General features: G+C 46.2%; 51 protein-coding genes and 2 tRNA genes (2 of these 53 only partly in view). 18 read left to right on the plus strand and 35 right to left on the minus strand.

Annotated features, from left to right (window positions below; translation table 11 throughout):
• The 9 genes from DWW91_RS24135 to DWW91_RS24170 all read left to right on the plus strand — a co-directional run.
• On the plus strand, nucleotides 1-441 hold the 3' portion of the coding sequence (locus DWW91_RS24135; RefSeq protein ID WP_233584568.1) for a hypothetical protein. The gene continues 111 nt to the left of window position 1, outside the view; the window shows 441 of its 552 coding nt (coding positions 112-552); its start codon lies beyond the left edge, outside the window; the stop codon is at nucleotides 439-441.
• Nucleotides 442-458: 17 nt separating this feature from the next.
• Nucleotides 459-1601: a fimbrillin family protein gene (locus DWW91_RS24140; protein WP_122329159.1), complete on the plus strand. Its 1143-nt coding sequence runs from the start codon at nucleotides 459-461 to the stop codon at nucleotides 1599-1601.
• Between the two features lie 42 nt (nucleotides 1602-1643).
• Nucleotides 1644-2585: a leucine-rich repeat domain-containing protein gene (locus tag DWW91_RS24145; RefSeq protein ID WP_122329160.1), complete on the plus strand. Its 942-nt coding sequence runs from the start codon at nucleotides 1644-1646 to the stop codon at nucleotides 2583-2585.
• A gap of 106 nt (nucleotides 2586-2691) precedes the next feature.
• Entirely contained in the window at nucleotides 2692-2979 is a 288-nt protein-coding gene (locus tag DWW91_RS27570; RefSeq protein WP_147426566.1) for a hypothetical protein, read from the plus strand.
• The gene (locus DWW91_RS24150; protein ID WP_158599478.1) at nucleotides 2967-4745 is read left to right on the plus strand and encodes an alkyl/aryl-sulfatase; all 1779 of its coding nucleotides are present in this window, start codon (nucleotides 2967-2969) and stop codon (nucleotides 4743-4745) included. The genes DWW91_RS27570 and DWW91_RS24150 overlap by 13 nt, the downstream gene beginning before the upstream one ends.
• 80 nt (nucleotides 4746-4825) lie before the next feature.
• Nucleotides 4826-5644, plus strand: a complete 819-nt coding sequence (locus DWW91_RS24155) for a fimbrillin family protein (protein WP_122329162.1) — start codon at nucleotides 4826-4828, stop codon at nucleotides 5642-5644.
• A gap of 149 nt (nucleotides 5645-5793) precedes the next feature.
• On the plus strand, nucleotides 5794-6243 hold the full coding sequence (locus DWW91_RS24160) for an HU family DNA-binding protein (protein ID WP_122329163.1): 450 nt from the start codon (nucleotides 5794-5796) through the stop codon (nucleotides 6241-6243).
• Nucleotides 6244-6413: 170 nt separating this feature from the next.
• Entirely contained in the window at nucleotides 6414-7970 is a 1557-nt protein-coding gene (locus tag DWW91_RS24165; protein WP_122329164.1) for a DUF4435 domain-containing protein, read from the plus strand.
• A gap of 96 nt (nucleotides 7971-8066) precedes the next feature.
• Nucleotides 8067-9833: a glycosyltransferase family 39 protein gene (locus DWW91_RS24170; protein WP_010802827.1), complete on the plus strand. Its 1767-nt coding sequence runs from the start codon at nucleotides 8067-8069 to the stop codon at nucleotides 9831-9833.
• A gap of 2 nt (nucleotides 9834-9835) precedes the next feature.
• On the opposite strand, the gene DWW91_RS24175 is transcribed toward DWW91_RS24170, so the two are convergent.
• Nucleotides 9836-11212, minus strand: a complete 1377-nt coding sequence (locus tag DWW91_RS24175) for a DUF1080 domain-containing protein (protein ID WP_048317678.1) — start codon at nucleotides 11210-11212, stop codon at nucleotides 9836-9838.
• A 195-nt stretch (nucleotides 11213-11407) separates the two neighbouring features.
• Here DWW91_RS24175 and DWW91_RS24180 point away from each other — a divergent pair, with 195 nt between their 5' ends.
• Nucleotides 11408-12043, plus strand: a complete 636-nt coding sequence (locus tag DWW91_RS24180; protein ID WP_122329189.1) for an HAD family phosphatase — start codon at nucleotides 11408-11410, stop codon at nucleotides 12041-12043.
• A 70-nt stretch (nucleotides 12044-12113) separates the two neighbouring features.
• Here DWW91_RS24180 and DWW91_RS24185 read toward each other — a convergent pair whose 3' ends face one another.
• The 8 genes from DWW91_RS24185 to DWW91_RS24225 all read right to left on the minus strand — a co-directional run bounded on the left by DWW91_RS24185 (nucleotide 12114) and on the right by DWW91_RS24225 (nucleotide 20351).
• Entirely contained in the window at nucleotides 12114-12920 is an 807-nt protein-coding gene (locus tag DWW91_RS24185; protein ID WP_122329165.1) for a DUF6261 family protein, read from the minus strand.
• 404 nt (nucleotides 12921-13324) lie between these two features.
• A complete protein-coding gene (locus DWW91_RS24195) occupies nucleotides 13325-14506 on the minus strand; it encodes a hypothetical protein (protein WP_046147329.1) in 1182 nt (393 codons plus the stop codon).
• Between the two features lie 120 nt (nucleotides 14507-14626).
• Nucleotides 14627-15127 (minus strand): porin family protein, encoded by a 501-nt coding sequence (locus DWW91_RS24200; RefSeq protein ID WP_007656006.1) that lies wholly within the window; start codon nucleotides 15125-15127, stop codon nucleotides 14627-14629.
• 40 nt (nucleotides 15128-15167) lie between these two features.
• On the minus strand, nucleotides 15168-16808 hold the full coding sequence (locus tag DWW91_RS24205) for a dipeptidase (RefSeq protein WP_122329190.1): 1641 nt from the start codon (nucleotides 16806-16808) through the stop codon (nucleotides 15168-15170).
• 10 nt (nucleotides 16809-16818) lie between these two features.
• Nucleotides 16819-18228, minus strand: a complete 1410-nt coding sequence (gene nhaD, locus DWW91_RS24210; RefSeq protein ID WP_048317687.1) for a sodium:proton antiporter NhaD — start codon at nucleotides 18226-18228, stop codon at nucleotides 16819-16821.
• A gap of 60 nt (nucleotides 18229-18288) precedes the next feature.
• A complete protein-coding gene (gene nfo / locus DWW91_RS24215) occupies nucleotides 18289-19125 on the minus strand; it encodes a deoxyribonuclease IV (protein ID WP_010802820.1) in 837 nt (278 codons plus the stop codon).
• Between the two features lie 38 nt (nucleotides 19126-19163).
• Nucleotides 19164-19640 (minus strand): PaaI family thioesterase, encoded by a 477-nt coding sequence (locus DWW91_RS24220; protein ID WP_046147331.1) that lies wholly within the window; start codon nucleotides 19638-19640, stop codon nucleotides 19164-19166.
• 171 nt (nucleotides 19641-19811) lie between these two features.
• Nucleotides 19812-20351: a pyruvoyl-dependent arginine decarboxylase gene (locus DWW91_RS24225; protein ID WP_007655998.1), complete on the minus strand. Its 540-nt coding sequence runs from the start codon at nucleotides 20349-20351 to the stop codon at nucleotides 19812-19814.
• A 294-nt stretch (nucleotides 20352-20645) separates the two neighbouring features.
• Here DWW91_RS24225 and DWW91_RS24230 point away from each other — a divergent pair, with 294 nt between their 5' ends.
• Both DWW91_RS24230 and trxA read left to right on the plus strand, forming a co-directional pair.
• Complete coding sequence (locus tag DWW91_RS24230) at nucleotides 20646-21311, plus strand: superoxide dismutase (RefSeq protein ID WP_007655997.1); 666 nt, start codon at nucleotides 20646-20648, stop codon at nucleotides 21309-21311.
• 202 nt (nucleotides 21312-21513) lie between these two features.
• Nucleotides 21514-21876, plus strand: coding sequence for a thioredoxin (trxA, locus tag DWW91_RS24235; protein WP_007655995.1), 363 nt, complete (start codon nucleotides 21514-21516; stop codon nucleotides 21874-21876).
• 89 nt (nucleotides 21877-21965) lie between these two features.
• Here the strand turns inward: trxA and DWW91_RS24240 are convergent, their stop codons facing one another.
• The gene (locus tag DWW91_RS24240) at nucleotides 21966-23372 is read right to left on the minus strand and encodes a Gfo/Idh/MocA family protein (RefSeq protein ID WP_010802818.1); all 1407 of its coding nucleotides are present in this window, start codon (nucleotides 23370-23372) and stop codon (nucleotides 21966-21968) included.
• Between the two features lie 230 nt (nucleotides 23373-23602).
• Here DWW91_RS24240 and DWW91_RS24245 point away from each other — a divergent pair.
• Together DWW91_RS24245 and DWW91_RS24250 are read left to right on the plus strand one after the other, a co-directional pair.
• A tRNA-Thr gene (locus DWW91_RS24245) sits at nucleotides 23603-23676 on the plus strand.
• A gap of 44 nt (nucleotides 23677-23720) precedes the next feature.
• Nucleotides 23721-23803: transfer RNA gene (locus DWW91_RS24250), tRNA-Tyr, on the plus strand.
• A 588-nt stretch (nucleotides 23804-24391) separates the two neighbouring features.
• On the opposite strand, the gene DWW91_RS24255 is transcribed toward DWW91_RS24250, so the two are convergent.
• The 23 genes from DWW91_RS24255 to DWW91_RS24365 all read right to left on the minus strand — a co-directional run bounded on the left by DWW91_RS24255 (nucleotide 24392) and on the right by DWW91_RS24365 (nucleotide 53268).
• A complete protein-coding gene (locus DWW91_RS24255; protein ID WP_046147332.1) occupies nucleotides 24392-25390 on the minus strand; it encodes a glycoside hydrolase family 130 protein in 999 nt (332 codons plus the stop codon).
• Between the two features lie 34 nt (nucleotides 25391-25424).
• Nucleotides 25425-27371 carry a sodium:solute symporter family protein gene (locus tag DWW91_RS24260; protein WP_048316226.1) on the minus strand — a complete coding sequence of 649 codons (1947 nt, stop codon included), beginning with the start codon at nucleotides 27369-27371 and terminating at the stop codon, nucleotides 25425-25427.
• Between the two features lie 148 nt (nucleotides 27372-27519).
• The gene (locus DWW91_RS24265; protein WP_122329167.1) at nucleotides 27520-28407 is read right to left on the minus strand and encodes a hypothetical protein; all 888 of its coding nucleotides are present in this window, start codon (nucleotides 28405-28407) and stop codon (nucleotides 27520-27522) included.
• Nucleotides 28408-28491: 84 nt separating this feature from the next.
• Nucleotides 28492-29364, minus strand: coding sequence for a 3-hydroxy-5-phosphonooxypentane-2,4-dione thiolase (lsrF, locus tag DWW91_RS24270; protein WP_007655985.1), 873 nt, complete (start codon nucleotides 29362-29364; stop codon nucleotides 28492-28494).
• Nucleotides 29365-29402: 38 nt separating this feature from the next.
• The gene (locus DWW91_RS24275) at nucleotides 29403-30017 is read right to left on the minus strand and encodes a DAK2 domain-containing protein (RefSeq protein WP_007655983.1); all 615 of its coding nucleotides are present in this window, start codon (nucleotides 30015-30017) and stop codon (nucleotides 29403-29405) included.
• A gap of 10 nt (nucleotides 30018-30027) precedes the next feature.
• The gene (locus DWW91_RS24280; protein WP_007655981.1) at nucleotides 30028-31044 is read right to left on the minus strand and encodes a dihydroxyacetone kinase subunit DhaK; all 1017 of its coding nucleotides are present in this window, start codon (nucleotides 31042-31044) and stop codon (nucleotides 30028-30030) included.
• A 36-nt stretch (nucleotides 31045-31080) separates the two neighbouring features.
• Nucleotides 31081-31401: a hypothetical protein gene (locus DWW91_RS24285; RefSeq protein WP_007655979.1), complete on the minus strand. Its 321-nt coding sequence runs from the start codon at nucleotides 31399-31401 to the stop codon at nucleotides 31081-31083.
• A gap of 48 nt (nucleotides 31402-31449) precedes the next feature.
• Complete coding sequence (ccsA, locus tag DWW91_RS24290; RefSeq protein ID WP_122329168.1) at nucleotides 31450-33891, minus strand: cytochrome c biogenesis protein CcsA; 2442 nt, start codon at nucleotides 33889-33891, stop codon at nucleotides 31450-31452.
• Between the two features lie 112 nt (nucleotides 33892-34003).
• Complete coding sequence (locus DWW91_RS24295) at nucleotides 34004-38014, minus strand: SUMF1/EgtB/PvdO family nonheme iron enzyme (RefSeq protein WP_122329169.1); 4011 nt, start codon at nucleotides 38012-38014, stop codon at nucleotides 34004-34006.
• A gap of 43 nt (nucleotides 38015-38057) precedes the next feature.
• Nucleotides 38058-38795 carry a hypothetical protein gene (locus DWW91_RS24300; RefSeq protein ID WP_007655974.1) on the minus strand — a complete coding sequence of 246 codons (738 nt, stop codon included), beginning with the start codon at nucleotides 38793-38795 and terminating at the stop codon, nucleotides 38058-38060.
• A gap of 68 nt (nucleotides 38796-38863) precedes the next feature.
• The gene (locus DWW91_RS24305; protein WP_122329170.1) at nucleotides 38864-39958 is read right to left on the minus strand and encodes an endoribonuclease L-PSP; all 1095 of its coding nucleotides are present in this window, start codon (nucleotides 39956-39958) and stop codon (nucleotides 38864-38866) included.
• Between the two features lie 12 nt (nucleotides 39959-39970).
• Nucleotides 39971-41743, minus strand: coding sequence for a YncE family protein (locus tag DWW91_RS24310; protein ID WP_122329171.1), 1773 nt, complete (start codon nucleotides 41741-41743; stop codon nucleotides 39971-39973).
• Between the two features lie 8 nt (nucleotides 41744-41751).
• A complete protein-coding gene (locus tag DWW91_RS24315; protein WP_007655969.1) occupies nucleotides 41752-42561 on the minus strand; it encodes an IclR family transcriptional regulator in 810 nt (269 codons plus the stop codon).
• A 162-nt stretch (nucleotides 42562-42723) separates the two neighbouring features.
• The gene (locus tag DWW91_RS24320) at nucleotides 42724-43818 is read right to left on the minus strand and encodes an ABC transporter permease (RefSeq protein ID WP_122329172.1); all 1095 of its coding nucleotides are present in this window, start codon (nucleotides 43816-43818) and stop codon (nucleotides 42724-42726) included.
• Nucleotides 43819-43829: 11 nt separating this feature from the next.
• Entirely contained in the window at nucleotides 43830-44945 is a 1116-nt protein-coding gene (locus DWW91_RS24325; protein WP_122329173.1) for an ABC transporter permease, read from the minus strand.
• 2 nt (nucleotides 44946-44947) lie between these two features.
• The gene (locus DWW91_RS24330) at nucleotides 44948-45682 is read right to left on the minus strand and encodes an ABC transporter ATP-binding protein (RefSeq protein ID WP_082150429.1); all 735 of its coding nucleotides are present in this window, start codon (nucleotides 45680-45682) and stop codon (nucleotides 44948-44950) included.
• Nucleotides 45683-45816: 134 nt separating this feature from the next.
• On the minus strand, nucleotides 45817-46716 hold the full coding sequence (locus DWW91_RS24335) for an ABC transporter ATP-binding protein (protein WP_122329174.1): 900 nt from the start codon (nucleotides 46714-46716) through the stop codon (nucleotides 45817-45819).
• 30 nt (nucleotides 46717-46746) lie between these two features.
• A complete protein-coding gene (locus tag DWW91_RS24340) occupies nucleotides 46747-47649 on the minus strand; it encodes an HlyD family secretion protein (protein WP_370449613.1) in 903 nt (300 codons plus the stop codon).
• A gap of 24 nt (nucleotides 47650-47673) precedes the next feature.
• Nucleotides 47674-48966, minus strand: a complete 1293-nt coding sequence (locus DWW91_RS24345) for a TolC family protein (protein ID WP_122329176.1) — start codon at nucleotides 48964-48966, stop codon at nucleotides 47674-47676.
• A gap of 11 nt (nucleotides 48967-48977) precedes the next feature.
• Nucleotides 48978-49616, minus strand: coding sequence for a TetR/AcrR family transcriptional regulator (locus DWW91_RS24350; protein ID WP_007655952.1), 639 nt, complete (start codon nucleotides 49614-49616; stop codon nucleotides 48978-48980).
• 161 nt (nucleotides 49617-49777) lie between these two features.
• On the minus strand, nucleotides 49778-50980 hold the full coding sequence (locus DWW91_RS24355) for an L-serine ammonia-lyase (RefSeq protein WP_007655951.1): 1203 nt from the start codon (nucleotides 50978-50980) through the stop codon (nucleotides 49778-49780).
• A gap of 27 nt (nucleotides 50981-51007) precedes the next feature.
• A complete protein-coding gene (locus tag DWW91_RS24360) occupies nucleotides 51008-52141 on the minus strand; it encodes an acyltransferase family protein (RefSeq protein WP_122329177.1) in 1134 nt (377 codons plus the stop codon).
• An 11-nt stretch (nucleotides 52142-52152) separates the two neighbouring features.
• Entirely contained in the window at nucleotides 52153-53268 is a 1116-nt protein-coding gene (locus DWW91_RS24365; protein ID WP_122329178.1) for an acyltransferase family protein, read from the minus strand.
• Between the two features lie 104 nt (nucleotides 53269-53372).
• Here DWW91_RS24365 and DWW91_RS24370 point away from each other — a divergent pair, with 104 nt between their 5' ends.
• On the plus strand, nucleotides 53373-54854 hold the full coding sequence (locus DWW91_RS24370; RefSeq protein WP_122329179.1) for a cobyric acid synthase: 1482 nt from the start codon (nucleotides 53373-53375) through the stop codon (nucleotides 54852-54854).
• Here DWW91_RS24370 and DWW91_RS24375 read toward each other — a convergent pair whose 3' ends face one another.
• Nucleotides 54855-55580 (minus strand): tyrosine-protein phosphatase, encoded by a 726-nt coding sequence (locus DWW91_RS24375; RefSeq protein WP_122329180.1) that lies wholly within the window; start codon nucleotides 55578-55580, stop codon nucleotides 54855-54857.
• 162 nt (nucleotides 55581-55742) lie between these two features.
• Between DWW91_RS24375 and DWW91_RS24380 the strand changes: the two genes are divergently transcribed.
• Both DWW91_RS24380 and DWW91_RS24385 read left to right on the plus strand, forming a co-directional pair.
• On the plus strand, nucleotides 55743-56015 hold the full coding sequence (locus DWW91_RS24380; protein ID WP_122329181.1) for a hypothetical protein: 273 nt from the start codon (nucleotides 55743-55745) through the stop codon (nucleotides 56013-56015).
• The gene (locus DWW91_RS24385; protein ID WP_122329182.1) at nucleotides 56006-56323 is read left to right on the plus strand and encodes a type II toxin-antitoxin system RelE/ParE family toxin; all 318 of its coding nucleotides are present in this window, start codon (nucleotides 56006-56008) and stop codon (nucleotides 56321-56323) included. The genes DWW91_RS24380 and DWW91_RS24385 overlap by 10 nt, the downstream gene beginning before the upstream one ends.
• 7 nt (nucleotides 56324-56330) lie before the next feature.
• Here DWW91_RS24385 and DWW91_RS24390 read toward each other — a convergent pair whose 3' ends face one another.
• Nucleotides 56331-56825, minus strand: a complete 495-nt coding sequence (locus DWW91_RS24390) for a UpxY family transcription antiterminator (protein WP_007655929.1) — start codon at nucleotides 56823-56825, stop codon at nucleotides 56331-56333.
• A gap of 83 nt (nucleotides 56826-56908) precedes the next feature.
• Here DWW91_RS24390 and DWW91_RS24395 point away from each other — a divergent pair, with 83 nt between their 5' ends.
• Nucleotides 56909-57671 carry the 5' portion of a Gfo/Idh/MocA family protein gene (locus DWW91_RS24395; protein WP_122329183.1) on the plus strand. Its footprint extends 560 nt past the window's final position, so only the first 763 of its 1323 coding nucleotides appear in the window; it begins with the start codon at nucleotides 56909-56911; its stop codon lies off the right edge, out of view.

Raw genomic sequence — 57671 nt, forward strand, 5'->3', positions numbered from 1 at the left:
ATCAGCAACGGCAACAACACTACCGACACCTACACCGCCCAACTCGAACCGGTAGCCGATACCATCCGCCTCGAAGTAACCGAAGATCAGCTGGGGGGATACACCTATACATTAAATAATATGTATGCGTCGATCAGCCTGTCCGACGGGACAGGCACGGGTGCTACAAAAAAACGATCCCTTACCAACCATCAAACCGTGAACAGCTTTCCAACCAACGGCACAATCACACTCGGTTGCTCCATGGACGGGGAAGCGGAAAACACCTTCGACACAGGCATCGCGCTCGAAGCCGGTAAAGTAACAACCCTTTACCTCACCGTCAAAAAAGGCGAAGTGGAACTCACCGGTTCCGAAATCTCAGCCTGGGAGAACGGTGGCACGATTACGGACGAAGTGACCACTTCCCATCTCCGGCAAAAAAGCATTAAATTCAAGTAATAAACAAAAATAATGATATGAAAGCGATGAAACTTATCACCACTCTCGGGCTTGCTACACTGGCACTGGTAGCGTGTACCGACGAAGACGAAGTACAGAGCAATATACTGCCCAAAGGCGCAGTACACCTCACTACTCAAATTGAGGGAGTGCAGACACGCGCACCGCAGCTTGATGCCGAAGGGAAAGGCAACTTTGTGCAAGGCGACATATGGGGAATGTATGCCTATGCAGACACTGCCGTGCCGGGTGAAAACCGGGAATACAAGTACCAACAAACCGTCCTGTATTGGAAAGACCTGAGTGAAACATCCCCCGTCACCTTCTCCGCACACTATCCGCGCATTACGGCAGATATTGCCAATCCTGCGGCATACATGTATACACCTTTAGAGTGGAACAAGACAGACGACTTGCTCCACGCCACTGCCACAGCAAGCAAAGGCGAGACGGTCGCGCTGACATTCAAGCATCTGATGCACCGGCTCATCATCAAGCTGACCGCGGGAGAAGGCATGACCGGCACGGATTTGACTACTGCCTTGATAAATTCCGCGGGAAAGAATGGCAATTATACGATGTATAGCGGCGTGGAGATTAACCTGCTGACCGGTGAGGTCGACTATGGCCGCTATGCGGGCATGATACAACATACCAACGAAAATCGTGGCAATGCCGACTGGAAAGTGGCGCCACAAGACCTGACCGCAGGTGCGGAATGGCTCAGGATAATGGTTGGCGAGGATATGTGGTGCTATAATGTACCTGACATCCTGAACAGCAGCAATTCCAGCCATCCCACCCGCCTCGAAAGCGGTAAGCAGCTCACCCTCAACCTCACGCTGAAAAAGAATCAGCAGACGGGACAGACCGAGATGGAACTCTCCGGTTCCGACATCTCCGGTTGGGGCTATGGCGGAACGATTACGGACGATGTAGTGATAGGCGGAGATACGCCTGCTGACGGCAACATTAACATGATCGGCAAAACCGCCGAAGAAGTGAAAACCGCCATTAACGCCGCTCTCGATGCAGGCATCACCGAGTTTACGTTGACAGGCCCCATTGCCAATTTAGGGTTGTCAGGCGGAAACTTCTTTATGAATCCATTTTACAATACCACGGTGACAAAGTTAGACCTTTCCGGCGTGACGGGTTAGGAGTCCGTAAACATAGATGGAAGTACAAATCCCACCAAAACCGTGGTAGGAGTGCCTGAAGGCGCCTTTTTCGGTAGTCCCAACTTGCAGACGGTAGTCCTGCCCGAACAGGTGAAAGCCATAGGGACTAATGCTTTCAGCGGCTGCCCATCGCTCTCCGAGATTAATCTGAAGAATGTCACACACATCGGTAAGAGGGCTTTCATGGAGTGTTCGGCTTTGGAAGAAGTCGATATGTCCGAAGTCACCACCATTTACGAAGGAGCCTTCTGGCGTGCCGGGTTGATTGCCCTCTCTCTTCCCAAAGCCACTTCGATTAGCGAAGGAATTACAGGTAGTAACGGTTCGTTTGCCAGTTGTCAATCACTGGCTTCTGTCGAAGCCCCTTTACTGACCAATACGGGGTACCTCTCATTTTCAGGCTGTACGGCACTCAAAACCGTAAACATGCCTGAACTGACGGAAATCAAACAAGAAGCATTCTATAACACGGGCTTGGAGAGCATAAATCTCGATAACGTGACAACGGTAGGCAAAAATGCGTTTGAAAGATGCGGGTTATTGACCAAAGTAAAACTACCTTCCCTTGCGACTGTTGGTGATTATGCCTTTATAAATTGTATCAGGCTGGAAGAAATAGAACTGCCCGCCACTACTATTGGTAGTTATTTGTTTAGAGGTTGCACCGAATTAACCACCCTCTCGCTACCCAACGCCCAACTCTTTGGTTATAACATTGTGGCTGATTGCTCGGCCCTTACCAATCTAAAACTGACTGCGGCAGGCTCATTAGTTAACGTTGCTGGTGATGCCATACAGGAGGGAACTTTTGGGCCACCGTCACCTTCGGATTTCAAGTACGGTAATTGTGCCCTCGTGCTGAACGCCGACAAGAAGCAGTCCGGCACAGGTTCGCCCACGGTGACAGACGCGACCACTTGGCTGGGGAATACTTGGAAGGGCATTACGTTTGAACAAAAATAACCCCGCCATTCGCGGAGTCGAATTTTGGCAGTGTATTGAGACTCAGTCCGAATAATAAACAAAAAATAAAAATATAAATGATTCAGTTAAAACAAACAGAAGCATTATGACAGAGCAAAAAACGACTCACCTATGGAACATTGACAATCTGAATAGCAACCGAAAGGACAAGCTGAATACCGGGCAATATTATCCGCCCTATAAGGCTGGAATATTTGATTTCAATAGTCCCGAAAACGAAGCGAATGCCGCAAGGGGATACGTGGAAGGCACCGCCTTGACGTGTCCCGTCACGGACGGCAAGAAAACTGTATGGGACATGACGGGATACACCCGCTTCATGGGTGGGGCAGATTGTCCGCCAACCCCATACTGTGGCACATGGAAAGATTGAACAACAAGAACGGACTTTTTCAGGTGCTTCCCCAAGTAATAAAAGGCGGCAGAAATGGTGTGGTTTATCAGATACGCTCATATGACCTTGCCACGATGACTCTTATCAAAAGCCGCACCGGATGGATTATTATTGACCCTCTTACGTATGCCGAAACTTTCGCCGAAGGATGGAGAATATTTCAGGAAAAGGTGGACGCCTGTGCCACGGTGTGTGCCGTCGTCATCACCCATAGCCACGTAGACCACTACAAAGGGCTGGATGGAGTAGTCAGCCCGGAAAATATCCTGCGGAATGTTAGTCAGTCGGACTTTGAAAAAAACGGATATGCCCTGCCGCAAGGAAAAGTACTGGTAATAGCACCCAACGGATTTTATAAGGAAGCTATTTTCGAAAATCTGTACCTGGGTACTTGCATGTCACGTCGAGCAGTCTATATGTATGGGAGCGGACTACCGCGCGATATCAAAGGACACATCGGCTCAGGGCTGGGAAAAACAGTGAGCGGAGGAAGCGGAAGTTTGCGTAAACCCTCATTCGAGGTAGTACAGCCCAAAGATGCAGATAGCGTGCCTCTTCATATAGACGGGCTTACAATGCGCCTGCAAGACGTACCCGGCACGGAAGCTCCCGCTGAATTTCATGTGTATATAGAAGAATACAAGTTGCTCTGTCCGGGTGAGAATGTGACGCACACCATGCATAACTTGCTGACTTCGCGCGGAGCGAAGGTACGCGACCCGAAAGCATTCGGCAGAGCCATCGACCGGACGATGCAACTGTTCTGCAACGTGGAGTGCATCATCGGTACGCACCATTGGCCTACGTGGGGACACGATGAGTGTTTCCGACTGATGGAGAAACAGCGAGACATGTATTACTATTTCAACGACCAGGTAATCCGCCTGCTTAACAAAGGAATGAATATGGAGGAGATCGCCGAAACGTTCACCCTGCCCGACAGCCTGAACTACGAGTTCTACAACCGAGGCTACTACGGGACGGTAAACCATAACGTGAAAGCTGTCGTACAACGTTACATCGGCTGGTGGGACGGCAATCCGGCCAACTATTTCAAGTATCCCGACAAAGAGGTGGCGCGGCGTTTCGTAGCCGACATGGGAGGAGCCAAAGTCGTGTTGCATAAGGCAATAGAGTATTTCAACAAGGCCGACTACCGCTGGACGGTGGAGCTGACGCGGCAGGTAGTGTTCGATGATCCCAGAAATATGCAAGCCCGCTACTTGCAGGCCGACGCGCTCGAACAACTGGCTTATTCGTTCGAAAGCGGCACATGGCGTAACATCTTCCTGAGCGCGGCGTTCGAATTGCGCAACAGACCTATGGGGTTGCTCCCCCATACCTATAAAGAGTTTATCGCCCAGGCAACTGCAACGTTGAAAACACTGACGCCCGAGTATATATTCGAATATTTAGCCATCCTGGTGAAAGGCGCGGAAGCGGGAAATACAAACCAGCTGCTGTATGTTCGGTTCGACGATACAGCCCGGATCTATGAACTGCATCTGGTAAACGGCGTGCTGCATCACAAGGAGATAAAGACCGGGGCGGGTAAAGCCGTCATCTCCTTTGCCGACGTGAAAGCATTCGCGGATGATTTCCGGTGGCGCATGACAGCCCTACATCCGGACAACAGTCCGGTTAAACCGACAGACGACCGGGAAAGTCTTGACCCCTTATACCGGCTTTTCGATACATTCGATAGCATGTGGAACATTGTAGAGCCTCTCGCCCCGACTCCATGACATCAGACTTAGTCTGTCGAGCAAGTTCGGAACAAGAATAAAATAATCATCAAACATATAAACTAAAAAACGACAATATCATGAAGACAATTCAAGCAATTACTGCCATGATGCTGGCATACCTCGCACTGACTGCCTGCAACAAAGAGGAATTCCCGCCTGACAGAATAACGCCCGATGGCAACGGAAATGCCATCCGCATTACCACCACGATGGGCGACTTCACGGGCAACAGCCCCGACACCCGTGCCACCATTGACGAGGCATCCGGCACAGGCAGCTTCTCGCCCGGCGACCAGATCCTTGTCTACGCCACGCCCTATGCGCCAACCAGCGACCTCTTCCGCACCGCCACCTTCGACGGCACGTCATGGAAATGCAACATACCCCTGCAATGGAGCGACCTGCCCGAAGACGAGAGCGGCAAAGGTTATTCATTCATCGGGTATTATCCCGTGCTGACGACAACGCCCGATACAGACAACTACATCGTCTTCACCGTGGAAAGCGACCAAAGCACGCAGGAGGCCTATGCGGCGTCCGACCTGATGATGAGCATAACCAGGGTTGAAAGAGGAGAAGACGTGACGTTCAGATTTCACCACTTCATGGCGCGTATCCTGGTGACGCTCACGGCAGGCGAAGGTGTGACACCGGAAGTAGTGAACAACGCCACCGTGACAATCAAAAACATGAGAGTCAATTTACAAGTGGATCTTAGGGACCGTAGTATCAGCGCTCCCCCCCACCCCGGTTTACGCCGACATCACCCCGCTGCCATCCGCCACGTCGCCAGGCACGTTCTATGCCATCGTTCTCCCTTTTCAAACCCTCGCCGCAGGCAGGATAGAAGTCACAGTCGATGGCCAGACGTTCACCTACCAAGTGTCCGGCAGTGACAACCTTGAGTTCTATCAGGGCGAAACGACCCGAGTGAACCTCACCCTCAAACGGGCTACGCCTTCCCCCGACAGCAAGTCCGCCACTACCATCGGGGAATTAGAACAAAACAATCATCAATCATATAAACTCTTAAAACGATAACATCATGACAATCTTAATCAAACCCGTCCAGCGTGTGAACCCGCAGGACCCGAAAGGGCCGAAGAAATGGTATCCCGTTCAGCAAACGGTCAAACAAGTGGACGAAACCGAAGTTTCAATACAAATAGCTGAAAAAACTACCCTCAACCCATCAGAAGCCCAGATGGCTATCCGCCAGTTGCGGAAAGTCATCGAGCGAAACCTGAAGAATAGCAATAGTGTGAAACTTGGCAACTGGGGCAGCTTCTACCCCACCCTCAACACCGAGGGCGCCGAAACGAAGGAGGCTCTGACAGCCCGAAACATTAAGGCGGTGAACATCATGTTCCAGCTCGGCGACGAACTGAAAGCCGCCATGCAGAAAGCCGACTTCGCCTGGATAAACAAAATGATGGGCGAAGAAACCAAACCGGACGACACCCCGGGAGGTTCAGACAGACCGGAAATCGAATAAAGCATAGTTGCCCGACTGCATTCCGGTAGTCGGGCAACCGTCCGCCGCCAGTCGCGCAACCAGACACGGATAATCGCACTACTACCGGATACCACAAATAATGGATCACGAATAAGGGAATATCTGAAAAATCTTCCTTACCTTTGGGAGTAAAATAAATCAGTACCTGTATGGAACTCACTCTCCCTTCCAAGTTGAATGCCTCCGAAACGATCGTGCTCGACACAAACGTGCTTGTCGTTATCGGGGCAAATGGTGCCGGCAAAAGTTCGTTCGGCAGAGATCTGCTGGAGCGTTACTCCGACAACAGTAAAAAGATATCCGGCATGCACTCCCTGTTTATCAGCAGTGAAGAACCTGTGCCTGTCGAAGGTAATGAACTGGCACGCCTGCAATCGATGATAGCGGAACGCATCTTCATGCCCCGCCTTTCAGAATACGAAAAACTAATCCTCCACCTGCAAAGCGAAGAATTTGAGGCGGCGGTAAACTATAAGGAAGCCTGCAAGCTGACCCCGGACCTGGAACCGCCCATTACCAAAATAGACCGCATACAGGCCATCTGGGAGAAAATGTTCCCGCATAACCGCTTGGTCAGGAAGTCCGGCTTTATTGAACTGGCTTCCACCAGCCGCGACGGCGATTCTTATACGGCCGGCAGAATGAGCGACGGCGAAAAGATCGTCTTCTACCTGATAGGCGCCGTACTCTGTGCCCGTCCCAACGAACTGCTGGTGATCGAAGAACCGGAAATACTGCTTCACAACTCGATCAAGAACCTGCTTTGGGATGAGATCGAAGCTATGCGTCCCGACTGCACATTCGTTTATCTGACGCACGATATCGACTTCGCCACTTCTCGTCCGGAAGGCAAGCGGATATGGATCAGGGACTACAATGCCGACGCCCATGTCTGGGACTACCAACTGATAGAAAACAGCGACAGCCTTCCCGAAGAAGTATATATAGATATCCTTGGGAGCCGCAAGCCGATCCTGTTCATCGAAGGGACCGACTCCAACAGTATCGACAACCGCCTCTATCCGCTGATCTTCCCCGATTATATGGTCAAGCCGATGGGTGGCTGCCAGAAGGTGATCGAAACGACAAAGGCTTTCCGGCAGTTACAGGACTTCCATACGCTGGAATCCATGGGGATCGTAGACCGCGACCGCCGTACACAGGGAGAGATAGACTATCTGCATGACCAGCATATCTTCGTTCCCGACGTAGCCGAAGTGGAAAACCTGCTGATGCTCGAACCCGTGATACGTACCGTGGCACGCCGTATGATGAAAGATCCCGATACCGTATTTACCCAGGTAAAGGAAAATGTAGTCAAACTCTTCGAGAAGGACCTCGAAAGCCAGGTTATCCTGCATGCCAAACACCGCGTCCGCAAGAAACTGGAAACAACGGTCGACCGCAAGATAACGACCGTCGAACAACTGACCGAGCATGTGGAAAGCATCCGTTACAACGTTCATGTCGATGAAATATACAATGGGATAAAAGATAAATTCAACCAGTACATCGAAACGGGAGATTACAAGAATATCCTTCGTGTGTATAATCAAAAAGGGATGCTGCCGCAAAGCCGTGTATGCAACTTCTGCGGTATCAGCAACAAGGAGAGTTATTTAAACTTCGTTCTTTCCATTCTGAAAGAAAACAAGGAGGATGCGGAAGTCATACGTTCTTCCATCAAAGAATCTTTAGGGACATAAAAAGTTATCAAAAATGAAGAAAAAGTCCGCAAAAAATCGTTCTTTTGCAAACTGATATAACGACATTAACTGGTTTAGTCCTCTTACAAAAAGAATATGCGTACACCGACATTACAATATCTCTACCTGCAAAAGCCGGTAACAATGGTTATTATAATCTGTATAATCTCCGTGCTTCCCTGGATCGGCCTGGGTGATTTCTCCACCAAAGGAGAGCCGCGTGAAGCATCAGTTGCCATATCCATGCTTGAATCAGGCAATTGGATATTACCCCAGGTTTATGCCAACGAATTTGCCTATAAGCCGCCGATGGCACATTGGCTGATGGCTGCTTTCTCTTATCCGCAGGGATATGTATCGGAGTTTACCTCTCGCCTGCCGTCTACAATCGCTTTTATCTGCCTGATGGGATGCACGCTCATGTTTTTCGGGCGGAGGATAAAATTCCAGCAGGCGTTTATAGCTACTCTCCTACTACTCACATGCATTGAAATGCACAGAGCGGCGATGACTACCCGTGTCGATATGCTACTGACGACATTCATTGTCATCGGCCTCTATCAGTTGTTCCGATGGGAAGACCAACTGGAGTTGAAAGGTCTGCCGGTTATTATCCCGGTATTGCTGGGGTGTGCGGTTCTGACTAAAGGGCCTGTAGGAGTTATTTTGCCTCTATTCGTGTTCGGTGCTTATCTGCTGATGCTCCGTAAATACAGCCTGCTGACAATTTTCAAGGCACTGCTTTATATCGGTGTTTCGTCTCTGTTCCTGCCTCTGCTGTGGTATATCGCAGCCTGGAAACAGGGAGGGGATAAATTTCTCGATGTCGTACTTGCCGAGAACTTCGGACGTTTCTTCCATCTCAATACGCCCGATATCAATTATGACCTGGGACACGAGAATGGCGTATGGTATAACTTTATGACGCTGGCTGCCGGATTTATTCCCTGGACCATCTTCTTTTTCTTCTCCCTCTTCGGTTTGAACTGGCAGAGAAAAAAAGGATCGTTCAAACAAGTGCTGAAAGACAGCTGGAATAATATTCTTTCCATGGAAAAGGAAAAACTGTTCAGCCTGGTAGCATTGGTTTGCATCATCTTCTTTTATAGTATCCCTTCCAGCAAGAGAAGCGTATACCTGATGCCGGCTTATCCGTTCATCGCAATATTCCTGGCACAATACGCCATCTATATCACGGAATACAGGACAAAGGTAACCCGTATCTTCGCTGCCTTCCTGGCATCGGTCACTACCGTAGTACTGATTGCCATCGGATTGACGATGATCGGTGTTATCGACCCCGTGGCTATTGCTTCACAGTACACAAGCCGTACCTCTACCCTGGCACAGGTCGAAGCTGTCAGCAACATATTTTCTTTCAGTTACGGACTGACGGTTTGCATTGTTATCGTCGTTTTGGTGGCGCTGCTGACGGTGCTTTACCAGATGTTCAAAAAGATAAACATCAAGATCCTGTATGCGACAATCGCCCTGAGTTTTACGATCAATTTACTGATCGACGGGGTTATCATGCGGGGTATCCGCCAGGATGGTTCTGCCCGTCCTTTTGCGGAAAAGGTAATGAAAGAATATCCGCTGAATGAGAACAATATGTTCGTTATGAATAATCTCAAGAAATACAGGAACCTGTACGGGCTTAATTTCTATCTCGGCAACCGCTTCCACAATTTCGAACAGGAGATGCCGGAAGAAGGATTTTTCTTTGCAACTTCCAGCGACCTGGAGGTTGTCCTTAAAAATTACGAAGGCCAATATACTTTTAATATATTGACCTCCTCTGAACGTATCATCCACGAAGTGCGCCGCCCGGTTGTCCTGTGCAGCTTCCTCCGTGTAAAATAAGATTATTTTAATTCTTTGATTTTGATACTGCGGAAAGCAACTTCGTCGCCATGATCCTGTAACAGGATATGTCCCTGGGGAGCTTCACCGAAACGTCCTGCCTCGTTATAAGACGGGGCAGCATATTTACTACCTTTCACCAATTCGCGGAAAGCATCCGAACCACGATCGTATTCCAATGTTTTAAAGCCGTTCAGCCAATGTTCCACATGATTATTGGGGAATACTTTCAGGACAGCCTGGTTCCAGTTGCCCACACCGTTGAAACGTTTGTTACCGGCCGGCATCATGTCGTAAAGGCTTGCCAGGGTGCGGCTGCCGGGAGTCGTTGTGTAGAGTTTGGCATCCGGATGCAGTTTGTCATCTAATATCTGGTATTCGAGGCCATAGGCGGAGCCGCTAGGTTTTTCTGCTTCCGTCACGAAATATTTGATTCCGCTGTTTGCTCCCGGAGTGATTTTAAATTCCAGGCTTAACTCGAATGCTGCATATTCTTTATCGGTCACGATATCACCTCCGTTGGTAGACTCGCCGCCACCGGATTTCAAGACGATCAACTGTCCGTCTTCCACTTTCCAGCCATGATCCGGGAAGGCCTCTTTATGGGCGCCACGCCAGCCTGTAGTTGTCTGTCCGTCGAACAGGAGGTTCCATCCGTCCGCTTTTTCAGCATCCGTCAGGTAGTTGGGGACGCGGTTCACTTCCGGAGCTAATGTGCCCTGCATGCGCTCGGCTTCCAGGTTCTCCGTCTTTATACGGATATTACGCCATTTGATTTCTTTTCCTTCCAGATCGGTATTCTTTCCGATGCCATGCACCTGGAATGCGATGAAGCCTTTGGCTGTTTCGTCGTCATAGAGATTGGCGGTGTTCACGCCGTTCAGCCAGATGCGGATATTGTTGCCGATCGCTTCGATACGGAATTTATTCCAATCTGTCTTTTTGTAGGCGGCTTGTCCCGGTTTGTTATCGACGAGCGTCACCAGCCAACCACGGCGTGCCTCGTCGTAAACGCCTCCGCTCCATGCTCTGTCGGAAGGGTCCATTTCGCATTGGTAGCCATGCACACGCCCGTTCTGGTAATCCGGACGGCTTTCGCTGCGGAACTGCACACCAGAGTTCAATGCCGGGTCGCAGAGAGCTTCAAATTCCAGGATAAAATCGCCATACTCCTGTTCGGTAGCCATAAAGCTGTTCGGCTGGCCCGTCACCGAAGTTCCGACCAGACAGCCGTCTTCCACCCGGTAGGGCGCTTCGCCGTTCAATTGCTTGAAACCGGTAAGATCTTTACCATTGAATAACTTTTGCCAGCCGTCATTCGACTGACAGGAACAAAGCAGCGCAAGAGACAGGGCTGCAAACTTCAAAGATGCTTTCATTCTGTTTTTCTTTTAGGTATTATAAATAAGAAAATTGTTTTACTGGTCTGTCAACTAACACATGTGTACGAGCACAAAGATAAAATATTATTCATAAATGCACAGCAAAAGTGTTGCTATTTTACAACAGATAGAATCTTTTTCAAAGAATAGCCTTATCTTTGTGTGCAAAATGTAATCAATAAAGGTATTTTTATGAAATTTAAAACGGCTCTCTTTGACTTTGACGGCGTGATAGTCGACACTGAACCCATTTACGATATTTTCTGGAATGAGGCAGGTGAACGTTACGGGACAGGTATCGACAACTTCGCTGCTGTTATCAAAGGCACAACACTCCCCTACATCATGGAAAAGTATTTTTCCGACCGTACGGAAGAATTCCGCCGGATGGTTATTAATGAATCGACCGAATACGAAAGCACGATGCCCTTGCCCGCCATGCCCGGCTCCCTGGAATTTCTGCACTTATTGAAAAAGAACGGTGTACAGATGGGATTAGTTACAAGCTCGGACAATGCGAAGGTGGAACGTGCATTCAAATTGCATCACCTGGAAAACATATTCGACACAGTCGTGACCGCCGACCGCATCACAAAGGGGAAACCTGACCCGATGTGTTACCTACTGGCCGCGGACGACCTGGGTGTCTCCCCTGCCGACTGCCTCGTTTTTGAGGATTCATTTGCCGGCATACAAGCGGGAACGGCTGCCGGCATGCGGGTGATCGGCCTGAGCACCACCAACTCGGAAGAATCATTGAAGGATAAAGTATATGAAGTGATTCCGAACTTCGAAAAGGTTACTTTCGAGGATTATCTGAAGTGGTAATGAAACAGAATAAAAAAAGAAGGTTGCGGCAGCCGTTGTAAAAACGGACTTAACCGCAACCTTACCCAGTTTATTCAATCTCCGGCCGGTCGCTTTCCTTCTTTTTCTTCTGTCCCATACGCTGGTTATAGGCTGTCTGCGCATCGGATATCAGAGCGTTGACATTGCGGATAAAAGCAGTAGCTTCGTCCGAAGGATTCGCCAGGCTCCAGGCAAAAGCCAGCGAGGTTATATCGTCATAAATATCATCACCTTGGGCACGCACGATCTTGCTGTTGTCTACACTACTAGCCAGACGTTCGGCAGCGCGTTGGGCCACCAGTGATTCGTATAGATTATTCAAACGTTCCAGTTCATTCAAATAAGGGGTCAGGCTCAAAGCCTGTACGGCAGATGCATTTTCAGGTTTTCTCAGATCGACCAGGAGTCCTTTGATCGTTTCTGTTTCCTGATTGAGCGGGAGGCGTGCGATTCCGGTATATGGTTTCACTACGTTCCGCAGAAACTTTCCGGCTTCCTGTTCCGCCTGGAGTGGCAGGGTTGCGGAATTGTTTATCCGGTTCAAAGCATAGACGGCAACGTTGTCGCGTTGTTTGTCAGTGTCGTTCAACGTTTCAGTTTCCTGGCTGATACGGCTCTGGTTGTTCAGATCGGTGAGTTGGCTGATTACAGCGTCGAGGGCGGCTACTTGAGCAGCCGAAACGCCCAATGCAGGGACACCGTTCGATTCATTGACGCTAAGGCTTTCGATTTCGGGTCGGTCGCCACCCTGCTCCGGAAATGGAAGGAGGGCACGGAAACGGCGGAGAAAACTGAGGTACTCGGCGTTGTTGAAATTATTTGCAGAAAAATCGGTGAATTTTAAGTATGTTCCCATGATTTCTATTTTTTGATAACGAGGGCAAGGTAAGCATTATATTTCAAAAGATAACTGTTTTGTCAAAACAATTTCCAAGAAGATGTAAAATCGTTTCCCAAACCGGGAAAGCATCTTACAAGGGTGTAAAGTCGTTTCCCAAACCGGGAAAGCATTTTGCAAGGGTGTAAAGCCGTTTCCCAAACCGGGAAAGCACTTTGCAAGGGTGTAAAGCCATTTCCCAAACCGGGAAAGCACTTTGCAAGGGTGTAAAGCCGTTTCCCAAACCGGGAAAGCATTTTGCAGGGGTGTAAAGCCGTTTCCCAAACCGGGAAAGCATTTTGCAGGGGTGTAAAACCGTTTCCCAAACCGGGAAAGCATTTTGCAGGAGTGCAAAACGGCGGCGCAGCATGCGAAAGCATTTTTCACCTCAAACTTTTTAAAAAAGACTCATCACACTCTCTTTGCAGTTCTTCCTTAAAACGTCTTTTATATTCTTCTTCAGATAAATAGAACTCCTGATACGCAAAATAGGCCATCCCCCCAACCAAAACAGTTCCCATACCGCCTGTTATAACAATATCCGTTATATAACCTTCAGGTACCCCAATACATAAGAAAACCGTTAATAATAATATAAAAAATGGAGAAGCGATAAAAAAGCCAAACGCATACCTGACGGCCCTGTGGACTTTTTTATACCCCTTATCTTTAGCGAGTATTTTTTCCATTTCCCGGGATATGCGAGATTTGTCTTTCTGACAATGAAACCATTTTTCCATTATTTCGTTGATTATCCCTTCTTTTGTTGACGATTCCAGTCCTTCTTGTGATTTCTGGCTATTTTCTTTCTTTTTCAACCGAGACAATTCAGTTTGAGCTTCGCGTCTCTGCCTCACCAGCAGTTCCTGAAATTTGGCCTCCTGCGCAGCCATCCTATGCATGAAGTCAATTTCTATTTCTCTTTCCCGCTCACGCAGCTTCCGAGCCATTTGAGCTTCAAACTTTTTTTTATATTGCTGCTTCTTATACTCAAAGTTTTGCTTTAACATTTCCTCTCTTTTTAACCATTCTTCGGGTGTACGGGCAGGTCGTTCTTCAAGGAAAAATTCCTTTTCTTTTTTCGCTTTAACCGGTTTCCGGTCTATCGGCGTACGTTGTTCTTTCAATTCTTCCCAGAATTTCTCCTTTTTACCTTTGGCTATCTGGGCACTTTCCCATCGTTCGGCATAGGTATTAAAATCTTCCAGCACATGGTAATCGAATTTATTCACGCATTCGGATTTTATCAAAAACAGATAAGCATCTTCCTGATGTAATTTCAGAACCAGCACTTCGTTGTTCCGGAAAAAAGGATGCAAAGCGCTTATGTTGTCGTCCCGTCTCATGTAGAGCGTTTGGAGAGTGGAGTTGTATTGCCATAAACCTTTCTTCTCTTCGTCATTCTGAGTGATTACAAAAGTTCCGTTTTGGTAGAAGATTAACGACTCATCCGCACCATTTTCGCCCAGTACAAACCATGCATAGGAAGGTAATATTTTAGCCATCTGCTGTCCTTTGACGACATTGCGGTGACTCTCCGATATTTCTTGCTGGAATATTTTCATTCAGATTAAATTTAGGTGACAAACTCCGTTTGAAAAACAACACTCGCAAATATAAACAAAAAAAGGGGATAAACATTTCTGCTCATCCCCTTTTCTGTTTTTTATTGTAAAAATAATCTGTCAGAAATTATATCCGATGCGAAGGGCCAGAAGTGGCTGAGATAATCTCAGGTCTCCCCAGGATTTGAGTATATTATATTTGAATTCCAAACCGACACTCAACTGATCGGTTGCATATACTTCACCTCCTAAACCGATATTGGCTCCTAAACGAGTCTTATTCAGACTTGCACTATTTCCCAGACTTACTTTCCAGAACGAAAGATCAAGACCTGCCAACGGATAGAAACCGAACATATCGCTCAATTTGAAGACATAGTGGGCATTCACGTCGATAGCCCAGGCACTCAAACCATCATCTTTCACAAAATAAGACAAAGACGGAGCCAAACGAACCTCATCCGTCAGATTATAACGATAATCCAACCCCAACAACGCATTTCCATTCTCGTTAAATCCATAACCAAGATTAAAACCGAAAGACGATTGTCCTTGCTGAGTCTGTGCAAATGCACTCATGCTGATAATTGCCAGCATGCACATAACAATTAATTTCTTCATACTCTCATTAATTTTAGTTCAACATTATGCGCAAATATAATTATTTTACTTTAAGTCTGTCTCCTGCGCTCTTAACAATACTGCGATAATAGTCTTCGTCGTAGCCAGGGAAATCAGGATATTCGGACAGCCCGTAGCCATTTTGCTTGAACTGGCCGTTTTCTTCTTTCTTAACGTTTCCGTCCATGTATTTTACTAAAAGATACTCGCCGAGCTTCTTCCAGCGGGCAGTTGCCTGATCGGCAGTCGTCGTACTGAACCAGGTCAGGAACCGGACTGCTTCCGCCGGATTCTTGGCATACAAATCGGAGGCTGCCTTGTCGATAGCCGGAATTACCTCTTTATAACTGTTTTCCAATTCCTGCTGAACCGGACGAATGTCTTTGATCATAAAACTGTATTTGCCGTAAGCCTGGTTTGCTACCCAGTTGTGAATCCAGAATGCGGAAGTCCACGAGAAATTCATAATGTCCCCGTTTCCTACCCGGTAGCACTCGGGCGATTCCGTGATAGAGCAATACAGCGGAGTGAACACAGCCATATCGGCATCATCCACACCGAACCAAAGGATTCCACCGATCGCATCCGGCAACCAGTTACGCATCTGCGGAACGATTACAAAACCGGTCTGCTGCGTAGCGATGGCACGTTCGTTGGTATATTCTTGTCCATCTACCTTAAACGTCATCGGACGCCAGCGATACGGCACTTTATAAGAACCGGCTCCGGCGTCTTTCGTCATATCCAGATCGGTTCCTTCAAAATGGTCGCGCATACCGTTCTGAACGTCCTGAACAGACAACAGACGGTCCGGCTTCACATACAACGGCATCGGCTCTTTGGAAGGATCACCTTTGATAAAGTCGGTGTACTTATCCATTGTCTTATCGTATTTACGGAAGAAAGACCATACACGTGCTTCACAACCTCTCAATGCGCTGAAGTCGTAAGGACAATAGGCCTTCTGGAAACTGAAGTCTTTATCTTTTCCGCTGAAATACCCTTTTTCGCGGGCCAAAGAAACAACATCGGGCGAATACATACAGTTTTCCTTGTCATCAAAAGGAATCTGCTGGATGCGCGACTGGTTGGCATGTGCAGAGATGCAATCATCCGGAATACGGATGGCCACCCAAACTGCACCTTTGTTACCCGGGCCTTTACCGATCAGTTCCATTACCCATGCTTCGTTCTTGTCGGCGATAGAGAAAGTCTCGCCGCTGCTGTAATAACCGTAGTCCTTCACCAGGTCGGTCATTACTTTGATTGCTTCGCGGGCTGACTTTGAACGCTGGAGGGCGATGTAGATCAGGCTTCCGTAGTCGATAATACCTGTTGTATCCACCAGCTCCGGACGTCCGCCCCACGTACTTTCCGTGATAGCCACCTGATGTTCATTCATGTTGCCGACAACCGAATACGTCTGTTCCACCTGCGGAATCTGTCCCAGCGGCTTATTTGTATCCCATTCCCTGACTTCCAGCATGGCGCCTTTCGGCCAGGTCGCTGCCGGCCAACGGTATAACTCGCCATACAGGGTATGCGAATCTGCTGCATAACTGATCATCACCGATCCGTCGACCGATGCCTTCTTTCCTACCAGCAAACCCGTACAAGCTATTGCCTCCATTCCGGAAAGCAAAACGGCACAGGCTGCTGCGATAATCCATTTTCTTTTCATATAAATAAGTTTAAGCGAATAATAGCATATATACTGCCGCACCGCAAATATAGCCAATCAATGCCAATATTGAAAATCGCTTTGTATAGTACATGAAATCTATTTTCTCCAATCCCATCACCGTGACACCTGTTGCCGAACCGATAATCAGGATGCTACCGCCCGTTACGGCACAGTAGGCAAGGAATGTCCAGAATCCTCCGTCGGAAACAAAAAACTGTGCATAAGGGGCCAGGTCGGCCGTCTGCTGCACAATCGGATACATACCCATCGTTGCTGCCACCAGCGCCACATTATCCACACAGGAAGATAAAGCTCCGATCACAAAGCTGATTAAATAAGGTTCATGCACATGCTTGTCGAGATAGGCGGACATGATCCCCAACTGTCCCGATGTTTCCAGGGCGCCTACCGCCATCAGGATTCCCAGGAAGAAAAAGATCGTCGCCAGGTCGATGTTCGGCAACAACTGGGTAATACGCAGTTTTTCCGATTCATGCACATGCAAACGGCTGTACATGACATCGGTATATATCCATAAAATAACCAGTCCCAGCAATACCCCCAGGAACGGAGGCAAATTGGTCAGCATCTGAAAGACCGGAACCAAAGCCAACGAAAGCACGCCGATCACAAAGATCACCCGGCGTGAATGATTCGGTATTTCCGGAATAAACTCATCGGCAGCCTCTTCCTCACTCATGACACGCAACCGGGCATCTTTCTTGAACAACCAGAAATGGGCAATGGAGAGCGGAACCAGCATATTAACCAATGCAGGAATAAATACATGCGAAATCTGGTGCATCGCCGTCACATTCTTTCCTACCCAGAGCAGGATTGTCGTCACATCACCGATGGGCGACCACGAACCGCCGGCATTGGCTGCAATAATCACCATACAGGCATATTTCAACCGGTCGGTCCTGTCGGGAACCAACTTACGAAGCACCGCCATAATCACGATCGCTGCCGCCAGGTTATCCAGCAAAGCAGAAAAGAAGAAAGTGGCAAAACTGATATACCACAACAGTTTCCGTTTGTTGGAGGTGCGGATATATCCCGTCACCGATCTGAAACCACCGTGTTTATCGACAATATCGACAATCAGCATGGAACACATCACAAAGAACAAGGTCTCTGCCACATTTCCCAGATGGTAAACGATAGAACGGTTGGTTATAAAATTAATAAACTGATCTTTTGCCGGCAGATTTGTCATTTCGGGGTTCTGCATCAGAAACTCTTCGAACAGAGGATTGGAACGTTCAACGAAAATATTGTAAGCGTCGAACATCAATATCATCCACAAAGAAATGGCCATAAAAAGAGCTGTTGCCGCTTTGTTGATCTTAATCTTATCTTCAAGCGCAATAGCAATGATACCCCCGATAAAAATAATTGGCATTAATATAAACATAGTTGTCCTGTTTTTGGGTCAACCTTCTTTCAGAAGGGACTTATTTTGAATCATACTTTATCACAATGTATACAGATAACCGATCTCTTCCGCCCAGATCGACTCGTCAGGGGTTTCAAGGATCAGAGGGATGTCGTCAAAACGAGGATCGGCCATCAGCATTTTAAAGGTTGTCATCCCCATCACCCCTTTTCCGATACTGTCATGCCTGTCTACACGGGTCGCCAGGTCTTTCTTCGAATCGTTGATATGCATTCCGCGCAAATAGGAAAAACCGATCACTTCATCGAAGTGGCGGAAGGTTTCGGTAAAGCCTTGTTCCGTTTTAATATCATAACCGGCAGCCAGCGTATGAGCCGTGTCGATACAGACACCGACGCGCGTTTTATCTTCTACCCGATCGATGATGGCTGCTATTTGTTCGAATGTATATCCCAGGTTTGTACCCTGTCCGGCCGTATTCTCTATAACGGCACAGACACCTGCGGTCTGGTCCAACGTCCGGTTAATTGACTCGGCAATACGAGCCAGGCAATCGTCGACCGACAATTCGTTCAGATGACTTCCAGGATGGAAATTCAGCCGGTCCAGCCCCAGTTGTTCGCAACGCTGCATTTCGTCCAGGAAAGCATCGCGCGACTTCTGCAACCCGTCCGGATCCGGATGTCCGAGGTTAATCAGGTAACTGTCATGAGGCAGGATATGTTTCGCCTCGTAACCGAACTCCTCACAACGTTCTTTGAATAAGGAGATACTTTTCTTCGTCAACGGGGATGATTTCCACTGACGTTGGTTTCGGGTAAAGAGGGCGAATGCTTTGGCCCCGATAGCATTCGCGTTCAGAGGGGCATTCTCAACCCCACCCGACGCACTTACATGTGCTCCGATGTATTTCATTTGTTAATCGTTTACTTTATTCTTTTTGTTACTGTTCATTATTTTTCATCTTCGGTCTTACAGCCGGCAAAATGAAACTTCTCCGTCGCCTGTTCTTTTGTGACGACAAAATATACGATGTCCGCCCGCGAACAAAGTTCGTTCTGCGAATTGTATATCTCCGTCTCTATGAATATGGCATTCCGTTTCTGCTCCTTGATACGCCCCCGTATCATCAAGCGCGGTTCCCGGGTCGAGATACTTTTCAGGAAACGGGCATCCAGCCGTGAAGTCACGCCCGACGTCTGTAATTTCCTTAATACCACCCAACCTGCCAGTTCATCCATCATGGTAGTCTGTATTCCCCCATGCAATGTCTCCAACCATCCCTGGTAATGGCTTTCCGGCTCCCAGAAAGCAACTATATCTTCACCATCTTCGTAAAACTCCATGTGCAGGCCCTGCGGATTTTCGGGTGCACACCCGAAGCACATATAGCCATCCAACCCTTTCCAGGGATTAATAATCTTTTTCATACAACAACAGCTTTAAACGGATTGTTTCTTAAATAAAGAGAATTTTATACTATAAGCCGGTTACAAATATAACAAACTTATGCCGTTTTTCCCGAAGCCACAAAAAAACAGAGATAAGAGCCGTGGCCTTACCTCTGTTTCCATACTGATAATCAGATATTTTATTTTCTTTTAATCTTCAATCTCAGGCATCAGGAAATCTACGAAGCACAGGGCAGCCAGAGCTGTTCCGTATCTCTTTTCGATGGTAATACCTTCGGTAATGAAGTTCAGTTCACCCAGATAATACTTACCGTAAGTCTTCTGGTGCAAGTCGTTGATTACACGGATCAGACGTGATTCCAACTCCTCGATACGATAACGGCCGCTGACCTCGCATACCAGGCCTCCAACCTTCTCATCGAAGTTTTCGTCCTTGTACATCCAGGCGTAAACCACACCGGCAGATACAAACTCATCCTGATAACCATGCGATACCGCCATAATGGTTTTCAATTCCGTACCAAATGGAGGAAGATCGATCTCGTCCATGGTTGCAAGATGTGCAGTTGCTGGAATAACAGACGAATAAGTCATAATGTTAAAGTCTGAAATACCGGCATCATAAAGAGCCATGTGATAAGAACCTGCATGCTTTTCCAGGTCTGAATCACCACTACCCTTTGTAATAAAAAAGGTGTTTGGAATTAAATTCCCAACTTTCTTTACCATCTACAAATATGTTTTACTTAATTAATAATATGAGGGCACAAAAATAGAAACTTCTTTGGGATTATTTTCTTTACAAATGATAAAAAAACAGCTTTTTACATATTATTATTCATTTTATTTTAAGGTATATCGCATAAGGTATAATTATCAGCCGTCACGGAGACTTCCGCCAACGTCCATAAATTTCACTTATCGCCCGATTGACAAAAGTGATGGGAAATACCGGCTTTCCGGGTGAACAAATAAGAAACCCGCCGTGTTAGAATAGTAGAAACAACATAAAACTTATTAGTCATGCTTACATTATGCCTCAGTTTATTATTGTTGGTAACTAATAATAGTAATAATAGTAGTAGTCAAATAACAGATAAAAAAGAAGAAATTATGAAATTCGAATTAATTAAATTGCCTTATGCGGCAAATGCATTGGAACCGGTTATCAGTAAAGCAACAATTGAGTTCCATCACGGAAAACATTTACAGGCTTACGTAAACAACCTGAATAACCTGATTCCGGGTACAAAGTTTGAAAACGCTCCCCTGGAACAGATCGTAGCAGAATCCGACGGCGCTATCTTTAATAATGCCGGACAGATACTCAACCATAACTTGTATTTCACCCAGTTCTCCCCCAAAGGCGGCGGCGAACCTAAAGGAAAGCTGGCGGAAGCCATCAAAGCAACCTGGGGTTCGTTCGATAACTTCAAGAAAGAGTTCAACGCAGCAGGCGCCGGTCTATTCGGTTCCGGATGGGTATGGCTGGCAAAAGATAAAGACGGCAAACTTTCAATTACCAAAGAGCCAAACGGCAGCAACCCCGTTGCACACGGACTGGTTCCTCTCCTGGGATTCGATGTATGGGAACATGCTTATTACCTGGATTACCAGAACCGCCGTCCCGATCATCTGAATGCCTTATGGAATATCGTTGATTGGGATGCCGTTGGCGAAAGATATTGATATTAATAAGTAGTGTGATTTAAACCAGATAAGGCCGTCCGGGGGAAATGTTCTCCGAACGGCTTTTTGTTTACCGATCACCCCAAGGGAAAAATGTCAATTATTAAGGAAATACAGCAAACAGTTACAAGCATATAAGGTCGTAACTTTGTTATGTAAAATAGAAAGAGAAATAATAACTAAACAATAAGGAGTTAGAATCATGAAAGTAAAAGAGTTGACAAAACAAGAATTTCTGAGTAAAGTAGCCAATTATGAAGCAAGTCCCGATAAATGGATATACGAGGGTGACAAACCTTGTATCGTCGATTTCTTCGCTACCTGGTGCGGTCCTTGTAAAATGATTGCCCCTATCCTGGAAGAGCTGGCAGGCGAATATGAAGGAAAAATAGACATCTATAAGGTCGATACGGAAAAAGAAGAAGAACTGGCAGCTTCTTTCGGCATCCGGAGCATTCCTTCCCTCCTGTTCTGTCCGATGGGCGAACAACCGCAGATGGCAAGAGGTGCCATGAGCAAGGCTGATTTCAAAAAGGCTATCGAAGAAGTTCTTTTGAAGAAATAAACAATGCTATCATATTACTTACGGAACTCCTGAAAGTGCAGGCTATCGAAAGAGCAGCCGGCTTTCAGGAGTTTTATTTTGTCTACAATTTATCCGTGTAAAATATCTTTCATGTCAATCACAGGCCAGGGCTTATAATCACGCCAGGCACCGCGGGTAAAATCAGGAACAGCCACAGAGCAGCTCTTGTTCAGGACAGAACGTTCGCTCAATTCGACGATACATGACCAGGCAGCCGCATCGTACACACTCTGATCCAGCGGATAACCGTTACGCAGGCAATAGATAAGACGCCAGTCCATGATAAAGTCCATACCACCGTGACCACCGACTTTCTTTGCCCGTTCGCCGATGTATTTGCTCAGAGGGTGTTCATAATCCGCCATCACTTCCTTTTGAGGCCCTTCTTTCAGGAAAGAATGCGTATCTGGCTGTACAGCCACCTTCTGCTCCGGATATTTAACAGCCATCCCTTTCGTTCCCTGCACCAGATGGATACGGGAATAAGGACGGGGCGATGTCGTATCATGCTGAATCATGATAGACTTGCCGTTCACAGTATGGATAATGGTCGTATTCATATCCCCCAGGGCATACCGTTCCGATTGGGTGATACGTTCGTCATCTTTCAGATTTTCCTTCGCCCAAAGAGCCAGGCCGAACTGGTTGGTCGAAACAGATGACAGGTAATCCATCCGGTCTCCCTGGTTGATTCCCAGAATCTGGGCAACCGGGCCAAGTCCATGTGTTGGATACGGGTTTCCGGTATGGTATTTACTGTATTCCAGGCGCCAATGTTTATAATAGCCTTTAAACTTCGAGCCTCTCAGGTCGTGGATATAAGCGCCTTCGGTATGAATAATTTCTCCCAGCAATCCCTGGCGGGCCATATTCAATGTGGCCAATTCAAAGAAATCGTAACAACAATTTTCAAGCATCATGCAATGAAGCTGCGTTTCTTCGGCCTTGTCGACCAACGCCCAACAATCCTTTACCGTTAGCGCAGCCGGCACTTCGATGGCAACATGTTTTCCATGATCCATGGCATAAAGGGCGATAGGCACGTGCAACTCCCAAGGGGTGGCATTATAAATCAGGTCGATATCATCGCGTTCGCACATTTTCTTCCAGTCTTCTTCTCCGGTATATGCGACTGCTTCTTTCCGGTTACTGTTTTTAAGTGTTTTCTGGCTATTCTCAATCCGTTCGGGATTCAGATCACAGATAGCCACAATCTCCGTTCCCTCGATCTGTGCCATACGCTCTACGGCGCCTGCCCCTCTTCCCAGACCAACAACACCGATACGGACGGTACTCAATGGTTTACAACGCAGTCCTAAAACAGATTTTCCTTTGGCCGGGGGAGACAGGTCTTCTGTCTGTGAAAAAGAACTCCCGCTGACCGGCGTATTGGCAGCATTCATCTCTTTGCCTACAACAATAGCTGCACTTCCCGCCAATGATCTTCTTAAAAATTGTCTTCTGTTAATGCTCATGATAATAGATTTTAGATTAAGTGATATTATATGAGTCGGCAAAATAAGAATTTATTTTCACTTCTACTATTTTTCTTAAAAAAATGTCTAATCTTTTCTTATTATTAATCAGGAAGATAGATTGTATTTGAAAAGAAAGATGAAAAAAAGTATACAAAAAAAACGCCCTCCCCTATTGCGAGATTAGAAATAATCACTACCTTTGCACTCGCAAAACAGAAATACTGAATGCCTCTTTAGCTCAGTTGGCCAGAGCACGTGATTTGTAATCTCGGGGTCGTTGGTTCGAATCCGACAAGAGGCTCAAAGGGAAAGAGAGATTTCCCTATAAAACATAAGTTTTGCACTGGGCAGTTACCAGAGTGGCCAAATGGGGCTGACTGTAACTCAGCTGTCTTTCGACTTCGGTGGTTCGAATCCATCACTGCCCACAGAGAACCTCAGGAATTTAATTTCTGAGGTTCTCTGTTTTATGTCATTTCGTGTTTCTGACTATCCCATGAAGAACAGGAGTGTCAAGAGTCTCATCAGTCTCACCCCCATTTCTGAAAATACGCTTTTTCTAAAAAGCACATATAACACACTGATATACATTTATATACACTCTGTTTTAAGATTTAAATCCAAGCATAAAAACCCGTTTTTTCTCTTTATTTCGGACATTTTTAGTGAGTAGTTATCCGTTAACTCACCGGTGCCTATCCGTTCTTCCTCCGGTGCTTACCCGTTTTTCATATTATGCTTACCCAATATAACAGAATAACCATACTCCAAGAGAAGAAGTGCGTCCGAAACTTTAATAAAAAAAGGAATAAATTGAAGAGAGAAAAAAGAGAATACAAATATAATAAGCTATATTTCAGATACATAAGTACAGAATTCTTTATCTGAACCAAAATGCAGAAAATGAAAAAGGGGGGGTGAGACTGATGAGACTCTTGAGACTCTTGAGACTCTTTCCTTTTGACGCACCCCCCTTTTTAGAAAACGTATTCTCCTATTAATGGAAATATACGAATTTATACAATAGAATTTTTCTTTGTAAACTCGATGATTTCGCTGATATAACCGAAAGCAAGACCTGTCACGGTATCCGCACAGCCGTAATAGATAGCGATACGGTCAGATTCGGGATCATGCAGGGCGGCACACGGGAATGTCACGTTAGGCACGTCACCTACACATTCATAATCCTTTTGCGGAGAAAGCAAGTACGGCCCCGTGCGATATTTTACCTTCCAGGGCTGATCCAGATCCAACAGGGCGGCACCGAAGCTATATACATAGCCATTGCATGACTGCAACACGCCATGATAGATCAGCAACCAGCCTTCCGATGTCTCGATAGGAATAGGACCTGCCCCGATCTTCAGACATTGCCAGGCGCTCACTTCAAACGGAGCCGGAGCCATCACATGACGATGTTTTCCCCAAAAGCACATATCAGGCGATTCGCTGTAGAAAATGTCGCCGAACGGCGTATGACCATTGTCACTCGGACGGTTCAACATGGCGAAATTACCGTTGATCTTACGCGGGAACATCACACCGTTACGGTTGAAAGGCAGATAAGCATTTTCCAACTGATGGAATGTTTCGAAATCGAATGTATAAGCCACACCGATCGTCGGGCCATGATAGCCGTTACACCAGGTGATATAATAGCGGTCTTCGATGAAGCATACACGAGGGTCATACGCATAAACGAATTTGCCTATCTCTTCGTCGTCGCATTCGAACTCCAGCTTTGTCTCAGAAATATTCCAGTGGATGGCATCCGCACTGAAACCGACATGCAGACGCATACGGCGGTTGGTATCGTCGCAACGGAACACGCCGGCATAACCTCCCTTGAACGGAACGACAGCACTGTTGAACACACTGTTTGATGTAGGGATAATATCACGGGGGATCACCGGATTATTCGAATATCTCCAGATCACATCTTTACAATCAGCCGGGCGGTCTTCCCAAGGCATATCGGGCAGCGGTTCGCCAATAATTTTCAGTTTATCCATTTCTTATTGATTTGTTTTATTTGACAATACAAAATTACTTCTTTTCATTCAATTTCAGTTCTTCCATCAAAGCATTATACTCGACTTCATCCTTACTCATCTTGTCGTACCAGTTCTTTTTCAGCACCAACGTAGTGATAGCCAGGATCAGGATGCTGGTTATCAACGGCATGCCTTCACGGATCACGATATACATCGGGATAATGGTCAGACACATCTGCCAGATAATGCCGACAGCCACATTGAACATATCGCGTTTGAAGTTTTTATTCGCCTTCACCTGCGGATATTTGGCAACAACCTTATTATAAACTGGTTTCCAGTACCCCCAGGGACGTACGGTGATGTAGAAACGTTCCAGCGTTTCGTCTTCTACCGGAGGAGCCGCATAAGTACCGACGATACAACCGATCAAGGAAACAACCAGCAAAACTGGGAAGTAGAACAACGGCAGCATCGGAGCATTGTTGGCATACTCGCCTACCCTTTCCACAAAATGTCCGTCTACCATCGTATAGCCGTCGAAAATGAACGGACATACCATAGCGGCCAGGATACCGGTAATCATTCCCCAGAAATAACCGTTCCCGTTAAAACGCCACCAGTGCCATTTCAGCAGGTTGGCTGCAATATATCCGCCATACAAAGCAGACGTGATCCATTGCAGGACGGAGTTTACGCTCTCCACGAAGAAACCGATCACCACACTGACAACAACCACCGCTACCGTTACGATATAGCTGGCACGGATCATCGTCTTGTTGCTGGCATTCGGGTTGATATATTTTTTATAGATATCATTTACAATATAAGCAGGCGCCGCGTTGGCCGTAGAGGCAAAAGTAGACATAAAGGCAGCAAGCAATCCGGCAAGCAGCAATCCGCATACTCCAACGGGCACAAACTGGTTAATAGCATTCGGCAGGATCAGTTCGAAGTCAATCGCTCCGGTCTTTGTCGTCAAATCCAGGTCTTTGAAGAAAGCCAGCGCCAGGATCGTAAATCCCATAATCATCAGATAACGCGGGATAAGCAGGATGACAGGAACAGAACCGCTCATTAAGGCTGCTTCCTTACCGTTACGGCAGGAAAGGATCTTCTGCATATCGTAGTTGGGGGCAGGTCCCGCCATACTATTGAACACTCCTTTGAAAAGCATCATCATAATAAAGATCCCGAATAAACCGAACTGGTCGTTCATTATCTTTGTATTTACATCGCTGAAAATGTCGGTCCAATGCAAATCAAGGTTCCACCCAGGCATCAGGCTGTCCCAACCGGCAGGTACGATAGAAGCAATCGTTTCAGGGCTTACCTTCATCATAGCGATAACGGCAATCGTGATACCGGCAACCGTCATAATGGCAAACTGAACCACATCGGTCCATACGATACTCAGCATACCGCCCAGCATCACATAGATCGTGGCGATGGCTGTAAAGAATATACCGTAAGCATGCGGCACGTATTCAGCCGGTATATCAAACGGGACATACTGGGAAACAAAATCCCATGGGAAGAATATCTCCATAAATTTACCCACGCCGATAAAGCCGTAGCTAAGGAAACCCAGCACGCCGATCAGGGCGTAGATAACGACAATCGTATGCGACAGGCTGGCGCCTTTGTTCTTTCCGAACCGTGTCTGTATCCATTCCGCCCCTGTCAGCACATTCGACCGGCGGAGCCAGACAGAGAGATAGACCATCAGGAAGATCTGGTTAAATACAGGCCAGAGCCAAGGCACCCAGGCACTTTTGATTCCATAAATAAAGGCTAGTGTAACCATCCACATAGTACCAGAGATATCGAACTGGCCGGATGCGTTAGACAAGCCTAACATATAAAAAGGTAGTGTTTTTCCTCCCAGGAAGTAGGAGTCCATGTTTTTCGACGCCTTTTTCTTTAACACTAATCCGATGACGATCATGGCCACCAGATAGAGTCCGATGATAAAGATGTCGATTGGTTGCAATTTCATGATATTAAGTTTGTTTTTAGGTTTAACGTTTAGCAAAGATATATAAAAAATGGAGAAAGTTATAAATCCTTCTGTGGAGAGTGAAGAAAGTAACTGTTTCCCTCTCGGGAGGGGAAACAGTTACAACCAGTAGTTATAGATAATCTACTTAGTCGATCGGGCAGACAGAAGAGATCATGCCGAATGTATCGTTGTCATTCAGGCTCCAGATAACTTTGTTGTTACCGTCGATCTCCATCAACTGCGGGTTGTTTGATTCTTTTGCACTGGGGTCGTGTCCCTGCCAGTTACAGATATACAGACCGTTGTTTGAAGTAGGCAACAGCTGGGCAACAAAGAATAAAGAAACACCTTCGATGTCCTTTTCGCCGATCCGGCGGATTACTTCGCCTTTATCCAGATTTACTTCCATCAGAGAATGTCCGTCACCGCAAGCTACCATGTAATTGCCGTTGTTCAGCAATACAGTGCTGTACGGAGTACCTTCCAGCTTCGTTGTTTTAACAAGTTCGCCGGCCGGAGAGATTTCACGTACTTCAGATGTAGCGAAAAGAGGCATCAGATAGTTGCCTACCTTGTTCTTGTTCACCTGGCGGAACTGAGCATGCGGGTGGTCGATACCTGTTTCGTATACAGTTTCTGAAAGTATCTCGCCTTTCGGGCTCACTTCCATGATCTTAGCCGGATGGCCGCACCATGCCAACAGGTAATTACCGTCGGGCAATACACGGGCTGTCTGCATCTCGCAAGTATCCGGAGCCGGAATGTTCCATAACTCTTTCTGATCGCGGGTAATCAGTTTTGCACCTTTTTTATAGGCGAACAGGATATTTCCGTCCGGAGTAGCAACGGCTGAATTACATTCCCAACCTTTTTGTATAGGATGCTCCCATTCTATCTGCTTTGTATTCTTGTCAATGATAACAACCTTATTCCAGCCTGAACCGGCCAACAATAATTTCTGAGCCTTTTGCTGGCAGGAAGTGGCAGCAAACAAGAAAAGAGCAGAGCACAATAATGTGAATATTTTCTTCATGGCAATTCAATATATGTATTATGTTATGTTTAGATACAACAAGGGGCAGAGCAGAGCCCCGCCCCTTCGGAGTATAATAATTAATTACTTAGACAAATCCTGGAACTTTTCGAAACCTTGTTGCGGAGTCAAACCGTCATGAACCACTGCGTGAACAGCCTGGATCATAGCGACAGGATTTTCAGACTGGAATACGTTACGTCCCATGTCAACACCGGCAGCACCGTCGTTGATAGCCTTGTAACACAGTTCCAATGCTTCCAGTTCAGGTAATTTCTTACCGCCTGCAATCACAACAGGAACCGGACAAGCAGCAACTACTTTTTCGAAACCTTCGCAATAGTAAGTCTTCACGATATTTGCACCGTTTTCAGCACAGATACGGGAAGCCAGACCGAAGTAACGAGCGTCGCGTGCCATCTGTTTGCCGACAGCAGTCACACCCATTACAGGAATACCATAACGAGTTCCTTTATCTACAGCCTTGTACAGGTTGGCGATCGTCTTCGCTTCGTGTGCTTCGTCACCGATAGCCAACATCACAGCCATAGCTGAAACGTTCATGCGGATAGCATCTTCTATGTCGATCAGAACGTTGTCGTTCAGGTCAGTCAGGATAGAAGTACCAGCATCCGAACGCAAACAGATAGGTTTGTTTGTTGTTGTCGGGATTGAAGACTGAAGGATACCGCGTGTACACATGATACAGTCGGCATATTCAATCAGCGGTACAATATTCAGGTCGATACGTTCCAAACCTGAAGTCGGTCCCATGATGAAGCCGTGGTCGAAAGCCAACATTACGGCTTTGCCTGTTTTCGGGTTGAAGATACGTGATAAACGATCTTTCATACCCCAGGGAAGGTTTTCAGCACCTTTCACATGGAAACTCTGTTGTTGAGAGCTAACACCTAAACCGAAGTTACTGCCTTCTCTCAAATCATCTAAATCTGCCATTTTTCTATTTTCTATATTTAAAAAAGTTAGTTATTCTATTATAATGCTTCTGCGAAAGAGGCAAACATACAGCTCCAGGAAGTAGCACCGCTATCGGCGTAACCGATAGAACGTTCGCCGTAGTTACGGGCACGTCCGAAGTTTGCTTTCATGTTGACAGTTTCTTCAGCACCTCTGATAGCTGCTTCAGCACCTGCTGTCATGATTTCCTTGATATCGTCCGAAGTAGATGCTTCGATTGCTTCGATTGCGGGGATCAGGGCGTCCATCATGGTTTTATCACCCTTCTTAGCCTGTGTCTGTTTCTGCACATTTGCAAGGCCTCCGGCAAACATCTTCTTCACAGCGGCAGCATCCAGTTCAGTGCCGGCAGCGTTGTCGCTCATTCCAAGGAAAAATGCTCCTAACAGGGTACTTGTCGATCCGCTTGTTTCCAGCATCACGCCAAATCCCATGTCATTCAGCATAGATTTGAATTCTGTTCCTTTCTCGCCTGCTTTCACTACAACAGAGAAAGCAGTTACGATAGCCTGTCCGTGATCGCCGTCACCGATTACCGCATCCAGTTTAGAGAATTCGTCTTCGCGGGCTTTGATATGCGTTAAGGCGTTATTCAGCATACCTTTGAAAGCCTCAATAGTCAATTGTTTCATGTTTATTTGTTTATTTACCGATAGTTGTCCAATACGGTGCGTTTGCACTCTTGTTCTTTAAATAGTCAATATGATCTTCATCCAAAATACCTACGATCATCTGGAAACCGGCTTGTTCCTGAACTGTCAGGATTTCCTGGATACGACCGAATACTACTTCCAGACCACGTGCTTCCAATTCTTTGTAAGCCTTGCGGAAGATGATATTCAATTCCATATGAGTAGTAGCGCCTACGCCGTTGATGATAAGCATCATCTTGTCGCCAGCCTTCGGTTGCAGTTGCTGACACAGCAGGTCTACCATTTCGGCAGCAGTAGCATCGGCAGATACCAGCGGTTTCTGGCCGCCACCACCTTCACCGTGCTGTCCCATACCGATTTCCATGATACCGGCAGGCAGGTCAGTGATTGTAGCATCGTTTTGCGGATGAGTACAAGAACGCATAGCAACAGCCAAAGTAGCTACTTTTTCGTTGTAACGTTCGCCGATCTCGATCAGTTCGTCCAATGATTTGCCTTCGTCGGCAGCAGCACCCAGAATCTTATACAAAGGTACGCAACCAGCCAAACCGCGACGATCGTTTGTCGGAGCACCGATACCGGCACTGATATCATCGTGAGTCAGAAGCTGTTTAACTTTAATGCCTACGCGTTCTGCCAGCTGGCAAGCCATGTTTGCACTCATCACGTCGCCTGAGTGGTTCAATACAACCAACAGGATACCTGCTTCGCGTTTCATCAATTGCAAAGCCTGGAACAGACGCTGTGCACCCGGAGCTGCAAATACGTCGCCTACAACGGAGCAGTCGAGCATACCGTCGCCTACGAAGCCGCTCAATGCAGGTTCGTGACCAGAACCGCCTAATGTAACGATAGCTACTTTGTCTTCGCTTTTCGGATTAGCGCGAACAACAACGTTTTCTGCAGCCAGCTTTACCTGATCAGGATAAGCCAATACATAACCTTCCAGCAATTCCGGAGTTACTTGTTCGGGATCATTTATAAATTTAGTCTTAATTTCTGCCATGGTGTTTTTCCTCCTTGTTTCGTTTAGGTTTATAAATTATTTGATTTCCATTAATTCGATTGCGATGCCTTCTTCTTCGATGAAAGCGATAGTCAGATGTTCGTCGCATACAGCCGGGCCAAAGATTACCTTTGCATCTTTCAGCGCTTCGTCCAGTGAAGGAACTGTATAAGCGATATGACCATTTGATTTAACCAATTCAGGCAGACAACTCTTTGCAGGATCGTCAAACTTCAGGAATTCGATCTTGTTAGGGCTCTTGCTGTAATCGGTTAACCATACGTTCAAACCTTCGTTGAACATTGCACCTTCTTGGTTTTCGTTGGTAATGATACCTACATGATTAAATGTTCTCATGATCACTAAAATTTAATGTTTAACTTCTATATTAATAATTCATTCGTTTTATTCTTCTTTCGTCTTATTATACCCGATCCTTGACAATATCCCGAGGATTATCACAACTGCACCGGCTATATACAAATAAGTAAAGATTCCGTGTACATTATCGTTCTGTCCGTAGGAGTGCATGCCGCTCAGGAAATAATTCACTCCGAAGAATGTCATCAATACGGATGAGAAAGCAACGACCGAGCACAGATTGAATAACCAGTCGCTATACCAGCGTCTCACCAGATGAAGGTGAACAACCACGGCATAAACCACCATTGTAATCAATGCCCATGTTTCTTTCGGGTCCCATCCCCAGTAACGTCCCCATGACTCGTTCGCCCAAACGGCACCGAGGAATGTTCCGATCGTCATCAAAGCCAGACCTACCCAGAGCGACATTTCATTGACGATAGTCAGTTCTTTCACACGGGCTTTCAGTAATTCCGTATTTTTCTTTCCGGCGATACTCGTCATCACCAGGTTCGTCAGTCCGATCAGGCAGCTGATACCAAAGAAGCCATAAGCGGCAACGATTACGGCTACATGGAACATCAACCACGGCGATTTCAGTACCGGAACGAGCGGATTGATTTCCGGGTCCATCCAGTTCAGTCCGGAGACGAACAGGATAATACCGCCGAACAAAGTAGCCAGTGCAAAGGTCACCGTACTGCGTCTTACAAACAGCAGACCTGCCAAGACTGTCGCCCAGGCAACATATACCATTGTTTCATACGAGTTACTCCATGGCGCATATCCGGCAATATACCAACGCATCCCCATGCCGTACATGTGTAAAAGGAATACAGCCAACACGCCTATTCCCACTATCCAGAGACCTGCCTTCATCCACTTCTGCTGTTTGAACAGCATGGCGAAAGAGAGTACAAGCATCAATCCTCCCAGGATCAGATAGCCTTTCTTACACTGACGGAACACGTCCATCTTGTTATATTTCAATTCAGTCTCTATCTTTTTCGGAGAGATATCCAGTGTTTTGTTCTTTGCCTGCTGATAAGTACTGATCATGTCGATCACCTCATTGGCTTTCGACCAGTCGCCACCCTGCAAAGCATCCTGCACTTCGGCCAGATACCAGCCCATGATGCGGGAAACAAACATGGAGTCCTTGCCGACAAATTCGGACAAGTCATCACCGGGGGCATACCATTTATGGTTAGGGTCGTCCTCTTTCGGGAACAGGTTCAACATTTGGTAATTGATCAACTGGTGGAAGATGTTGATCTGCTCGTCCAGTTTCAGCAAGTCCTTGTCGAAACGGGTCCGTTCGGCAGGCATCTTGTTGTAGGCTTCCTCCAGTTTCTGTTGCAATTTATAATCGCCTTTATTATCGAACGCCTGAAGATAGGCACATTCGCCGTCTGTCAGGTCGTAATAATTAGCCAGTTCTTTATTGGATAAAGCGATAAAAGGAACGCGCATCCACATATCCGGCATGGAAAGCAGGCTCAGCAGGAACTGGTCGGAGTTCAGATTTCCGATCTTGTCCGACTTATGCAGCTTACGCAGGATTTCCGAAGAAAAGGTATTGATAGGCATCATACGGCCGCTATGCGACTGGATCGGCAATGCGCCGAACTTAGCGGCATGTTCCGGAGACACCGCATATTTCTGTACGGCATCCAGCATGGACGAAGTTTCTTCTTTCGCATTTACCGACACCGATAATGCCAGCAAAGCGATAACCATTGTTGCCGATTGTGCAACAGAACGAAATTCTTTCAAACGGCGGCTCAATGCCATAAAGCGGGAATTCTTCCCTACTAAGGATAAAATAAGACCGATTACCAACAACAGGTAACCTGTATACGTTATATTCCGTCCGGCTACATCGCGGTTGACGGAAAGTACGGTACCCTGTTCGTCCGGATCGTAAGAAGCCTGGAAGAAACGGTAACCTTTTACATCTAATACATTATTCATGAATACATGTTCGTGGCGTGTTTTACCGTCTACATGCACCAGCAATTCGCTTTCATAAGAAGACGGACTGGACGAACCCGGATAGCGGGTTAAAGTAAATTTCACCAATTCTACGGTGAAGGGTAAAGTGTGGAATGTTGTCAGATCGCCCTGGCGGACTGCTATCTGATCGGTTGATTCTCCTTCGCGGATATGAAGGATACCTTCTTCGCCGAACTGGAAGGATGTGAGGGCGCCAAGAAGGATAATGATAAAGGAAGTATGAACAACCATTAAGCCCCATCTGTGCAGCTTGCAATATTGGTACTTAACAGCAATGACAATAAAATTAACGACTAAAAGAAACTGCAACAAAAAGAATAAGGGGGAATAATAAATCATTGCTTTGGCAGCTGCTGTTCCATGATACTTTTCTATAAAAGTGGCGACAGCCAGGCCAAAACCATAGAGGAGTAACAAGACAATTGTTGTTACAAAGGAAGATAGTATTCTTTCGAGAGTTGCTTTCATTTGTTGTTTTATTAAGTTATGCCGCCAAAGATAAGAATTTTCAATTAAGTGACCCCGGCCTTACCGGGGCCACCTAATAGATTTTATCTATATCCAGGACATATCTTAGGGATTAGTCTTCGATGATTACACGGAAACCTACGTTAAATACACGCTGGTACGGATAGTAAGCCTTACGTGCATAAGCAGTAGAGAATTTCGGACGTTCGATATATGAACCACCACGAACCACTTTATGATCTGAAGTCAGTTTTGTCTTCGGATTATACGGATAAGGCACATAGTCTGAACGGGTCCATTCTGAAACATTACCGTGCATGTTATACAAACCGAACGGGTTGGCTTCATACACCTTTTCGCCTGTCTGGATCAGCTGACCGTCGTCTACTCCTTCTTCTTTCGGCAAATAAGTATAATACTTATACCAATAAGAATTCGGAGACATCGGTTTCGGGTCTACACCACTTACTGCGAACAGTAAAGTAGTTTTGTCAGCCAGGTTTTCATATTTACCGAAGTCAGTATTCATATCACCATACCAGAAATCACTATCGCTACCTGCGCGGCAAGCCCATTCCCATTGTGCTTCTGTCGGAAGCGTAATGTTCAGACCTGTCTTTTCGCTCAGTTGCTTACAATAATCCATTGCATCATTGTAGTTTACACGGATTACCGGTTGATTCGGCTCGTTAGCCGGATAACCCTGTACCACGTGGTCTTTCCACAACTGGTCTACGAAACGGCTGTCATGATCCGGATAAATCGCATTGAACTGCTGGTTGGTAATTTCCATTTCACCCATCCAGAACGGTTTGTCGATCTTCACCTTAGCAGTAGGATAAGCATCAGATTCGCCATTATAGCTACCCATTACGAATTCACCGGCAGGGATACGAACGAAATTGATCTTCACGCCCGGAGCGATTTCAATCTCTTTACGGTTGCTCGTTTCCTTGGCAAGCATTTCTTTGATAGTTGATTTGTCGAACGGCCAGCCTTTAGCTTTCACATTCTTCACCTTTACAGGAGCTGCTTTTTCAGGCATAACCGGAGTGATCGGGCCCTGAGCCTTCAGATAAGAAGCGTAGTCAGCGATTTCTTTCTTCCAGTCTACACCCATGCCATTAGCATATTTGTCAGTCAATTCTTTACGACGTTCGATCTGATCGAATCCCTGATACGGGATGATTTCCTTACCCAGAACGTTTGCATCGAAGTAACCTTTATCAGGAGCATTATAGTCGATCCAGTTGTACAGTTTCAACCATTCTGCGTCAGTCAGTTTCACGTTATGGTGACCCTTCTTCAGGATACGAACCAATTCGCTGGTGTTCGGATGATATTCATACGGTTGAAGAACAACCATATCACCTTCACCACCCTGACGGTGTACGTACGGATGAATGTTCAGATAAGATGTGCCATAACCCAGTTTGTCTTTCTTACCGCCACGCAGGTCGAATGCCTTGCCTTCGCCATTATGACAAGCGATACAAGCACGATCCAGGATAGGCTGAATTTCCAGGTCGAATGTGAATGAACGAACACCACCTTCAGGAGCCTTCAACGGAACAGCCGCTTTCTGAGAAGCCATCACACGTTTCGGAATAGGAATCTGATTCTGGTCTTCGTGACAACCGATACAAGATACCACTTCACCCGGCTGGCCGGTTACCCAACTACGCATCCACTGAACAGCAACGCCGTCCTTGTCGATCGGCTGGATAGAGATCGGAGTATTAGCCGGAACTTTGAAGATAGCCGAACCGTCTTCTTCAACAGGTACAGTACCTAACAAACGTTTGATATCCCAACCACTCTGGATACCGTGCCAGTTGTGGTCTGAACGAGTCTTCACATAAGCATATTCATAAGCATGCAGACGAAGTTCTTTCACAGTTCCGCGAGGAATACCGCGCAGACCTTCACCTTCATAAATATCCTGAATAAAGATAGTAGCTTCTTTTTCATTCAGCTTCACACGATCAGGAATTGCCGGAGGTGTTTTTGTTTCCTTCACCAGGATCGGGCTGATATAACCTTCACCTTCTGCCTGCATCAGACAAGTAACGTTATCATAGATGTCAACCAGATAAAGTCCCCACAAAGACTGCGGGTCTAACTTAGCTGCAACCAGGAAATATTTGTCATTCAGCGGAGTCGGTTTAACGAACTGAGGCCATACGCCATTTACCAATTCGTCTTTGATCAACTCCTGGATAGGACGGTTACGGTGAGGAATTTCCTGAACCATACCCTGTACATTCTTACGTCCCTTTGTCGGGTCGAAGATGATCAGACGTCCTGAACGGGCAACACCGTGGTGTCCTGAGATAATACCAACGAAAGCAGAACCATGTCCGGGCAACGGCTGAATGTCGAACGTACTGTTCGGGAACATTGAACCACTACCATACAAAGCCTTGTTTTCTGTTCCATCCGGATTCATATGCATCACGATACGAGAATAATAGTGAGTTAAGTCAGTATATTCCCAACGAGTATACATTACACGTCCGTTATTCATTACAACCGGGTTCCAGTTGGCATCCTGGTCGAATGTCAGACGACGCAGATTCTTCTGTTCCGGAGTATAAAGAACCATATTACCAACCGGGTCATCACCGCTTACGCAAGGAACACCCTGGTAACCGATGTTGGAGTTAGCAATAATACGTCCGTCCGGAAGATAAGTACCATCATAGAATTCCAAGTCAGGTTCTTCATTCTCGATCAGCTTTTTGCAGCCTGTTCCATCCAGTTTTACTTCGTATACATTCCAACGTTTGTCGTTCTCGCCCATCAGAGTTGTGAACATAACGCGGTTTGCATCCCAGTGCATTCTCAGGTCAGCGATAGAGGCATCGGGGACGATCGGTTTGAAGATACTCTTCATCTGCATGTCACCACGCAGGTTAGACAATTCAACGATCTCTGCATCGAAACCACTACGGCGGGCAGATTCCTGGTTACTCCAGTTGTTAGCTTGTGTTCCCAAAGAAGGAGCCATTGCCTGACGAGCAGTAGAGCCTAATTTATAACGTACGGCAACGATCTTGTCTGCATCCAACAACGGGTTGCCTAACAAAATAGCCTTCTTATTATCCAATGCCTTGCGAGCATCGGCAATAGCTTGTTCGTCTCCTTTATAAATACCACTGAAACCTTTCTGCTGAAGTTGTACCAATTCATTCAGCATCGGCTGATATTTAGCAGCATCAAAACCTTTCTGCTTGCTCATATCTGCAAATGCCAACTTGATAGCATCGATATTCAGCCATTCCAGTTCGCCCTGAAGCGCATAAACATCCTGAAGTTTTTCAAACAACTCCAGATATTTACGGATTTGTGTATTTACATCTTTTTCGTTAGCGATCTGCTGAACGACACTCTTATAATAAGAGCCGTCTTTCAACTTACCTACCATTGCTTCTACTGCTTGTTTTTCAATAGAAGCATCCGGGGTGATCAACCAAGTGTCCAAACCGTCCATCATAGCACCCAGCATACCGATCTGTTCCGGATATTTAGCGATCAGTTCATCGCCGACAAACTTCGGAACAACGTTCAATGCCTGGAAATATACGCTACCGCCGGAAGAAGTATCGTCGATACCTACTTCAGCTTCAAAACGAACATATTCACCTTTAATAGGATAAACCAAAGTTCCGTTTGCATGGCAGAAAACACCGTGTTTGTATTCTTTGCCTGCAATGAAAATCTCATGGTCGTAAGCATTAATATTCATTTTTGGCTTTGCCCAACCGGCAACACCATATTCGAAAGGAACTTCATCCAACCAAACAGCAGTACCGTCCGCTTTAATCAAACGGGCATTACCCCAAACAGCCTGGTCGTAATCAGAACCATCCGGACCTCCGGCAGTGATAAGCACCAGCTTATCTACGCCTTTCAAGTCAACAGCAAAAGGTTCTGCTTTTTCCTTATGCTTCTTGAAAGAGGAAATAATCGGCATTCCTGTTTTCTGAAGCTGGGTTTGCAGTTCCGTTTTTGCTTTAATTGATGCATCAATCCAGGTATCCGCCTTCTTTTGTTTCGGCGCGGCCGAAACAAGGAAGGAAGTAGATAAGAAGAGTGATACTAATAAAAAATATTTATTCATGTATCTCAATATTAATATAAGGTGTTAACAACTACGATTGGAGTTAGAGAGATGCCTTCGGGTTTGTGAAACGCAAACCGTCATTGTCATGATAACAAGCCCATTCGTCAACGATAGCACCTTCCGGTCCTGCCATCATGAAGTGGAATGATTCAAGTTCTTTCAGACGCAATACATCACCGACTTTCTGAACTACGAAGTTTTTGCTCTTGATAGGTCCGTGACTTGCAGGAATTGCAGGAGCGTTCGGAGTTTCGTCACCAAGTACAGAGAAGTTATAAACCCATCCCTTTTCAACCATCCATGATTCGTGTTTTGCAGGGAATTTAGTTTTTACGTGAGCGTGTTCAGGGATCATCTGTCCCGGAAGCAGATAGATAGCGTGAGCGAAGTATCCGTGTTCTGCATCGTTGATCCAGAAAATACCACCCATACCAACGTTTTCAAAGTCACCCAGACCGAAATCTGTAACCCACATGTCTTTAGCCATCAGTTCAGTAAAAGGAACATCATAGAACTTAAACATGTCTTTCATTGCTTCGATAGCTACTGCCTGATCGAATTTGCCGTCCTTGTAGAAGTCGGCGTTTGTGTACTTCTTAGAATAAGTCATTTCTTTATTAGTTTTACAATTAGAATTTTTATCGCATTTGCTCTGTTCAGTGCATTCGCCCTCTCCGTTGCAACAAGTAGCGTCACTTGTTTTGTTACCAGTACATGCAACCATAGAACTTAATAAAAGCCCCACAGCCATTGTTTTAATACTCAATCCTTTTTTCATTTTTGTTTTAATTTATGTTAGTAATATTTGCTTTATTTCGCCAAACGGTCAACATGATATGGCAGGGGTTACAACACTGCTATTCCCTCTATCTCTATTAATAATTCATCCCGACAAACATCAGCCCACATATATGATATGGGGATATTCAACTCATACGCATTCAAAAGCCTTTCAGCTTCTTCAAAGAAAGATTTCTCTTTCAGATAGACCCGGAGCATTTTCAATTTCGCCTCACCGATCAGTTCAGCGATATTCTCCATCGTAATATGAAGCTGGCGCTCCAACCCCACTCCTATCAAGCTCTCCTCGCCACGGATAGCCGCAGTTCCGGAGATATAGATCACCTCACGTTCTCCAAAGGTCATGCTCTTGGCACGCTCGAACTTCGGAGTCGTCTTTTTGCTGTGGGCCGGCTCCAGTACTCCTTCGGAATAAGCGTGGGCAGCCACCTGCAATTTATTGTCGATCGGTGTTGCATAACAATCCGGATTCGAGAATACGGCAGCATCCAGATCAACCAATATGCCTCCCAGATTCGCACCGATACCCGTTGCTGCCGGATAACCGTTTTCCCAGGTTGTCATGGCATAATAATCGCTACGGGCATTATTGAATATCTGGTAATGCTGGTCTTCGCCGTCAAACTTAGTGATCTGCTCGATATAGTTCCACTGGCGGATGATGCTGTTGATCGGGAATCCTTCCTTCCTCAACAACTCCGATACCAGCTTGAACACTTCCTTCGACTGTTGCTCGATACCGAAATTAATCACATCGCCATGAAAACCTCCGGCAAACAGGAAACGGCCGCTACCATTTACCAATACCACATACGGGAATGTCCCGATATGTTTATATGTAATATGGTCTCCTTCATCCGGCGTATATGTATGAGCCTCCAGTATCAAACCTCCGTTCAATGGCGGCTGGGATACATAACTCAACACCGGTTCATGGTTCCCATAGTATTTACGTACTTTTTCACGCAACGTTACGCGGCGCGAAACATATTGTTCATTATCATCCGGCATGCCGAAAAAGGCCAGCCTGAATATTTGTTCGTCCTGCGGTAATTGGGCAAGCAGCTTATCCACCATTTCCTCAAAATCCGCTTTCTCAGTAGTGTAAATGTTATAACGTATCTTCTCGCAATAATTCATCGATCCCTCCTTTTAGAGTGAGTTTACATATTCAACCAAAGCCTCAATATCTTTCTTGGATACCTTCTTATCAATTCCATGCTTGTGCACTTCAAAGACTTCCTCCATTGTAGCTGCACGACCATCGAACAAATAAGGAGCCGTACGCCAGACTTCTCTTAAAGTCGGAGTATCCCACCCTTTTTCAAACTCGATATCTTCACCGATACGATGCATCTTCATGTCTGTATAATAAGGTCCGCTATGACATTCACCACATTTTAGTTTTTCAAAGACTTTACGCCCTTCTTTCGCCTTATCGGACAATTCGCCGTTCACCAGCAAAGGACTCGGCACCGGACGCAATGACGTCAGATATTCATCCACGCATTTTGCATCATCTTCGGTAATATCGAAGAACTGGATGAAGTTATATCCTGCACGCACGGCAACCTCCGCAGAAGCACGGATTCCCGAAATCATATTGGGAGGAGTCACATGGCTAAACAACAAACTTTTGCAGTTCTTTGAGTTTCCTACGCCATCGTTCATCAAATCCCAGTTCATACCATCCGTACGGGCTTCCCCCGGGTGGCAACCGTTACAACTCTGCCAGTTCTGGAAACAGTGGGAGGCGTCGTTGAAATATTTTTCTCCTTTATTTATATTGCTTTCCGTACGTCCCGGATTCAATTCTGTCGACGTTACTTCACGGGTATTAATATCCATTACATTCAGAACATCGGCAAAATAAGTAGGAACAACCAGTTTCTCGTTGGTCAGAGCCATCGCACGGGGACCGTTACCCTGCAACGGAACACGTTCGCGGATGCCATACAGGAAATTCAGGTCATAATCCAGCACCGCCTTATTGGGATAGGCTTCAAACTTTTCACGCAAAGCCGGATGATCGATCACACTCACCTCGTGAGTACCGGAATGTGAAATAAAGATATGATCGTCATTACAATCGATACTCCAGATACCGGCAGCACCTCTTTCCGGTTCGTCAACAACAACGGCACCGACAAACTCCTGCTTTTCCGTATCGATGATACTGAAAGCGCTCGTATTCATCCATCCCTGCTGCAACTGCGAAGTCGGTACGGCGAAACGTCCCAAATTATGCGACACATATACATATTTGCCGTCGGGCGTAATACAAATGCCACGCAAAGCATTACTACCGTTTGCCAGCTGAATATCTTTCACTTTGGTAAAACCATCCATTTCAATCACGGAAACACAGGCTGCCACATAATCCAGGTCCGCACGTTGTGCCGGCAGGAAGTTTGTTACATACATATATTTACCGTCTTTGCTGAATACGGCGGATTTCGGTTCGCGAAGTACCTTAACCGTGCGTAGTACTTTATGATTCACCGGGTCAATTTCCGACACGGTGTTTTCGAACTGGTTACAGACATAGATTGTCTTTTTATCCGGTCCGAACATCGGATGGCAGGCACCCGACCCTGTAGGGATAGCAGCTTCCACCCTACCCGATTCCAACAATAATATCTGTAACTTCCCCGTCTTCTCAAAGGTCGTCACATAGGCCTTATCGCCGTCAACCAGAATACCGGTCGGCGTTTCATCCATGGGGAAAGAACGCAGCAGTTTGCCGTCGGCTGAAAATACATCCACCCGCTTCATTCCTTTTTCAGTCAGAAGCATTTCCCCTTTATCATTCAGTTTTATATCAGTCGTAAAAAAAGGCGGATTATCAGCCGATGCAAATGAGATGCAACAACTGACAAAGCATGCCATCAATGAAGTTCTTAATATGTATTTACTCGTCCTCATGGTATTATTTATTTTTTTGTGTTTTTACTATATCCTAATTCAGCCGAAATATTCTGAGCGACCTCCTTGATGCTCGCAACCGTTGAATGGAATATTTCTTTTGTTAACCTGTCTTTGGGACCCGATATCCAGATGGCGCCACATGGATAGCCTGTGTAGTTAAAGATAGGAGCACCTACACAGATCACACCATTCAATTCTTCTTCATTATCCATAGCATAACCCAGCTTACGGACTTTTTCCAATTCTTCCAGGTAAGCATCCCGGTTAGTAATCGTCCGCGCATTATACTTCGCAAATGTCATATACGACAAATAACGGTCGCGGACCGTGTTTGGCAGATAAGCCATAATCGCTTTTCCGGGTGCAGAACAATGTAATTCAAATGATTTTCCCGGCGATAGAACAAAGCGGAACGTATGATGTCCCTGCGCCTGCTCTATAAAAATTCCTTTCTCATCTCCTAGTACACCAAAACAGGCAGTCTCCCCTACTTTATCACGTAAATCACGCAAACAAGGCAATACTGTCTCCAACAAATTATGTTCATTCAACGATCTGAAGCCCAAAGTTAGCAATTTTCGGGACAATTTGTAGCGTTTCGTGTCTTCATTATAGTTAAGATAATCCAACCGAACCAATGTATTCAAAATACGATAAGCAGTAGTCTGGGAGATATCCAGCTTATTCTTAATATCTTGCAGCGTCTCACCCTGTGGACGAAGCGAAAGATATTCAAGCACCGCAATTCCTTTCTCCAAATTCGGCACCTTATAGTTTTCTTCTCCTTTTTCCATATTTGGAATAACGCTTTCCATATTTGAAATATTGTTTCAGATTTGAATCAAATATAAAAGAGTCACGTTAAAAACAGGTAAGATGTTTGTAAAATATCGTTAAGTATGCTGTAAAACATTCAATCTGCAAAAACTATTATTCCCGTTTGTCCGCTTCTACGATCCTGCGTTCTTTGAGTCTCCCTATTTTTTCCTATAACTTATCACAGCCAATACATTAAATAATACAGCAAAAAGACAAACGACAATGAAATGTCCGCTCAAATCGGAAAACGAACTGCCTTTCAGATAAACCATACGCATCACTTCTATAAAATAACGTACCGGATTAAATAATGTTATAGTCTGTGCCCATTGCGGCATACTGCTGATCGGGGTAAAAAGTCCGCTCAACAAAGCAAATATAATCAGAAAAAAGAAAGCCGTGAACATCGCTTGTTGCTGGTTGGACGATATAGAAGATATTGCCAGTCCCAAACCTGTAAAAGCAATCAGATAAACTGCCGCAAACAAATAAATAATCCCCATATTGCCGACCGGCAGCAAACCGTAAATAATCCATGCCACAATGGCTCCGATCGTCAACAGAATAAAACCGATTACCCAGAAAGGAATCAGCTTCGACAGCAAGAACAATGTTTTGGGGACAGGCGTCACATTAATCTGTTCGATGGTCCCTTTCTCCTTCTCGCTGACTATATTCAGGGCCGAAAGGAAACCACCGATAATCGTCAACAAAAAGACCAGGATACCCGGCACCATATAATTCTTATAATTCAAATGCGGATTAAAAAGAGCCGTTGCCCGCACTCCACTGCTCACGGCAACAGAGGTGAAACCTTTATCCCGGTTAAAATCCTGAATAATCTGCGTGAGATAAGAACTACCCATCCCTCCTTTTGTTCCGTTCACTGCGTTTGCAGCAATCAGGACATCCGCCTTTCCTTCCCGGCCGAGTTCCTGTTCAAACTTTGCCGGGATTTCAAGCAACAGGTCCGACTCGTTACTTTCTATCGAGGTGATCGCCTGATCATAACTGGAAGACACATCGGTCAGCCGGAAATAACCGGACGAAAGAATCTTTTCGACCAGCTGCACAGACACCATGGAATGATCATGGTCAATCACTCCCAGATTGATATTACGCATTTCGAAATTGGCGGCAAAAGGCAGGATAAGCAATTGCATCAACGGTACCAAAAAGATGATGCGCGGTAAAAACCGGTCGCGCTTGATCTGCTTAAACTCTTTTTCAAGTAAATATCGTAATGTTTTCATAACTTCTTATCTCACAAACGAGTCTTAAAACGTTTCACACTAAGAATCACCAGGAATATGACCATAAACGACAGTATCCCTATCTCCTTCAGGATGGCCCCGGCGCTTAACCCTTTTATCATCACATCTTTCACAGCGATAATATACCATTTGGCCGGCACGATATTGGAAAGCCATTGCAATATATCAGGCATGTTCTCTATGGGAAATACCATACCGCTGAGCAGAATCACCGGCAGCATCAACACCATAGCACTAATCAGCATGGCAGCCTGTTGCGTGTCGGCTATCGTCGATATCAACAGACCGAGGCAAAGGGATACCAGGGCGTACAGGATGGAAACTGCCACCAGCAGAACCAGGCTCCCCGCAATCGGAACCTTCAGCAGGAAATAAGACAGGGCAAGGATTGTCGCCACATTCACTATACTCAATAAAAGATAGGGAATCGCTTTTGCCAGAATGATATAGACCGGCTTCATCGGCGAAACCAGCAACACTTCCATCGTACCCATCTCCTTCTCCTTCACGATGCCTACGGAGGTCATCAGGGCACATATCAGTATTAATATCAACCCCATTACCCCCGGCACAAAGTTGTAGGCACCTTTCATGGTGGGGTTGTAAAGAAGGTGAGTGACCGGCGTGATACCTGCTTGCATAAGCCGCGCTTTTTCTTCTGGCTGAAGGAGATTACCCTGTATCTCCGCTTTGGCAGAAGCAATGATAGTGGTTGCATAAGCGGTCAGCTGGGTCGCTTCGTTCGGGTCGGTAGCATCTGCCAGCAACTGGATATCCGCATCCGCCGTGGAAGCATATTGGGGCGGAAAAACAACGACCAGTTTAATCTTACCCTGTTTAAAGAGGGATTGAGCTTCCGCTTCGCTGTCTACCATTTTATACAAATCAAAATACTCGCTTGCCCCCAGATGTTCGGTGATTTTCCGGCTCACTTCATCCCGGCTCTGGTCGAACACGGCAATCGGCACACATTTTATTTCCGTCGTAATCGCATAACCGAACAGAATAATCAGGATAATCGGCATAGCCAATAAAATCAACATGGTCCGTTTGTCACGGAAAATGTGGAAGAATTCTTTACGGATAAAAGATATAAACTGTTTCATAACTATTCACCTCTTGTTGCTTTTCGCGCCAGGGCACGGAACACATCATTCATATTTTCGGCATGGAAAGACGATTTCAAAGCAGCCGGACTGTCCAGCGCTTCGATTTTTCCGTCTACCATGATAGAGACACGGTTGCAATATTCGGCTTCGTCCATATAATGGGTGGTGACAAAGACAGTGATATTGCGTTCCGCCGCTTTATAGATCAGCTCCCAAAACTGGCGACGGGTAACCGGATCGACACCACCCGTCGGCTCATCCAGAAAAACAATACGGGGTTCGTGGATGATAGCGACGGAGAAAGCCAACTTCTGCTTCCAGCCTAAAGGCAACGCATCGACCAACGTGTTCCGCTCACCCTCCAAATCCAGTACATCAAGCAGTTCGTCCGTCTTCTCCGCCAGCTTTTTCTTCGGCAGACCGTAGATACCGCCGTACAAACGGATATTTTCCCAGACTTTCAAGTCACCGTACAGAGAAAACTTCTGACTCATATAGCCGATATGGCGTTTGATCTGCTCAGTCTCCTTATATACATCAAAACCTGCCACACGGGCTTTGCCGGAAGTGGGTGTCGACAGTCCGCAAAGCATACGCATCGCCGTCGTCTTTCCGGCGCCATTGGCTCCCAGGAAACCAAAGATCTCCCCTTCTCCCACTTCAAAGCTGATATGATCTACCGCGGTAAAAGTTCCGAAGCGCTTAGTCAGACTGTCTGTTTCTATTACGTTCATTGTATATATACTTTTATCAGATAAAATTCTCATATATTATGATACTGCATTCTCATATATTATACAATTCTAATATCATAATATATGAGAATTTTCTATCATAATATATGGTATTACATTTCACTCTATCGTTTTTACAAAGCCATAAAGCAATCTTCCACACTCGGCTCGACCGGTTCAATGGCGACATCTGCATATCCTTTATCTTTCAAGAACTGCATCAGGGCATTCATCTCCTTGCCATCTTCCTTTAATGTCAGATGATGGGCATCACCAAAGGCATAACAAGAATAGGTTCCCGGAAAAGAACGAAGGTCCGTCAGCAGCCTGAACATGGATGCCGACCGGACAGTCCACAAATGCCTGCCGAAAGAAGCACGGATGCCTGCCGGCGTATCGACGGACAAGCACTGGCCGGAACGCATCAAAGCAATGCGGTCGCAACGGGAAGCCTCATCCATATAAGGAGTGGAAACCATAATCGTAATGCCCTGCCTCTTCAAACGGTCCAGCATATCCCAGAACTCCACCCGGGAAACCGGATCGACACCCGTTGTCGGTTCATCCAGAAAAAGGACTTCGGGGCGGTGAATCAAAGCGCAGCTCAATGCCAGCTTCTGTTTCATACCTCCGGACAATTTTCCTGCTTTCCGTTTTTTAAAAGGTTCTATCTGAACATAAATGTCGTGAACCAGGTCATAGTTAGCTTCTACCGTAGTATTAAACACGGTAGCAAAGAAATCCAGGTTCTCTTCGACCGTCAGGTCCTGATACAACGAGAAACGGCCGGGCATGTAACCGACCATCGTACGTATCTTTTTATAATCACGCACGACATCCAGTCCACAGACGGTAGCCGTCCCTTTATCTGCCAGCAATAAAGTCGTCAGGATACGGAACAAAGTGGTCTTCCCTGCCCCGTCGGGACCAATCAGGCCGAACAATTCACCGGGACGTATATCCAGAGAAATATCCTGCAAAGCCTCTACCTGCCCGTAGTTCTTACCAACCGCCTCCATCTTAACTCCATTCATCCCCATTAATTTTCAATTCTCAATTTTCAATTACTCAAACACCGTTTCCCCATACTGTCCAATCTTGAGATAACCGTCGTTCTTAACAGCAATCTTGATGGCATAGACCAGATTGGCCCGTTCGTCCTTTGTCTGGATTCCTTTGGGAGTGAACTCCGATTTATCGGATATCCAGGTAATCGTTCCCAGATATTCGCGCCGGTCGTTTTCTCCATAATCGGCAAAGACACGGACTGTCTGGCCCTGTTTCAATGTCGAAAGCTGATCGGACGTGATATAGGCACGCAAGTAAAGCAAGTCGGTATCGGCTATTTTATACAGAGGCTTACCGGCGGCCGTCACTTCACCCGGCTCAGCATATTTGACAAGAACGGTTCCTGCCTGGGGATTTACGATACGGCTTTTCTGTAACTGGTCGTCCAGCTGCATAATCTGGTACAGGATACCTTCGGCTTCCGCATCGGCACCGCCTGTCGTCTTGTTTAACGTAGAATACTGCGCATCCAATTGCTTCTGGAGGTATTTGATATTGTTGACGATGTCGTCCACCTGTTTCTGGTTGCCGGCTTTTGCCTTTACCAGATTCTCCATACGTTGTTGTTCCGTACGTGCGGTAGCAATCAGTTGCTCCAGGGTGGCTATTTGCTTGCGAATATCCGGTTTACGGATATCGACAGAGCGCAGACCGGCCGAGAGTTGCATTTTTTTCAAATATAATTGAGTGCTGTCGACATATCCTATCAGGGCACCGGCATCCAGACGGTCGCCTTCTTCTATATTCAATTCCATAATCTTTCCGTTTGCTTCGGAAGATACGAGGATTTCCGTCGCTTCAAACGTGCCGGTAGCATCGAAGTCGCCGTCTCCCCTGTTACATGCAGCCAGACTTAATAAAGCGGTCGCTATTAATGTATAAGAATTCAATCGTTTCATATTCTTCTTCATGATTCTTTGTGATTATTCATTATTCGTTGTATACATATAATTATAGACGGCATTCAGATGCTGGATGCGATGGGCGGCAGCGGCTTGCTTCGCCAGATCTTCCGCATTGATTTCGCGGATAAGGTCGGTGACGGAGATAACGCCGTTTGCCAGCTTCACCTCCGCAGCATTTTTGATGCTGGTACGCAGGCGGATTATTTCGTCATCCGCTTTCATCAAATCGGAGATTTTCTGTATTTCCGTATTTTGCAGCATCAGTTCCAATGAGGTATTAAACAGGAATGTCTCACGCTGCACCTCCACCTGCTGACGTGCCGTAGTCACTTTACGGCGGTCATTCTTCAAGGTGTACAATTTGCCCATATTCCAGGAAAGGCGTACTCCCGCTATATAAAACGGATTAAAGTCATCCTCCAGCATATTCAACCCCGGACGGCCATATCCGCCCTGTACAAATGCACCCAGACGAGGCATTAAACCACTTGTAATCTGTTTGTTTTGTACTTCCAGCAAATAGCTTTTTGCATCCAGCGCCCGCAATTCGGGACGGTTTATGTCTCCGGATAACGGATCGCCCGGTATGGAAGGAACAACCAATATCCTGTCTTTATCATAAGGCTTTCCTATCAGCGCACTCAGCATTCTGCCGAAGGCGACACGGGAGGCTTTCAGTTCGATTTCTTTCTGACGGGCATTCAAGAGTTCCACTTCCATACTTTCGCGGTCGGACTGGTTGGCCACACCATTATCCATCATCGCCGTTATCCGGTCGATATTAATCTGCAACTCTTTCTGGAGCAATGCGTTCTGACGGATCAGTTCTTCCTGAAGCAGGCAGCCGAAATAAAGTTGATTTACCCGGTCGTTCAATGTATAAAGGTCGCTTTCCAGCTGTTCGCGGTCGGCAGCAGCCTGTGCCTTTGTCAACTGCCGGGTGGAATGAATTGTTCCGCCATCCCAGATATTCTGATTCAGTTCGGCCACTACCTGATACTGGTCTTTACTTAATGTCGGAATCTCCAGCCCCGGAACGATCGACGAAAGTTTGTCCGCATCAAAAGGTAGTTTAGTTACATCACTCTGATAGGTTGCCTTTGCATTCACCGTCAGTTGGGGCAACCAGCCTTTTCCGGCATTCGAGAGATTGTATTGTTCCGTCTGCCCGATCAACCCGAACTGACGTATCTGGGGATAATTGGCACGGGCCCATTCATAACATTGTGTCAATGTTATCTGCTCCTGCCCTTTTACAGTACCCGACAACAAGGGGAAGCATAAGAATAAAATTACACAAATCCGTTTCATAGGGGTATTTATTAATTCGATGTATTATCGTCCGGTGTCAGCAACCGGATCATTATATCAATAACGAAGGGAATCCGTTCCCGCAGAAATTCTTCATATTTCTCTGCATCGCCTCCCATAAAAACAGCCGTAAACGGATTACGAACCAGCATGGGGAAAACCAGCAGGCTTATCAAGGTAGTCGCCGCATAATATACCGGCAGTTTCTTCAATACACCTCTCTCCATCTCATCCTCCATCTGTTTACGCATTCGGATGATTGGTTCAACCCGTGCGGGATTCTTCAGTATGGAATGATAAATATGCTCCGGATCACGTTGTAGTTCATTTATAACAAACACAGGGAACAAAGGATTCCTCTGCAACGTTCTTACATATTGATCGATAATCTTCGGCAGCTTCTCCAGGAAAGAGGTATTCTCTTCCATAATCGCTCCCAGGTTCGGAAGCAAGGCATCTATCAACTGGTCGAAGATCGCATCGAACAACATTTCTTTCGTACGATAATAATAATGTAGGGCCGTACGCCCGATACCTGCTTCGGCAGCCACGTCGCCCATCTTGGTCGCTTCATATCCTTTCCTGACAAAGACCTGTTTGGCCGCTTCCAGGATTCGGTTCTCCATTGTGATTACTTCTTCTGTACTCATTGTATATCTTGTTTTACCACATTTGTCATTACTGTCTGTCGAATATGTCTGACACTTTTGTTTGACAGACGTGTCAAAAGTAATGTAAAAAAATAAGGATGCAACTACTGCACCCTTATTTTAATATCTTTTATACAATGAAGAGAATATTCTTTTTAATCTTATTCCCCGTATTTCTTAGCCAGACCGCCTTCGGAAGTTTCTTTATACAAACTCGGCAGGTCATTACCCGTCTGTCGCATCACCTCTACCACCTGGTCGAAGCTCACACGATGTTTTCCGTCCGAGAAGTTCGAGAACGTATTTGCATCCAGTGCACGCGCTGCGGCAAAAGCATTACGTTCGATACAAGGAATCTGAACCAAACCGCAAACCGGGTCGCAAGTCAACCCCAGGTGATGCTCCAACCCCATCTCGGCAGCATACTCAATCTGAGCAGGCGTTCCGCCGAACAACTGACTGGCAGCACCGGCAGCCATCGCACAGGCAACCCCTACTTCTCCCTGGCAGCCTACCTCCGCTCCGGAAACCGACGCATTGGTACGTACCACATTTCCGAACAATCCGGCCGTAGCCAATGCACGCAGGATACGGGAATCGCGGAACTCACGGGTATCTTTCAGATGATACAACACCGCCGGCATCACTCCGCAGGAGCCGCAGGTCGGAGCCGTCACAATCTTACCACCGCAGGCATTCTCTTCGGATACAGCTAACGCAAAAGCGTAAACCATACCACGACTTTTAATGCTGCTGCCATATCCTTTGGCACGAATCAGATAGTCGGATGCTTTCCGGCGTATGCCCAGACCGCCCGGCAGGATACCTTCTGCTTCCAGGCCGCTCTGCACCGCTTTTTGCATCACGTCCCATACTTCCGCCAGGTAATCCCAGATTTCCGGTCCTTCGCATTGCTCCACATATTCCCAATAGGAATGTCCGGTCTTTTCGCACCAGGCTTGTATATCTTTAATCGTGCTCATCTCATAGACCTGTGCCGTTTTAAGTTCGTTAAAACTTTCGTTGGCAAGCGTACCGCCGCCAATACTGTACACAGTCCACGATTCCAGTTCTTCGTCGTTCTCATTGAACGATTCGAACAACATTCCGTTCGGATGGAACGGAAGAAATATCTTGGGTTCCCAGGTAATAGTCGTTTTAGCAACCGGCTGCAACACTTCCAGGATGGCAGCATCCGTCATGTGGCCTTTCCCGGTAGCAGCCAAACTACCATATAAAGTCACATTAAACCGCACGGCACCTCTGTTACGTTCCACGAACATCTGGGCAGCACGCATCGGCCCCATCGTGTGGCTACTCGACGGACCATGTCCGATCCGGTATATCTGCTTGATTGATTCCATTTCTCTTTCTCTCTAATTTTGTGTTTTCTATACTTTAAGAAATATATTACGTTTATAAAGCAGCCACAAAATTACATAAATAACCAATACGTTCGACAAGCTTATCAAAAAGGAATAATAATTACCCAGATATTGCTCCAGCCCATAAAACAAAGACTGTCCCAGGCAACTGAAATTGATGACGTTCGCCAGCATATAGGCTACAATCGAGTTCATCCCGTACACTTTCAGCCAGGTTATATTCTTATTATATCCTTTATAATCTATCAGATAATAAAACAAACCCATCAATAGGAAGCAATATCCGCTACTTACCAGCACCATAGAACTGGTCCATATCGTCTTGATAACCGGCATCTGCAATCCCCAAAGCCATCCGGCAGCCACCATAGCGGCTCCTGCTCCGAAATACCATTTCAGTTTATGGATATCACTGGTCTTATCCTTGGCAATATAGCCGGCAAACAAACCGGTCAACACCGTCACGCCAAAGTTCAGGGTACTCAAAATCCATGTATAATGATACCAGGGTGCAAAAACGACTTCACCGTCCACCACTTTCGCCCCATCCCGAAAACGTCCCAGCACCGTACGGTCTATCCATTCCGCCAGGTTTCCTTCAGGAGTGTAATTACCACCTCCATAACTGCCGACCGTAATGAACTGCATCGCCGCCCAGTAAACAAGCAACAGGGCCACCGCCACACCGATCTGCGTCCTCCGACTGGTATAAAGGAACAACACAGCCGTAATCAAATAACCAGCGGCAATCGACTGCAACGTATTCGAATATAAATAAATACGATCCGGATCAAATCCCAGCAGATTTCCCTGGCACATCATACCGAATATCCACAACAACAGGATGCGTTTTCCCAGACGCCGGAAAAGAGTCTTTTTGTCGGAAACACCTTTAAAACGTGACAAAGCAAACGGCATCGAAGCTCCCGACATAAAAAGGAACAATGGCATAATCAAATCCCAGGGAGAAAAACCTTCCCATTGTACATGATCAAAAGCCCACATGCAATCATTCAGCCATCCCACATCCGCAGCCCGCGCCAATGAATGTGCCAACGGTCCTAAAGCAACCAGAAAGAAAAGATCGAATCCTCGTAAAGCATCAAGCGACTCCAGCCGCTTGTAAGTAGTTTTTTCCATTTGTTATTATTTTAGACTTTTAAGAAAATACGTTGACGATACAAGAAATATAAGAATCCCCAGCACACGGCGATATAAGCAATCGCCCCCAGCAATGGCTGGGCTGTTTCCGGGAATAACCCGATGAAACCTCCAAAAACGGCATTTGCCGTAAAGGTAAAATTAATGAACACCTGTGCCAGATAAATAGTGATCGAGTTCGTACCTATGACTGTAAAGAAAAGGGTCCACCCTCTGCACTCCTTCACATCGACAATATAATAGAAGACGGCAAACAGTATCGCCGAGATACCACCGACCGTACAAACAAACGAGCTTGTCCACAAATATTTATTAATCGGGAAAAACAATCCCCACAACAGACCTATCACCAACAGGCAACCGCCAACAGCCAGCATATAAACAACCTTTTTCGTCTCCGTCAGTCCCTCTCTCCGCAGTTTGACAAACTCACCGGTGAACATTCCCAGCAAAGCGGTTCCGATGGCCGGCAAGGTAGATAAAATCCCCTCCGGATCATAATTGCCTCCATGCAAACGCCCCGGCAATAACAGACGGTCGATGTAGCAAGCCAGATTCCCTTCGCGGGTAAACAACTCCGCCCCGTTCCCGTCGGGTGCCGGAATAAATAACAGCAACCAGTAACCTATCAGGATGGCAGCAACGATCCATACCCGTGTGATCGTCCGCGTATTGACAAAAATCAGTGCACCGAACATCCATCCCAGACCGATACGCGCCAGTACGCTGGCATAACGCTGTGTATCAAAATTCAGATTCAGCAACCCGTTATAAACAAATCCTAATACAACCAGTGTAATTCCCCGGCGGATAATCTTTTTATAAATAGCCGCTTCCGACATTCCCCGCTCCCGCTGCTTTTCCAATGAAAAAGGAAAAGAGATACCGGCAATAAACAAAAACAAAGGAAAAATTATATCTTCAAACGTAAACCCCGCCCCCCATTTAGCATGATTCATTTGGGCAGCTATCGACTCAAAAAAAGGCGTCGGGACCAACGTCGCCAACGCAACAAAAAGGGAACCTCCCCCCATAATAAAGAACATATCAAATCCCCGCAATGCATCCAACGACAACAGCCGCTGGCTTTGTTTCTGTTTTCCCATGGTATTTCAATTTAGATAATCGTATAAAATTTAGAAATAAGTAAGCGCAAATATAGAAAATAATATAAGAACTATCCTGCTTTTTCACTAGTTTTGCAGCCATTATGAAACAGCATTTGAAACCGATCATGTTCGTTGGCACTTGTTCCGATGCAGGAAAGAGTGTGATTAACGCAGCCTTCTGCCGTATCTTTAAGCAAGACGGATACCAACCTGCCCCTTTCAAGGCGCAGAATATGTCGTTGAACTCCTTCTCCACTCCCGAAGGTGGCGAAATGGGACGCGCCCAAGTAGTACAGGCCGAAGCATGCGGCATCGCTCCGCATACGGATATGAATCCGGTATTGCTGAAACCAACTAACGACAAGAGTTCGCAGGTCGTACTGAACGGTAAACCGGTCGGTAACATGTCCGCCAAAGACTATTTCGGTGTACAAAACCAGAAGGAAGCACTTTTCAGAGAGGCTATCGAGGCCTTCAACCGCCTGGAATCCCGCTATAACCCAATCGTACTGGAAGGCGCCGGAAGCATTTCCGAACTAAACCTGCGCGACCGCGATATCACCAACATGCGGATGGCGATACAGGCAAACGCCTCTACCTACCTGGTTGCCGATATCGACCGGGGCGGTGTATTCGGTTCGGTTTACGGTACTATCGCACTGCTCAAACCAGAAGAACGGGCACAGATGAAAGGTGTCATCATCAATAAATTCCGCGGAGACGCATCGCTGTTTGAAGAAGGACGGACGATACTGAAAGAATTGACCGGCCTCCCCGTCGTAGGCGTTATCCCCTGGTTCCGTGACATCAAGATAGAAGAAGAAGATTCCGTCGCCCTGGATATGAAGACAAATACCTGGCAGGACGGCAAGATCAATGTCGCCATCATCCTGCTGAAACGTATGTCGAACTTTACCGACTTCGACGTCTTGGATATGGACCCGCGCTTCAATCCTTATTATACCAGCAACATCGATGAGATTGAGAAAGCGGACATCATCCTGCTGCCCGGCTCGAAGAACACGCTGGCCGACCTGCAAAGTATTCGTGCCAACGGCATAGCCGACACCATCGTCCGCACCCATAAGAGAGGGAAAAAAGTGATCGGTATCTGCGGCGGTTACCAGATGATGGGTGCCCGCCTGGAAGATCCGGAAGGAATAGAAGGAAACCTGCCTGCCGTTCCGGGATTGGGACTACTCCCCCAATGCACTGTTATCGAACAGGAGAAAGTCACCAAACAAAGCCGTTTCACTTTCCGCAACGGCTCCCCGATGGTCTGCAAAGGATACGAGATACATATGGGACAAACCTCTTTACTCGGCAACGCGCCCGAAAGTCCGGTTGCCCTGCTGGAAGACGGAAGGAAAGACGGCTACTACCTGAACGACCATTGCTGGGGAAGCTATATGCATGGCATTCTCGATAATCCCGAAGTACTTGATAATCTAGCTAAGGGTTTCAAGAAAGAAGCCGACAATGCCCCGTTCGATTACGCTGCATTCAAAGAAGAACAATATGATAAACTGGCCGACCTGGTAAGAAAACATGTGGATATGGAATATATTTACAGTACGCTGTAATCATCCCCACAACTCCCCGTTCGCCCGAATCAACAGTTTTACAGCCTCAAACTGATCATTTTTCAGAGAAAAAGATTCATAGGCTCTGCAATAGTTCAGTGAATGTATATCTGTTCCGGTATAATCATAACAACCGTTTTTCAGTAATAAACCGGCTGTTTTTCGGGGAAGCGTTCCGTAAAAGCCTGCCAGGGAAAACAAATTAAGCTGAAATTTGCATCCGTGCTCTTTCAGCTTCATCAAATCTTCCATCTTCCAGAAACCATAGCGTTCCGGATGGGCAAAAACCGGTACAAAACCATTCAATTGGATATCGTACAATTTCTCAAACAGATCACCGGGGGCCTGCAAACAGGAAACCTCTACCAATACATGCTTCCCGTCATACGACAGCAACCCTTCTTCCATCCGCTCGTAGAAGCATTCATCCAGCATATATTCGGCTACCAGATGAAGGTCTATATGTATATGTGCACAGTCTTCCCGAAATGTTTCAAACCGGTCCCGAAGGTAATCTCTCCGGTTCTTAGCCAAATCAGCCATTATATGCGGTGTCAGGAAAATACGTTCCACTCCCTGCCCTTCCAGAAAAGCCAACATAGCAAGACTGTCTTTCTCTGACGAAAATCCGTCATCCACCCCGGGCAGCAAATGGGTATGTACATCAGTCATCCCCGGCCACAAAAGTTTTTTCCGGGTAAATAAATTTGAAAGAAATGTGCTCATAATATACTTATATTGAAAAACAACCTGTCAAAGATAATACAAAAACTAATTACCTTCAGATATACAAGAAACAAAAAAACAATTACTACCTTTGTGATTACTATTCATATTAATATACAATTGAATAGAACAAAATAGTACAAACCTTAAAAGAAAGATAAGATGGATGCAAATGTAAGATTGGATGCAGATAAGATAGAATTAGCGAAAGCAATCCTTTCTATCACCAGCAAAGAGGTCTTGGAAAAAGTAAAGAGCCGGTTGACAGACATTCTGGACTTTCAGGAAAAGGATGAGAAACTTGCTCCATACACATTGGAAGAGCTTTACGCCCGCATCGATCACTCCATAGCCGAATTAGATGCAGGGAAAGGCCTCCCCAGCAGTGAAGTATTTCATAAAATGGAACAAAAATATCCCTGGCTATGCAAGTAATATGGTCTCCTGACGCTGAAAAAGAGCTCGATCATATTGTAGAATATTGCCTGATTACTTTTGGAAAACGAACAGCAACCAAAGTCTATCAACAAATTAAACATTACGATGAACTTCTAGCCCAAAACCCTTTGATGGGAAAACATGAAACATTATTAGAAAAATATCCACAAGGCTTCCGCAGCTTTGTGGAACATAATCATTACAAGCTCATTTATTATATCGACAAACAAAAGAATATAATTAGAATTGTCGACATTTGGGATACGCACCGCAATCCGGAAAGCCTTGTTGAAAGATTGAAGTAATCTTCAATCATTTCAACCGGTTCACCCGCGCCACATCATCCATTTTCACACAAACGGTTGCTCCCAGTTGCTCCAGGTAAAGCAGCAAATGGTTCTTTTTTATCTTCTTTACCTTGCCGGATACATGCTTCATGGCTCCGGTAAGAATTTCCACTTCTTCACCCGCACAAAGTTCATGCTCGGCTGCCTGGCCCAGGAAATCCTCGATAGCGTCTATCTCCTTCTGGCGGACAATAGCCGGTTTACCGTTATAAAAGACGATACGGATAACGCCATATACCTGAAGCAGGTCACGCAACACCGTATCCGGACAGCGCACAAATATATAAGAACTGAATAACGGGACTTCAACTATTTTCACACGGTCGGACCACACACGCGGAGTCCGGTGTAAAGGTAAAAAGCATTCAACACCTAAAGCTGCAATACGTTCTTTTACCTGTTTTTCTGCCCGCGGGGCAGTATATAATACATTCCAATTGGTATTTAAAGGGGGTATCATTATCTTTTTTTTGTTTCGGGCACAAATATAGGACTATTTTTCGTATTATTGCAAAACTGTTTGCGAACACAAATTTAAATACCATGAATAGAAGAAGTTTTTTGCAAAAATCGGCCATTTCGGCTGCAGGACTTGGTTTGTCACCGCTGTTTGGAGGTACTTATCAGTCAGTTTACGGACAAACGGCAGCAAGCAACAAAGTGAAAGTCGCTCTGATCGGATGCCGCAGTATGGGTTTCTCCAACCTGAGTAAGTTTCTGGAATATCCGGAAGTGGAATGTGTCGCCCTCTGCGATATCGACGACGAATGGCTGAACAAACGGGCCGCCGATGTAGAAAAAAAGACCGGAAAAAAAGTTCCTCACCTGTATAAGGATTGGCGCCATGTCATCGACAACAAGGATATTGACGCTGTCATTATCGGTACCCCCGACCACTGGCACTGCCTGCCGACTATCTTCGCCTGCCAGGCTGGCAAAGACGTGTATGTCGAAAAACCGCTTTCCAACACCATCGAAGAATGCAACCTGATGGAAAAGGCTGCCCGCAAATATAACCGGGTCGTACAGGTAGGCCAATGGCAACGCAGCGATCCGCATTGGGACGAGGCTGCCAATTATCTGAAAGCGGGAAATATCGGCCGTATCCGTACCGTAAAAGTCTGGGCTTACCAGGACGGCAAACCGACCCTGCCTGTTGTTGCCGACAGTCCCGTCCCCGCCGGAGTGGATTACGACATGTGGCTCGGTCCGGCTCCGAAACGTCCGTTCAATATCTACCGCTTCCATTATAACTTCCGTTTCTTCTGGGATTATGCCGGTGGACTGATGTCCGACTGGGGCGTAC

Origin of the sequence: Parabacteroides sp. AF17-3 (genome assembly GCF_003635445.1) — a bacterium.
Taxonomy (GTDB): domain Bacteria; phylum Bacteroidota; class Bacteroidia; order Bacteroidales; family Tannerellaceae; genus Parabacteroides; species Parabacteroides goldsteinii.

Excerpts from the sequence above, each read along its gene's own strand:
- DWW91_RS24345 (WP_122329176.1), bottom strand. The coding sequence starts at position 48,966 with ATGAAACGGATTTGTGTAATTTTATTCTTATGCTTCCCCTTGTTGTCG.
- DWW91_RS24265 (WP_122329167.1), bottom strand. The coding sequence starts at position 28,407 with ATGAAGAAAATATTCACATTATTGTGCTCTGCTCTTTTCTTGTTTGCT.
- trxA (WP_007655995.1), top strand. The coding sequence starts at position 21,514 with ATGAAAGTAAAAGAGTTGACAAAACAAGAATTTCTGAGTAAAGTAGCC.
- DWW91_RS24340 (WP_370449613.1), bottom strand. The coding sequence starts at position 47,649 with ATGAAACGATTGAATTCTTATACATTAATAGCGACCGCTTTATTAAGT.
- DWW91_RS24285 (WP_007655979.1), bottom strand. The coding sequence starts at position 31,401 with ATGAGAACATTTAATCATGTAGGTATCATTACCAACGAAAACCAAGAA.
- DWW91_RS24330 (WP_082150429.1), bottom strand. The coding sequence starts at position 45,682 with ATGAACGTAATAGAAACAGACAGTCTGACTAAGCGCTTCGGAACTTTT.
- DWW91_RS24375 (WP_122329180.1), bottom strand. The coding sequence starts at position 55,580 with ATGAGCACATTTCTTTCAAATTTATTTACCCGGAAAAAACTTTTGTGG.
- DWW91_RS24320 (WP_122329172.1), bottom strand. The coding sequence starts at position 43,818 with ATGAAAACATTACGATATTTACTTGAAAAAGAGTTTAAGCAGATCAAG.
- DWW91_RS24185 (WP_122329165.1), bottom strand. The coding sequence starts at position 12,920 with ATGGGAACATACTTAAAATTCACCGATTTTTCTGCAAATAATTTCAAC.
- DWW91_RS24300 (WP_007655974.1), bottom strand. The coding sequence starts at position 38,795 with ATGAAAAAAGGATTGAGTATTAAAACAATGGCTGTGGGGCTTTTATTA.
- DWW91_RS24205 (WP_122329190.1), bottom strand. The coding sequence starts at position 16,808 with ATGAAAAGAAAATGGATTATCGCAGCAGCCTGTGCCGTTTTGCTTTCC.
- DWW91_RS24275 (WP_007655983.1), bottom strand. The coding sequence starts at position 30,017 with ATGAAACAATTGACTATTGAGGCTTTCAAAGGTATGCTGAATAACGCC.
- DWW91_RS27570 (WP_147426566.1), top strand. The coding sequence starts at position 2,692 with ATGACAGAGCAAAAAACGACTCACCTATGGAACATTGACAATCTGAAT.
- DWW91_RS24390 (WP_007655929.1), bottom strand. The coding sequence starts at position 56,825 with ATGATACCCCCTTTAAATACCAATTGGAATGTATTATATACTGCCCCG.
- DWW91_RS24155 (WP_122329162.1), top strand. The coding sequence starts at position 4,826 with ATGAAGACAATTCAAGCAATTACTGCCATGATGCTGGCATACCTCGCA.
- DWW91_RS24165 (WP_122329164.1), top strand. The coding sequence starts at position 6,414 with ATGGAACTCACTCTCCCTTCCAAGTTGAATGCCTCCGAAACGATCGTG.
- DWW91_RS24220 (WP_046147331.1), bottom strand. The coding sequence starts at position 19,640 with ATGAAAAAGATTATTAATCCCTGGAAAGGGTTGGATGGCTATATGTGC.
- DWW91_RS24360 (WP_122329177.1), bottom strand. The coding sequence starts at position 52,141 with ATGGAAAAAACTACTTACAAGCGGCTGGAGTCGCTTGATGCTTTACGA.
- DWW91_RS24160 (WP_122329163.1), top strand. The coding sequence starts at position 5,794 with ATGACAATCTTAATCAAACCCGTCCAGCGTGTGAACCCGCAGGACCCG.
- DWW91_RS24195 (WP_046147329.1), bottom strand. The coding sequence starts at position 14,506 with ATGAAAATATTCCAGCAAGAAATATCGGAGAGTCACCGCAATGTCGTC.
- DWW91_RS24380 (WP_122329181.1), top strand. The coding sequence starts at position 55,743 with ATGGATGCAAATGTAAGATTGGATGCAGATAAGATAGAATTAGCGAAA.
- DWW91_RS24230 (WP_007655997.1), top strand. The coding sequence starts at position 20,646 with ATGCTTACATTATGCCTCAGTTTATTATTGTTGGTAACTAATAATAGT.
- DWW91_RS24280 (WP_007655981.1), bottom strand. The coding sequence starts at position 31,044 with ATGGCAGAAATTAAGACTAAATTTATAAATGATCCCGAACAAGTAACT.
- DWW91_RS24170 (WP_010802827.1), top strand. The coding sequence starts at position 8,067 with ATGCGTACACCGACATTACAATATCTCTACCTGCAAAAGCCGGTAACA.
- DWW91_RS24295 (WP_122329169.1), bottom strand. The coding sequence starts at position 38,014 with ATGAATAAATATTTTTTATTAGTATCACTCTTCTTATCTACTTCCTTC.
- DWW91_RS24150 (WP_158599478.1), top strand. The coding sequence starts at position 2,967 with ATGGAAAGATTGAACAACAAGAACGGACTTTTTCAGGTGCTTCCCCAA.
- DWW91_RS24240 (WP_010802818.1), bottom strand. The coding sequence starts at position 23,372 with ATGAGCATTAACAGAAGACAATTTTTAAGAAGATCATTGGCGGGAAGT.
- nhaD (WP_048317687.1), bottom strand. The coding sequence starts at position 18,228 with ATGTTTATATTAATGCCAATTATTTTTATCGGGGGTATCATTGCTATT.
- DWW91_RS24140 (WP_122329159.1), top strand. The coding sequence starts at position 459 with ATGAAAGCGATGAAACTTATCACCACTCTCGGGCTTGCTACACTGGCA.
- DWW91_RS24385 (WP_122329182.1), top strand. The coding sequence starts at position 56,006 with ATGCAAGTAATATGGTCTCCTGACGCTGAAAAAGAGCTCGATCATATT.
- DWW91_RS24305 (WP_122329170.1), bottom strand. The coding sequence starts at position 39,958 with ATGAATTATTGCGAGAAGATACGTTATAACATTTACACTACTGAGAAA.
- DWW91_RS24175 (WP_048317678.1), bottom strand. The coding sequence starts at position 11,212 with ATGAAAGCATCTTTGAAGTTTGCAGCCCTGTCTCTTGCGCTGCTTTGT.
- nfo (WP_010802820.1), bottom strand. The coding sequence starts at position 19,125 with ATGAAATACATCGGAGCACATGTAAGTGCGTCGGGTGGGGTTGAGAAT.
- DWW91_RS24180 (WP_122329189.1), top strand. The coding sequence starts at position 11,408 with ATGAAATTTAAAACGGCTCTCTTTGACTTTGACGGCGTGATAGTCGAC.
- DWW91_RS24200 (WP_007656006.1), bottom strand. The coding sequence starts at position 15,127 with ATGAAGAAATTAATTGTTATGTGCATGCTGGCAATTATCAGCATGAGT.
- DWW91_RS24225 (WP_007655998.1), bottom strand. The coding sequence starts at position 20,351 with ATGGTAAAGAAAGTTGGGAATTTAATTCCAAACACCTTTTTTATTACA.
- ccsA (WP_122329168.1), bottom strand. The coding sequence starts at position 33,891 with ATGAAAGCAACTCTCGAAAGAATACTATCTTCCTTTGTAACAACAATT.
- lsrF (WP_007655985.1), bottom strand. The coding sequence starts at position 29,364 with ATGGCAGATTTAGATGATTTGAGAGAAGGCAGTAACTTCGGTTTAGGT.
- DWW91_RS24335 (WP_122329174.1), bottom strand. The coding sequence starts at position 46,716 with ATGAATGGAGTTAAGATGGAGGCGGTTGGTAAGAACTACGGGCAGGTA.
- DWW91_RS24255 (WP_046147332.1), bottom strand. The coding sequence starts at position 25,390 with ATGGATAAACTGAAAATTATTGGCGAACCGCTGCCCGATATGCCTTGG.
- DWW91_RS24355 (WP_007655951.1), bottom strand. The coding sequence starts at position 50,980 with ATGGAATCAATCAAGCAGATATACCGGATCGGACATGGTCCGTCGAGT.
- DWW91_RS24350 (WP_007655952.1), bottom strand. The coding sequence starts at position 49,616 with ATGAGTACAGAAGAAGTAATCACAATGGAGAACCGAATCCTGGAAGCG.
- DWW91_RS24260 (WP_048316226.1), bottom strand. The coding sequence starts at position 27,371 with ATGAAATTGCAACCAATCGACATCTTTATCATCGGACTCTATCTGGTG.
- DWW91_RS24370 (WP_122329179.1), top strand. The coding sequence starts at position 53,373 with ATGAAACAGCATTTGAAACCGATCATGTTCGTTGGCACTTGTTCCGAT.
- DWW91_RS24310 (WP_122329171.1), bottom strand. The coding sequence starts at position 41,743 with ATGAGGACGAGTAAATACATATTAAGAACTTCATTGATGGCATGCTTT.
- DWW91_RS24365 (WP_122329178.1), bottom strand. The coding sequence starts at position 53,268 with ATGGGAAAACAGAAACAAAGCCAGCGGCTGTTGTCGTTGGATGCATTG.
- DWW91_RS24315 (WP_007655969.1), bottom strand. The coding sequence starts at position 42,561 with ATGGAAAGCGTTATTCCAAATATGGAAAAAGGAGAAGAAAACTATAAG.
- DWW91_RS24325 (WP_122329173.1), bottom strand. The coding sequence starts at position 44,945 with ATGAAACAGTTTATATCTTTTATCCGTAAAGAATTCTTCCACATTTTC.